At 74.6% G+C, this 55940-nt stretch carries 55 protein-coding genes (1 of these 55 running past the window's edge); 26 read left to right on the top strand and 29 right to left on the bottom strand.

Going from position 1 to position 55940, the window contains the following annotated elements; genetic code table 11:
• From ABT247_RS02450 to ABT247_RS02435, 4 genes are all read right to left on the bottom strand, one after another.
• Positions 1-682, bottom strand: partial view of an NAD-dependent epimerase/dehydratase family protein gene (locus tag ABT247_RS02450; RefSeq protein WP_350736679.1) — the 5' portion only. Its footprint begins 326 nt before the window's first position; the window shows 682 of its 1008 coding nt (coding positions 1-682); the start codon lies at positions 680-682; the stop codon falls past the left edge of the window.
• Between the two features lie 249 nt (positions 683-931).
• Positions 932-2047: a hypothetical protein gene (locus tag ABT247_RS02445; RefSeq protein ID WP_350736676.1), complete on the bottom strand. Its 1116-nt coding sequence runs from the start codon at positions 2045-2047 to the stop codon at positions 932-934.
• Complete coding sequence (locus ABT247_RS02440; protein WP_350736673.1) at positions 2047-3801, bottom strand: DUF3492 domain-containing protein; 1755 nt, start codon at positions 3799-3801, stop codon at positions 2047-2049. The genes ABT247_RS02445 and ABT247_RS02440 overlap by 1 nt, the downstream gene beginning before the upstream one ends.
• Positions 3802-4212: 411 nt before the next feature.
• On the bottom strand, positions 4213-5115 hold the full coding sequence (locus tag ABT247_RS02435; RefSeq protein ID WP_350736670.1) for an alpha/beta fold hydrolase: 903 nt from the start codon (positions 5113-5115) through the stop codon (positions 4213-4215).
• Between the two features lie 223 nt (positions 5116-5338).
• Between ABT247_RS02435 and ABT247_RS02430 the strand changes: the two genes are divergently transcribed.
• The 3 genes from ABT247_RS02430 (at position 5339) to ABT247_RS02420 (ending at position 6834) form a co-directional block, all read left to right on the top strand.
• The gene (locus ABT247_RS02430; RefSeq protein WP_350736667.1) at positions 5339-5998 is read left to right on the top strand and encodes a TetR/AcrR family transcriptional regulator; all 660 of its coding nucleotides are present in this window, start codon (positions 5339-5341) and stop codon (positions 5996-5998) included.
• A gap of 132 nt (positions 5999-6130) precedes the next feature.
• The gene (locus tag ABT247_RS02425; protein ID WP_350736664.1) at positions 6131-6358 is read left to right on the top strand and encodes a DUF3107 domain-containing protein; all 228 of its coding nucleotides are present in this window, start codon (positions 6131-6133) and stop codon (positions 6356-6358) included.
• Positions 6359-6507: 149 nt separating this feature from the next.
• Positions 6508-6834 (top strand): hypothetical protein, encoded by a 327-nt coding sequence (locus ABT247_RS02420; RefSeq protein WP_350736661.1) that lies wholly within the window; start codon positions 6508-6510, stop codon positions 6832-6834.
• A gap of 6 nt (positions 6835-6840) precedes the next feature.
• Here the strand turns inward: ABT247_RS02420 and ABT247_RS02415 are convergent, their stop codons facing one another.
• Entirely contained in the window at positions 6841-7578 is a 738-nt protein-coding gene (locus tag ABT247_RS02415; protein ID WP_350736658.1) for a ferritin-like fold-containing protein, read from the bottom strand.
• 697 nt (positions 7579-8275) lie between these two features.
• Here ABT247_RS02415 and ABT247_RS02410 point away from each other — a divergent pair.
• The 5 genes from ABT247_RS02410 (at position 8276) to ABT247_RS02390 (ending at position 13758) form a co-directional block, all read left to right on the top strand.
• Complete coding sequence (locus ABT247_RS02410) at positions 8276-10306, top strand: DEAD/DEAH box helicase (RefSeq protein ID WP_350736655.1); 2031 nt, start codon at positions 8276-8278, stop codon at positions 10304-10306.
• 177 nt (positions 10307-10483) lie between these two features.
• Complete coding sequence (locus ABT247_RS02405) at positions 10484-11362, top strand: alpha/beta fold hydrolase (RefSeq protein WP_350736652.1); 879 nt, start codon at positions 10484-10486, stop codon at positions 11360-11362.
• 390 nt (positions 11363-11752) lie between these two features.
• Positions 11753-11899, top strand: coding sequence for a DUF8834 family protein (locus ABT247_RS02400; RefSeq protein ID WP_502892368.1), 147 nt, complete (start codon positions 11753-11755; stop codon positions 11897-11899).
• Between the two features lie 307 nt (positions 11900-12206).
• A complete protein-coding gene (locus ABT247_RS02395; protein WP_350736650.1) occupies positions 12207-12845 on the top strand; it encodes a DUF6758 family protein in 639 nt (212 codons plus the stop codon).
• 52 nt (positions 12846-12897) lie between these two features.
• Positions 12898-13758: a PHP domain-containing protein gene (locus ABT247_RS02390; RefSeq protein WP_350736648.1), complete on the top strand. Its 861-nt coding sequence runs from the start codon at positions 12898-12900 to the stop codon at positions 13756-13758.
• A 160-nt stretch (positions 13759-13918) separates the two neighbouring features.
• Here the strand turns inward: ABT247_RS02390 and ABT247_RS02385 are convergent, their stop codons facing one another.
• Complete coding sequence (locus ABT247_RS02385) at positions 13919-14560, bottom strand: suppressor of fused domain protein (RefSeq protein WP_350736646.1); 642 nt, start codon at positions 14558-14560, stop codon at positions 13919-13921.
• 425 nt (positions 14561-14985) lie between these two features.
• On the opposite strand from ABT247_RS02385, the gene corA reads away from it, so the two are divergent.
• Positions 14986-16107: a magnesium/cobalt transporter CorA gene (gene corA, locus ABT247_RS02380; RefSeq protein WP_350736643.1), complete on the top strand. Its 1122-nt coding sequence runs from the start codon at positions 14986-14988 to the stop codon at positions 16105-16107.
• Between the two features lie 100 nt (positions 16108-16207).
• Here the strand turns inward: corA and ABT247_RS02375 are convergent, their stop codons facing one another.
• The gene (locus ABT247_RS02375) at positions 16208-17203 is read right to left on the bottom strand and encodes a DMT family transporter (RefSeq protein WP_350736640.1); all 996 of its coding nucleotides are present in this window, start codon (positions 17201-17203) and stop codon (positions 16208-16210) included.
• 139 nt (positions 17204-17342) lie between these two features.
• Between ABT247_RS02375 and ABT247_RS02370 the strand changes: the two genes are divergently transcribed.
• The 4 genes from ABT247_RS02370 to ABT247_RS02355 all read left to right on the top strand — a co-directional run bounded on the left by ABT247_RS02370 (position 17343) and on the right by ABT247_RS02355 (position 21162).
• A complete protein-coding gene (locus ABT247_RS02370; protein WP_350736638.1) occupies positions 17343-17882 on the top strand; it encodes a hypothetical protein in 540 nt (179 codons plus the stop codon).
• Between the two features lie 151 nt (positions 17883-18033).
• Positions 18034-19320 (top strand): magnesium transporter MgtE N-terminal domain-containing protein, encoded by a 1287-nt coding sequence (locus ABT247_RS02365; protein ID WP_350736635.1) that lies wholly within the window; start codon positions 18034-18036, stop codon positions 19318-19320.
• 76 nt (positions 19321-19396) lie between these two features.
• Positions 19397-19945, top strand: a complete 549-nt coding sequence (locus ABT247_RS02360; RefSeq protein ID WP_392894689.1) for a DUF1003 domain-containing protein — start codon at positions 19397-19399, stop codon at positions 19943-19945.
• A 56-nt stretch (positions 19946-20001) separates the two neighbouring features.
• Positions 20002-21162: an Mrp/NBP35 family ATP-binding protein gene (locus ABT247_RS02355; RefSeq protein ID WP_350736632.1), complete on the top strand. Its 1161-nt coding sequence runs from the start codon at positions 20002-20004 to the stop codon at positions 21160-21162.
• Between the two features lie 157 nt (positions 21163-21319).
• On the opposite strand, the gene ABT247_RS02350 is transcribed toward ABT247_RS02355, so the two are convergent.
• From ABT247_RS02350 to sigE, 4 genes are all read right to left on the bottom strand, one after another.
• A complete protein-coding gene (locus ABT247_RS02350; protein ID WP_350736629.1) occupies positions 21320-22000 on the bottom strand; it encodes a hypothetical protein in 681 nt (226 codons plus the stop codon).
• Between the two features lie 222 nt (positions 22001-22222).
• Positions 22223-22660: a sec-independent translocase gene (locus tag ABT247_RS02345; protein WP_350736625.1), complete on the bottom strand. Its 438-nt coding sequence runs from the start codon at positions 22658-22660 to the stop codon at positions 22223-22225.
• Between the two features lie 129 nt (positions 22661-22789).
• Complete coding sequence (locus tag ABT247_RS02340) at positions 22790-23779, bottom strand: anti-sigma factor family protein (protein WP_350736622.1); 990 nt, start codon at positions 23777-23779, stop codon at positions 22790-22792.
• Positions 23776-24507 (bottom strand): RNA polymerase sigma factor SigE, encoded by a 732-nt coding sequence (sigE, locus tag ABT247_RS02335; protein ID WP_502892367.1) that lies wholly within the window; start codon positions 24505-24507, stop codon positions 23776-23778. The genes ABT247_RS02340 and sigE overlap by 4 nt, the downstream gene beginning before the upstream one ends.
• Before the next feature lie 286 nt (positions 24508-24793).
• Between sigE and ABT247_RS02330 the strand changes: the two genes are divergently transcribed.
• Complete coding sequence (locus tag ABT247_RS02330; protein ID WP_350736735.1) at positions 24794-25426, top strand: O-methyltransferase; 633 nt, start codon at positions 24794-24796, stop codon at positions 25424-25426.
• Positions 25427-25553: 127 nt separating this feature from the next.
• On the opposite strand, the gene ABT247_RS02325 is transcribed toward ABT247_RS02330, so the two are convergent.
• The gene (locus ABT247_RS02325) at positions 25554-25721 is read right to left on the bottom strand and encodes a DUF3117 domain-containing protein (protein WP_014137929.1); all 168 of its coding nucleotides are present in this window, start codon (positions 25719-25721) and stop codon (positions 25554-25556) included.
• Positions 25722-26016: 295 nt separating this feature from the next.
• On the opposite strand from ABT247_RS02325, the gene ABT247_RS02320 reads away from it, so the two are divergent.
• On the top strand, positions 26017-26817 hold the full coding sequence (locus tag ABT247_RS02320) for an enoyl-CoA hydratase-related protein (protein ID WP_350736617.1): 801 nt from the start codon (positions 26017-26019) through the stop codon (positions 26815-26817).
• A gap of 3 nt (positions 26818-26820) precedes the next feature.
• Here the strand turns inward: ABT247_RS02320 and ABT247_RS02315 are convergent, their stop codons facing one another.
• Both ABT247_RS02315 and ABT247_RS02310 read right to left on the bottom strand, forming a co-directional pair.
• The gene (locus ABT247_RS02315; RefSeq protein ID WP_350736615.1) at positions 26821-27438 is read right to left on the bottom strand and encodes a DNA-3-methyladenine glycosylase I; all 618 of its coding nucleotides are present in this window, start codon (positions 27436-27438) and stop codon (positions 26821-26823) included.
• Positions 27435-27857, bottom strand: coding sequence for a DivIVA domain-containing protein (locus ABT247_RS02310; protein WP_350736612.1), 423 nt, complete (start codon positions 27855-27857; stop codon positions 27435-27437). Before ABT247_RS02310 ends, ABT247_RS02315 begins: the two co-directional genes overlap by 4 nt.
• Positions 27858-28038: 181 nt before the next feature.
• On the opposite strand from ABT247_RS02310, the gene folP reads away from it, so the two are divergent.
• Positions 28039-28851, top strand: coding sequence for a dihydropteroate synthase (gene folP / locus ABT247_RS02305; RefSeq protein WP_350736732.1), 813 nt, complete (start codon positions 28039-28041; stop codon positions 28849-28851).
• Positions 28852-28930: 79 nt separating this feature from the next.
• On the opposite strand, the gene ABT247_RS02300 is transcribed toward folP, so the two are convergent.
• A complete protein-coding gene (locus ABT247_RS02300; protein ID WP_350736609.1) occupies positions 28931-29740 on the bottom strand; it encodes an LOG family protein in 810 nt (269 codons plus the stop codon).
• Between the two features lie 178 nt (positions 29741-29918).
• On the bottom strand, positions 29919-30995 hold the full coding sequence (gene dapE, locus ABT247_RS02295; protein ID WP_350736606.1) for a succinyl-diaminopimelate desuccinylase: 1077 nt from the start codon (positions 30993-30995) through the stop codon (positions 29919-29921).
• A 145-nt stretch (positions 30996-31140) separates the two neighbouring features.
• On the opposite strand from dapE, the gene ABT247_RS02290 reads away from it, so the two are divergent.
• Both ABT247_RS02290 and ABT247_RS02285 read left to right on the top strand, forming a co-directional pair.
• Positions 31141-32208, top strand: a complete 1068-nt coding sequence (locus tag ABT247_RS02290; RefSeq protein ID WP_350736603.1) for a VldE C-terminal domain-containing protein — start codon at positions 31141-31143, stop codon at positions 32206-32208.
• 309 nt (positions 32209-32517) lie between these two features.
• Positions 32518-33321, top strand: a complete 804-nt coding sequence (locus ABT247_RS02285) for a hypothetical protein (protein WP_350736601.1) — start codon at positions 32518-32520, stop codon at positions 33319-33321.
• 93 nt (positions 33322-33414) lie between these two features.
• On the opposite strand, the gene dapC is transcribed toward ABT247_RS02285, so the two are convergent.
• Together dapC and fdxA are read right to left on the bottom strand one after the other, a co-directional pair.
• Positions 33415-34563, bottom strand: a complete 1149-nt coding sequence (dapC, locus tag ABT247_RS02280) for a succinyldiaminopimelate transaminase (protein WP_350736599.1) — start codon at positions 34561-34563, stop codon at positions 33415-33417.
• 20 nt (positions 34564-34583) lie between these two features.
• Positions 34584-34910 (bottom strand): ferredoxin, encoded by a 327-nt coding sequence (gene fdxA, locus ABT247_RS02275; protein ID WP_030287402.1) that lies wholly within the window; start codon positions 34908-34910, stop codon positions 34584-34586.
• A 134-nt stretch (positions 34911-35044) separates the two neighbouring features.
• Between fdxA and ABT247_RS02270 the strand changes: the two genes are divergently transcribed.
• Entirely contained in the window at positions 35045-36055 is a 1011-nt protein-coding gene (locus tag ABT247_RS02270) for a GNAT family N-acetyltransferase (RefSeq protein WP_350736596.1), read from the top strand.
• A 31-nt stretch (positions 36056-36086) separates the two neighbouring features.
• Positions 36087-36995: a transglutaminase family protein gene (locus tag ABT247_RS02265; protein WP_392894336.1), complete on the top strand. Its 909-nt coding sequence runs from the start codon at positions 36087-36089 to the stop codon at positions 36993-36995.
• Between the two features lie 4 nt (positions 36996-36999).
• On the opposite strand, the gene ABT247_RS02260 is transcribed toward ABT247_RS02265, so the two are convergent.
• Positions 37000-37629 (bottom strand): response regulator, encoded by a 630-nt coding sequence (locus ABT247_RS02260; protein ID WP_350736593.1) that lies wholly within the window; start codon positions 37627-37629, stop codon positions 37000-37002.
• An 81-nt stretch (positions 37630-37710) separates the two neighbouring features.
• Between ABT247_RS02260 and ABT247_RS02255 the strand changes: the two genes are divergently transcribed.
• On the top strand, positions 37711-38217 hold the full coding sequence (locus ABT247_RS02255) for a GNAT family N-acetyltransferase (protein ID WP_350736590.1): 507 nt from the start codon (positions 37711-37713) through the stop codon (positions 38215-38217).
• Positions 38218-38285: 68 nt separating this feature from the next.
• Here ABT247_RS02255 and ABT247_RS02250 read toward each other — a convergent pair whose 3' ends face one another.
• The 5 genes from ABT247_RS02250 to ABT247_RS02230 all read right to left on the bottom strand — a co-directional run bounded on the left by ABT247_RS02250 (position 38286) and on the right by ABT247_RS02230 (position 44046).
• Positions 38286-38636, bottom strand: coding sequence for a hypothetical protein (locus tag ABT247_RS02250; RefSeq protein ID WP_350736588.1), 351 nt, complete (start codon positions 38634-38636; stop codon positions 38286-38288).
• Positions 38637-38705: 69 nt separating this feature from the next.
• The gene (locus tag ABT247_RS02245; protein WP_350736586.1) at positions 38706-39971 is read right to left on the bottom strand and encodes a sensor histidine kinase; all 1266 of its coding nucleotides are present in this window, start codon (positions 39969-39971) and stop codon (positions 38706-38708) included.
• An 8-nt stretch (positions 39972-39979) separates the two neighbouring features.
• A complete protein-coding gene (locus ABT247_RS02240; protein WP_350736583.1) occupies positions 39980-40702 on the bottom strand; it encodes an ABC transporter permease in 723 nt (240 codons plus the stop codon).
• Positions 40699-41664 (bottom strand): ABC transporter ATP-binding protein, encoded by a 966-nt coding sequence (locus ABT247_RS02235; RefSeq protein WP_350736581.1) that lies wholly within the window; start codon positions 41662-41664, stop codon positions 40699-40701. The genes ABT247_RS02240 and ABT247_RS02235 overlap by 4 nt, the downstream gene beginning before the upstream one ends.
• A gap of 180 nt (positions 41665-41844) precedes the next feature.
• Positions 41845-44046: a S9 family peptidase gene (locus tag ABT247_RS02230; protein ID WP_350736579.1), complete on the bottom strand. Its 2202-nt coding sequence runs from the start codon at positions 44044-44046 to the stop codon at positions 41845-41847.
• Positions 44047-44356: 310 nt separating this feature from the next.
• Between ABT247_RS02230 and ABT247_RS02225 the strand changes: the two genes are divergently transcribed.
• From ABT247_RS02225 to ABT247_RS02205, 5 genes are all read left to right on the top strand, one after another.
• A complete protein-coding gene (locus tag ABT247_RS02225; RefSeq protein ID WP_030062563.1) occupies positions 44357-44551 on the top strand; it encodes a DUF2304 family protein in 195 nt (64 codons plus the stop codon).
• A gap of 31 nt (positions 44552-44582) precedes the next feature.
• On the top strand, positions 44583-45566 hold the full coding sequence (gene mshB / locus ABT247_RS02220) for an N-acetyl-1-D-myo-inositol-2-amino-2-deoxy-alpha-D-glucopyranoside deacetylase (protein WP_350736577.1): 984 nt from the start codon (positions 44583-44585) through the stop codon (positions 45564-45566).
• On the top strand, positions 45563-46018 hold the full coding sequence (locus tag ABT247_RS02215) for a DUF6113 family protein (protein ID WP_350736574.1): 456 nt from the start codon (positions 45563-45565) through the stop codon (positions 46016-46018). Before mshB ends, ABT247_RS02215 begins: the two co-directional genes overlap by 4 nt.
• 237 nt (positions 46019-46255) lie before the next feature.
• Positions 46256-48625: a peptidoglycan binding domain-containing protein gene (locus ABT247_RS02210; RefSeq protein ID WP_350736572.1), complete on the top strand. Its 2370-nt coding sequence runs from the start codon at positions 46256-46258 to the stop codon at positions 48623-48625.
• A 134-nt stretch (positions 48626-48759) separates the two neighbouring features.
• On the top strand, positions 48760-50478 hold the full coding sequence (locus ABT247_RS02205) for an ABC transporter family substrate-binding protein (RefSeq protein WP_350736569.1): 1719 nt from the start codon (positions 48760-48762) through the stop codon (positions 50476-50478).
• 25 nt (positions 50479-50503) lie between these two features.
• Here the strand turns inward: ABT247_RS02205 and ABT247_RS02200 are convergent, their stop codons facing one another.
• From ABT247_RS02200 to ABT247_RS02180, 5 genes are all read right to left on the bottom strand, one after another.
• The gene (locus ABT247_RS02200; RefSeq protein WP_350736566.1) at positions 50504-51553 is read right to left on the bottom strand and encodes an ABC transporter ATP-binding protein; all 1050 of its coding nucleotides are present in this window, start codon (positions 51551-51553) and stop codon (positions 50504-50506) included.
• A gap of 180 nt (positions 51554-51733) precedes the next feature.
• A complete protein-coding gene (locus ABT247_RS02195) occupies positions 51734-52861 on the bottom strand; it encodes an ABC transporter ATP-binding protein (protein ID WP_350736563.1) in 1128 nt (375 codons plus the stop codon).
• Positions 52851-53903 (bottom strand): ABC transporter ATP-binding protein, encoded by a 1053-nt coding sequence (locus ABT247_RS02190; RefSeq protein ID WP_350736560.1) that lies wholly within the window; start codon positions 53901-53903, stop codon positions 52851-52853. Before ABT247_RS02190 ends, ABT247_RS02195 begins: the two co-directional genes overlap by 11 nt.
• A gap of 16 nt (positions 53904-53919) precedes the next feature.
• Positions 53920-54834, bottom strand: a complete 915-nt coding sequence (locus tag ABT247_RS02185; RefSeq protein ID WP_350736726.1) for an ABC transporter permease — start codon at positions 54832-54834, stop codon at positions 53920-53922.
• Between the two features lie 76 nt (positions 54835-54910).
• Entirely contained in the window at positions 54911-55837 is a 927-nt protein-coding gene (locus ABT247_RS02180; protein ID WP_350736557.1) for an ABC transporter permease, read from the bottom strand.
• Positions 55838-55940: the final 103 nt, after the last annotated feature.

Here is a 55940-nt window from a genome sequence, read left to right as displayed (position 1 = left end):
GTACGGCGTGCCCGCTGCCCACGTTGATCACCCCGGTGGCCGCCGAGACCGCCGCCGCCTGGATCGCCCGCGCGACGTCCCGCACGTCCACGAAATCCCGGTATCCGGACAGGTCCGGCATCCGCACCTGGTTCTCGTCCCGCTCCAGCGCCCGCCGCAGGCCCTCGGCGAGCCGCCCGAACAGCGAGGCGGTCGGCGCCCCCGGGCCCACCACGTCGAACACCCGCAGCACCGCCGCGTCCAGCCCGGAGGCCAGCACCAGCTCCGTCCCGGCCAGCTTGGACACCCCGTACGGGCCGACCGGCCGGGGCTCGGCCTGCTCGGAGACCGGCACCCCGCCGGGCACCGGCCCGTACTCGGCGGCCGAGCCGACGTGCACCAGCCGGGCCGGCTCCCGACTGCGCCGGATCGCCTCGCAGACGGTCGCGACGGCCAGCGTGTTCGACCGGATCAGCGTGCGGGAGCTGCCGTAGGTGGCACCCGCGCAGTTGATCACCACCTGCGGCGCGACCGCGTCCAGGAAACGGGCCAGCGCGCCCGGGCTCCCGGTGGTGAGGTCGAAGCGGATGTCGGCCGAGTCGCGCCGGCCGAGCACCGTCACCTGCAACTCCTGGTCCATGAGCAGACGATCGGTGACCCGGCGGCCGATGAAGCCGTCGGCGCCCAGCAGCAGCACCCTCATCGGGGGTGTCCTTCCACGAAGCGAGGTCGGGGACGACCTGGCGGACTGAGAACTACGAACGAACAGCGTTGTGAGCGTCGGGCGGGCGGGACGTCGGCACGGCGGACGTCGGCGCCCGGTCAGCAGGTCATCGGGACGCCGGGGGCCGAGGACGGCTGGGGCGGCTGGGGCGGCCGGCACAGGGCGGCACGGGCCGGGCGGACGGGCAGGGCGCACGGGCGGGGCGGGTGCGGGCGGGGCGGCACGGTGTCAGCGGTGCGCGCCGGCCCGGCCGAGCCGCGCCCAGGCGTACCCCAGCAGCACCACCGCGACCGCCCCGCCGCCCAGCAGCACCGCCGACGTCCCGGGGCGCCCCAGGGCCGGCGGCACCGCCGACGCGGCCGCCCCGGCCAGCGCGCCCAGCGCGGCGGCCCGCGCCCGGCCGCAGCGGGCCAGCAGGGCGGGCAGCACCAGCAGCAGACCCAGCACGCCCTGCGCCGCCCACTGCCCGGCACCGGCCCGCTCCACCGCCTGGTGCAGCAGCCCGCCGCCGGGCCCGGGGCGCGGCGCCACCGCCGCGAGCACCGCCAGCGCGGCGTACGTCAGCACCGCGAGCACCGCCAGGTGCAGCGCGACCGCGACCGGCAGCACCGGCCGCATCCGGGCCCGGAACTCGGCCAGCGTGCGCGCCGCCCCGAGGTGCCCCCGGCCGACCTGCCGGTACCAGCGGGCCGCCCGCTCGGCCGAGCCCGTCGACACGGCGGCGGCCAGCACCAGCGCGGCGGCCGGCGCCCGGTCCCCACCCGGTACGGCCACCGGGAGCAGCAGCAGCGCGGCCAGGCCGAGGCCGTGGCCGAGCACGGCGGGGCGGAAGCGGAAGGCGGGCCCCGGCCGGAGGTCCGGCCGCAGCCGGGCGTGCGGGGGCCGGGCCGGGGCCGGGCCCAGGGCGTCCGCGGGGGCGGCCGGGGCGGTCGGCGGCGGCCCCGGGTCCTCCGGGGCCGGGGCGGTGAGCGCGGGCAGCAGCACCAGCGGGACGGCGGCGGACAGCAGCACCGGCCAGTGCGGGCCGAGCGCCGCCACCGCGGCGCAGGGCGGGGTGGCGAGCGCGGCGGCGGCCAGCGCCGCCTTGGTGGCGGCCCGGCACGGCCGGGGCCCGGCCGGCTCCGCTGCGGCCGGCGGGCGGCGGGGCACCCGGGCGTACAGCTCCTCGGCCAGCGAGAACAGGTCGGCGTGCCGGCAGCGTGCCGCGGTGTCCGGGCCGAGTCCGGCCTCCTCCAGTCCGGCGGCGATCTCCAGCGGGTCGACGGCGCGTTCGCACAGCTCGCGGTGGTCGGCCATCAGCTCGCGCACCGGGTCGACGCTGGGGCGCGCCGCTGTGCCGGACATCAGACGGCCTCCGCGAGCTCTTCGGCGTGCTCCTGACCGCCGGTGCCGTCGTCCGCGCCGCGGGGAGTGTGCCCGCGGCCGCCGTCGTGTCCGCCGCTGCCGTCGTGCCCGCGGCCGCCCGCGTGGCCGCGGCCGCCGTCGTTCCCTGGGCCAGGAGCGTTCCCGCCGTCGGGAGCGTTTCCGCCGCCGGGAGCGTTGCGCCCCCCGCCGGGGCCGTCGCCGGGGCCCGTGCGCTGGCCGTCGCTGAGCCAGTACTCGGCGGGGCGGGCGAAGGGCCGGGGTGTCCGGCCGTCCTCGCCGCCGTCCCCGCCGTCGGGGAAGGCCGGGTACTGCGAGACCAGTTCCAGGTAGATCTCCCGGAACGCACCGATCACCGGTTCCACGGCGAAGCGTTCCTGCGCCCGCAGTCGCCCGGCCAGCCCGAGCCGGGCGCGCCGCTCCTCGTCGCCCAGCAGGGCCAGGCAGGCGCCGGCCAGGGCGCGCGGGTCGCGCGCGGGCACCAGCAGCCCGGTGGGGCCGACCACCTCGCGGGCGATCCCGACGTCGGTGGACACCACGGCCCGCCCGCTCAGCATGGCGTCCACGAGCAGGCGGGGGCTGCGCCGGGAGAGCGCGGAGAAGACGGCCACGGTGCCCTCCTCCCAGACCTTCGCGAGCGACTCGGGCCGGCCGGCGAAGTCCACCGCTCCGGTGATGCCCAGGCGCTCGGCGACCGCGGCGCAGTGCGCCCGGTAGCCGGGGGCCGTCTCCTCGCCGTGGACGGCCAGCCGGGCCCCGGGCAGTTCGGCGTGGACCCGGGCGAAGGCGTGCAGCATGAGCTCGGGGTCGTGCCCCGGCTCCAGCGGGCCCGCCCAGACCAGGGTCGGCCGCTCGGGCTCGGGCCCGGCCGCCGGGCGGTCCACGTCCGGGGTGCCCTCGGGGACGACCCGGGTGCGGCCCGGATCGGCCCCGCAGCGGCGCTGCCACTGCTGGTCGTGGGCGCTGCCGGGGGTGAGGAGGGCGGCCTGCCGGTAGGTCTCCTCGGTGAGGGCGCGGAGGAACGCCAGCAGCAGCGCCCGGACGGGCCGGGCGTGCGGCGCCTCCCGGTGGCCGAGGTACTGCTCGCGCAGGTACGGGCCGTGCTCGGTGACGACGAACGGCACCCCGTGCAGCTGCCGGGCCACCAGGGCGGGCAGCGCGGTGGGGCCGCCGCCGACCACGTGGCACAGGTCGGCGGCGCCCAAGCCACCGGGTCCGGTGCCGTACCAGGGCGCGGACAGCGGGCGCAGGCACTGCTCCAGCAGGTCGGCGGCGGCCAGCACGTCGCGGACCAGCGGCGGCCCGGCGGGGGCGGCGGCGCCGGGGAGCCGCCAGGTCCGCTCCAGGATCCGCCGGGCGGCCCCGGAGGCGAGGAAGCCGGGGAGGGCGCCGTCCTCCCGGGCGAGGGCGGCCAGCCGGTACAGCCCGGGGCCGAAGGCGGCCCGTTGCCCGGGCAGCACCAGGGCGCGCAGCAGTTCCTCGTACGCCGCGGCGTACCGGCGTCCGCGCCGGGCGCCCGGGCCCCGGCCGCGCGGGGGGCGCCCCCACAGCGGCAGGTCGCGCGCCCCGTGCCAGGCGGGCGAGAGCCGCTCGGCGTGGCCGAGGCCTTCGGGACCGGTCAGCAGGTACAGCTCGAACTCGTGCTCCGGCAGGCCCTCGGCCAGCCGGTCGCACCAGGCTCCGGCGCCACGTCTCGGATGCGGACGGGCACCCTCGGTGAGCAGGGCGACGCGCACGGAAGACCTCCTTCTGCCTCGGAGTGGGGCGCTGCCGGTGGCCCCGGTCAGGGCCGGCTGTCCCTCGCACCCCTGGGACGCCCCTCGGGAAGGGGCCTCGGGAGCCGCGGGGCCGTGCGCCGGGACGCTTGCCCGGGCCGCCCGCCGCGTGCTCCGGCGTCGGCGGCCCTCCCCCACACCTGTTCGGTCCGGCAGCAGAAAGGTAGGACCGGCCCGGGGCGATCCATCGGTCACATGCCTGGCTGCCACCTGAACGAGTGAACCGCCGTGACCTCGCCGCGAAGCGGGCCGTTAGCGGGCGCCGTCAGGGGGGCAGGGGGCGCGGCGCGAGCGGTACGGGCGCAGACCGCCCGGCACCGGCGCGGCGCGGGCCCGCCCGCCGCTCCCGGCCTTCGCGCGCCCGCCGCCGGGTCAGCGCCCGGCGTGCGCGATCAGCTCGCGGACGGCCCGGGCGACCGCGTCCGGGTGCTCGAGCATCGCCACGTGGCCGGACTCGGGCAGCACCAGCAGCCGGGCGTCCGCGAAGGCCGCGCAGGCCCGCCGGGCCGAACGGTAGCCGACCAGCTTGTCGCGCAGCCCGTACACCAGCAGCACCGGCGCCTCGACCTGCTCGGCCTGCCGCCACAGTGCCTGGTCGCCGCGCTCGGTGTACGCCGAGACGATGCCGCGGGCCGAGCCGATCAGGGCCGCCATCGCGTGCGGCACCTCCAGGCGGCGCCGGTACTCGGCCACCGCCTCGGCCCGGGTGGCCGGGCTGAGCGCGGCCGAGTCGCCGTAGACCAGCCGCAGCAGGTCCTCGGTGGCCGCCTCGACGCCGCGCCGGCCGGCCGGCATCCGGCGCAGCAGGGCGGGCACGCCGGGCAGGGCGAGCAGGCCGGTGGACCAGGCGGATCGCTGCGGGGGCAGTTCGGGCAGGGCGGGCGAGACCAGGGTGAGGCTGCGGACCAGGTCGGGGCGCAGGGCGGCGAGGCGCACGGCGACGGCGCCGCCGAGCGAGTTGCCGAAGAGGTGGACCGGCCCCCGCCCGGCGGCCTCCAGGTAGCCGATGACGGCGCGCACGTGGCCGGAGACGCTGAGGTTGCCGTCGGCGGGCGGCGTGGAGCGGCCGAAGCCGGGCAGGTCGACGGCCACGCCGTCGACGAGGCCGGAGAGCCGGTCCATCAGGACGGTCCAGTTGGCGGCCGAGCCGCCCAGGCCGTGCACGAAGAGTCCGGGCTCCCGCCCGTCCGGTGCCGCCTGCACGGCGGGGCGGTGCACCGCGAGCACCGCGCCGGGGACCTCGACCGTACGTACCTGCTGCTCAGCGCTGCTCATGGTGGACGATGGTAGTGAGCCCCGGGGCCGGGGGCGGTGGGGGTGGTCCGGCCGTTCCATCCCTCGTCGCACCACTGCCGAGGCCGAGGTCAGCGCCGTATTGTGGGCTCCTGACAAGCGGGCCGAGCAGCTTTTCTCGCCATCGCCGAACGCGGGCGCGGTTACCGAAAAGTAGAATCGGCCCTCTCGCCAGCCCCCGAACAACCCCGAAGTGAGGAGCGCCGTGACGGCCATCCAGGAGGCGCAGGAGCGCCCGCGCGGTGCCCGCCTGCCGCGAAGCGCCCGCCGTGAACAACTGCTCGGTGCCGCCCAGGAGGTGTTCGTCGCGCAGGGGTACCACGCGGCCGCCATGGACGACATCGCCGACCGCGCCGGGGTCAGCAAGCCGGTGCTCTACCAGCACTTCCCCGGGAAGCTGGAGCTGTACCTGGCGCTGTTGGACAAGCACTGCGACGCCCTGGTCGAGTCCACCCGCGAGGCGCTGGGGACGACCACGGACAACAAGCTGCGGGTGGCCGCGACGATGGAGGCGTACTTCAACTACGTCTCCAGCGAGTCGGGCGCGTTCCGGCTGGTGTTCGAGTCGGACCTGACCAACGAGCCGGCCGTGCGCGAGCGGGTCGAGCGGGCCTCCGAGGCCAGCGCGACGCTGGTCAGCCAGGTGATCCAGGAGGACACCGACCTCCCGGAGGCGGAGTCCAAGCTGCTGGCCGCCGGGGTCTGCGGGCTGGCCCAGATCACCGCCCGGTACTGGCTCTCGCAGGGGCTGGAGATCCCGCGCGACGAGGCGGTGCGGCTGGTCGCGAGCCTGGCCTGGCGGGGGCTGAAGGGCTTCCCGATGCACCCGGGCGAGCAGGCCGGGGAGGCCTCCGCGCAGCGGTGACGATCCGCTGACCTTCGCCTGGCCGGTGATCGGGTGCTCTATGGTGAAGCCGTACGGCGCGGTCCGTGAACGCCTGTTCCAGGCGGTCCGGTGCCCGCGCGAGGAGGCTGCAACCCCGGAGGGACGGAAGCCGTGGAGGTCAAGATCGGCGTGCAGAACGCGCCGCGCGAGATCGTGATCGAGAGCTCGCAGACTGCCGATGAGGTCGAGAGCGCGGTCGCGAAGGCGCTGGAGGGCTCCACCAAGCTCTTCTCGCTGACCGACGAGCACGGCCGCCGCGTCATCGTCCCGGCCGAGCGCCTGGCGTACGTGGAGATCGGCGAGCAGACCGTCCGCAAGGTCGGCTTCGGCACCCTCTGAGGCGCCGACGAGCAGGCCGGCCGAGCAGGTCGCCGCGGTGCCCCGCTCCCTTCGGGGAGCGGGGCACCGTCGCGTGTACGGCCGGGTGGGCCGGGGTACGGCGACAGGTGCGGCGCCGGTGCCGTGCACCCGTCCCAGGGGAGGCTGCCTTGCTGGTCGAGTCGATCGTCTTCGCCCTCGTCGGCCTGGTCACGGCCGCGGCCGCGTTGCTGGCGCTGCCCCAGTACTTCCAGGCGTCGCGTCCACTCGTCACCGGCACGGCGCTGGCGGCGGCGCTGCTCGGCGGGGTGCTCGCGCACTTCTGCCTGGACGGGCGCCACCCGGTGGTCGCGGTGGCCTTCTCGGCCCTGGCGGCGGGCGTGGTCACCTCGCTGCTGGCCCGGCCGGACCTCGCCGCGGGGCGGGCACCGGCGCACCGGCACCGCCCGCACCGGGCCCGGGCCCACCGCGCGCCGCGGCGGCACCGGCCGGCCTGACGGCGGTCAGGAGGCGAGGCCGAGCGCGGCCATCCGCCGGGTGTGGGCCTCGGTGATCCGGTTGAACATCTTGCCGACCTCGACCAGGTCGAAGCCCTGCACCCGGACGCCGCCGACCAGCAGGTTGGACAGCGCGTCGCGCTCGGCGACGACCCGCTGGGCCTGGCTGAGCGCCTCGCCCATCAACCGCCGGCCCCAGAGCGCGAGCCGCCCGCCGGCCCGCGGGTCGGCCTCGATGGCCCGGCGGACCTTGTCGACGGCGAACTGGGCGTGGCCGGTGTCGGACATGACCCCGAGGACCAGCTCGCGGGTGTCGTCGTCCAGGCGGACGGCGACCTCGCGGTAGAAATCGGTGGCGATGGCGTCGCCCACGTAGGCCTTGACCAGGCCCTCCAGCCAGTCCGAGGGGGCGGTCATCCGGTGGAACAGCTCCAGCGGCTCGACGAAGGGGCGCATGGCCTCCTGCGGGTCGGCGCCGACCTCGGCGAGCCGGTCGTGCAGCCGCTGGTAGTGCTGGAACTCGGCGGAGGCCATCCGGGCCAGGGCCGCCTTGTCGGCGAGGTCCGGCGCCAGCTTGGCGTCCTCGGCGAGCCGCTCGAAGGCGCTCAGCTCGCCGTACGCGAGCGCGCCGAGCAGGTCCAGCACCGCCGCCCGGTAGCCCGGGTCGGCCGAGCACGTCGCCCAGTCGCCGATCGAGCCGGCCTCGCCGGCCGCGCCGTCCTGCGTCTCACCATGGGTCTCCATGACCCGCCACCTTAGTGCGGGCGGGGCGCCCGCCCCACCACCCGCCGCACCCGGGTGACCGCCCGGAGTGCCCGGTCAGGGGCCCGCGGTGCGGGCGATGTCAGACGCGTCACGTGTTCGAGTCGTCGCCTGACTGTATGGTGGTACGGAGCCCCGTCGTGCTCGCTCGGTCCCACCGCCGTCTCGGTGGCCCGCGCGAGTCCGCTCCGTAGCGGCGCCGTCCCCTCGGACGTGTCCGCACCGGAGGCACGGGTACTCACGTACGCGGATGCCCGGTCGGAGAGCCGATCGGCTCCGACCATGGCTTGGACTTCAAGCCTTGGCACCGCATCAGTGGCCGAGCGAGGGCCGCCGAGACCACGCCCGCAGGCGGAGGTCCCGCGCAGGTCCCTCACGGGAACCCTCCCCGACGCCGCCGGCGACGCGCCCCGCACCGGGCCGCGCGCACCGGCCGGCCGCAGGGACCGGCGCGGTTGTGCGTCCGCGCAGCTGTCATCAGGGCCGCCAAAGGCCCGTACGCAGCCGCGCGGCTGCCCGCCCGCCGCTCGCTCTCGGCCCCTCCGAAAACGGAAGAGGCAGCACCCTGTCCACCACCGCTGAACCCACCAAGACGACGTTCCGGGACCTGGGGATCCTCCCGGAGACCGCCGAGGCGCTCGAGTCCGTCGGCATCGTCCATCCCTTCCCGATCCAGGAGATGACCCTCCCCGTGGCCCTGACCGGCCACGACGTCATCGGCCAGGCCAAGACCGGCACCGGCAAGACCCTCGGCTTCGGCCTCCCGCTGATCGAGCGGGTCGTCGTGCGCGCCGACGTGGACGCCGGCCGGGCCGCCGAGGAGGACCTCACCGACTTCCCGCAGGCGCTGATCGTCGTCCCGACGCGTGAGCTCTGCACCCAGGTCACCAACGACCTGCAGACCGCCGGCAAGGTCCGCAACGTGCGCGTCCTGGCCGTCTACGGCGGCCGCGCGTACGAGCCGCAGGTCGAGGCGCTCGCCAAGGGCGTCGACATCGTGGTCGGCACCCCCGGCCGTCTGCTGGACCTCGCCGGGCAGAAGAAGCTGAACCTGTCCCAGGTCCGCGCGCTGGTGCTGGACGAGGCCGACGAGATGCTCGACCTGGGCTTCCTGCCGGACGTCGAGAAGATCATCACCATGCTGCCGGCCAAGCGGCAGACCCTGCTGTTCTCGGCCACCATGCCGGGCCAGGTGATCAACCTCGCCCGCCGGTACATGAGCCAGCCGACCCACATCCGGGCCGCCGCCCCGGACGACACCGGCACGACCGTCGCCAACATCGAGCAGCACATCTTCCGTGCGCACTCGCTGGACAAGGTCGAGATGGTCTCGCGCATCCTCCAGGCCGACGGCCGCGGGCTGGCGATGATCTTCTGCCGCACCAAGCGCACCGCCGCCGACGTCTCCGACCAGCTGACCCAGCGCGGCTTCGCGGCCGGCGCCGTCCACGGCGACCTCGGCCAGGGCGCCCGCGAGCAGGCGCTGCGCGCCTTCCGCAACGGCAAGGTCGACGTACTGGTCTGCACCGACGTCGCGGCCCGCGGCATCGACGTCGAGGGCGTCACCCACGTCATCAACTACCAGTGCCCCGAGGACGAGAAGACCTACCTGCACCGGATCGGCCGCACCGGCCGCGCCGGCGCCTCCGGGACGGCCGTCACCCTGGTCGACTGGGACGACATCCCGCGCTGGCAGCTGATCAACAAGGCGCTGGACCTGCCGTTCAACGAGCCGGAGGAGACCTACTCCACCTCCCCGCACCTGTACGAGCTGCTGAAGATCGCGCCGGGCACCAAGGGCGTGCTGCCGCGGTCGGAGCGCACCCGGGCCGGGCTCGGCGCGGAGGAGATCGAGGACCTCGGCGAGACCGGCGGACGGGGCGCCCGCTCCGGCCGCGGCCGCGGTGGGCGGGCCGACTCGGGCCGCCCGGCCGTCGAGACCCCGGCGGAGGAGAAGCCGCGCCGCACCCGTGAGCGCCGCCGCACCCGCCGCGGCTCCGCGGTCGGTGCCGAGGGCGAGGGCACCCCGGTGACCGAGGGCGCCGCGTCCGCCACGGCCGTGGAGACCGCCGAGGGCGAGGCCGCGCCGCGCCGCCGTCGCCGCCGTTCCCGTGGTGGCGCCGCCGTCGCCGAGGCCGCCGTGGCGGCGACCGAGGCCGTGACCGAGGCCGCCCCGGCTGCGGCGGCCGTCGAGGCCGCCCCGGTCGTCGAGGCCGTGGCCGCGCCGGTCGCCGAGGAGAAGCCGCGCCGCACCCGGACCCGCAGGCCCAAGGCCGCGGCGGAGACCGTCGAGGCCGCTGAGGCCGCTGAGGCCGCGGTGGAGACCGCCGAGGCCCCGGCCGAGAAGCCGGCGACCCGCACCCGGACCCGCAAGCCGAAGGCCGCCGAGACCGTCGAGGCCGCCGCCGAGGCTGCCGCCGAGGCTCCGGTGGCGGAGAAGCCCGCGACCCGGACCCGGACCCGCAAGCCGAAGGCCGTCGAGACCGTGGAGGCCGCCGCCGAGGCTGCCGTCGAGGCTCCGGTGGCGGAGAAGCCCGCGACCCGCACCCGGACCCGCAAGCCCAAGGCCGTGGCGGAGACCGCCCCGGAGGCCCCGGCCGCCGAGGCCCCGGCCGCCGAGGCCCCGGCCGCCGAGGCTCCGGCCGCCGAGGTCCCGGCTCCGCGCAAGCGGACCCGCACCCGCAAGGCCGCGGTCACCCCGGAGGCCTGACCGGCACCACCCCCGAGGGGGCGGCCGGGCCCGTCGCGGCCCGCCCGCCCCCTCGGGCGTTCCCGGCCCGACCGCGGCCGCCGACCCGGATCGGCCACGCCGCCCTGACCAGCAGGGTTGGGGTCCGCGTACGCCGTAAGCTCGGGGCGTCGCCCTGTCGTGGAAGGGAAGCGTTCCATGAGCACTCCGCCGTTCCTCACCCTGCCGGCCTGCGCGCGGGCCGCGCGGGTCGCGACGCCCCGGGGGGAGTTCGCGGTGCTGCGGGCGGAGCCCGCCGGGGCGGTGCGCGGGTCGGCCTTGCTGGTGCCGGGCTTCACCGGCAGCAAGGAGGACTTCATCGGCCTGCTGGAGCCGCTCGCCGCCGCCGGGTTCCGGGTGACGGCCGTGGACCAGCGCGGGCAGTACGAGACCGGCGGACCGGACGAGGCGGCCGCGTACGAGGTGGCCGCGCTGGGCGCGGACGTGCGGGCGCTGACCGGGGTGCTCACGGCCGAGGACGGGCCGCTGCACCTGCTGGGGCACTCCTTCGGGGGCCAGGTGGTGCGGGAGGCGGTGCTCGCGGCCGCCGCGGACGGCCCGCTGCCCTGGCGTTCGCTGACCCTGGTCTCCACCGGCCCGGGCGCGATCGACCCGACCGAGGCGGCCCGCACCAAGCTGCTGCTGGACGCCCTCCCGGTCATGACCCTGGAGGAGATCTGGCAGGTCATGCGGCAGATGGACGAGAGCAGCGGGGAGCCGAGGGCCGCCCTGGCACCGGAGGTCGCGGAGTTCCTGCACCGCCGCTGGGTGGCCAATGTGCCGCAGGCGCTCGCCGTGACCGGCGGGCACCTGGTGTCGGCGCCGGACCGGGTGGACGAGCTGGCCGCGGTGGTCGCCGGGGTGCTGCCGGTGCTGGTGCTGTCCGGCGTGCGGGACTACGCGTGGCCGGTGCCGGAGCAGTCCCGGATGGCGGAGCGGTTGGGCGCCCGCCGGGTCGTCGTCGCGGACGCGGGCCACTCCCCCAACGCGGAGCAGCCGGCCGCCACGGCCGAGGCGCTGGCCGCGTTCTGGGCCTGAGCCGCACCGGCCCCGCCCGCCCTGCCGGAGTGGTCTGAACCACTTTCGACATTTCGTCCGTCCTCGCACGGGACAAAAGTCGTTAGTTACGGTAATCTTTGATTCTGTCCGGGAATCATCGCCGGCCCTCTCACCGGAGCCACCAGGCGAAACCTGGACTTCACCGACGGGCAACGGCCCAGTAGCACCGCCACGACACCGTGGCTGCACGAGGCAATCGACGCACCGGGCAAGCAGGGGGAGCACTTGCCGCAGCAGGCCGCCGCACGCACCGCGCCACCACTCCGGCAGTTCCGCCGGATCCGCACGACCCCGAAAGGGCTGATACCCACTCAGCCGCGATCGCCCCGCCCGGCGGGGCCAGGAAAGGAGACGCCCATGACCAAGCCCATGCGCTTCGAGATCCTCCGACTGGACGACACCGACGGCTCCGCCGCCGACCGCCTGATCGCCGACGCCGAAACCGTCCGCGAGTACGTCGAGGCCGCCGCCCGCACCGGCGAACGCCTGCTCATCCGCCCGTGCCCGACCGTCTGACCGAGCGCGGCGCCTCCGACCGGGAGCCCTCACCCGCCGCCGACGAACCGGGCACGTCCGACCCCGACGTCCCGATACCCGACTGACGCCCCGTCACCGCATCCGCCGCCGACGGGGCGTCAGTGCGTCCGGGCCCGAACGCCGGACGTTTGCCGCCGCCCGCGACGGGACATCCCCCAACGGGAACCGCCTGCGCCGCGCCCACCCCGCGTCGGCCGGGAGTCCGCCACCGACAGGTGCCGCCGTAGCCGTCCGTACGGGTGATCGTCCTTGACGCGGCGGTCCGGAGGGAGGAGCGTTGTCGGCTATGAGGGGCGAGCCAAGCTGCCCGAGGTGCGCCGGCCGGGTCCGCGCCCCCGGTCTGTTCTCAGACACCTGGCAGTGCGACCGGCACGGAGCCGTTCACCCGATGCAGCCGGTGCTGCCCCCCAGTGTGGAGGCCCTGGGCGTGGCCGTCGCCCGCTCGCAGGTCCCGGTCTGGCTGCCCTGGCCGCTCCCCGTCGGCTGGCTCTACACCGGCATCAGCCACGTCGGCGACGACGTCTCGGGCGCCCGCGCCACGGCCGTCGCCTGCTCCGGACCGGCGCCGCTCGGCGGCTTCGGCGAACTGGTGCTGGTCGCCGAGGAGCTGGGCGTCGGGCTCGGCGCCCGGTACGCCGGGCTGCCCGGGCCGGACCCGGGCGACTCCGTCGGCCTCTACAAGCCCGCCGACGCCAAGCTGATGGCCGCCGGGCGCCCCACCCCGATGTTCCACGTCCCGGACGCCCCGGCGGACCGCGCGGTGTTCGTCGGCGAGGCCCGCGGGCTGTGGCTCTGGGCGGTCGCCTGGCCCGAGCAGTCCGCCCTCGTCATGTACGACGAACTGGTGCTCACCGACCTGCGCGAGGCCGGCGCCGAGCTGGACCTGCTGCCCTGCGGGGCGCTCTCCCCCCGACTGCTCGGCTGACCGGCCGCACGGCCTATCCTGGGCGGCACCCGAGCCTCCAGGAGCCCGCCCCGTGCGCATCGACCTGCACGCCCACAGCACCGCCTCCGACGGCACCGACAGCCCGGCCGAGCTGGTCGCGGCGGCGGTGGCCGCCGGCCTCGACGTGGTGGCGCTCACCGACCACGACACCGTCGCCGGCCACGCCGAGGCGGCCGGGGCGGTGCACGCGCTGCCGGACGGCACCCGGCTGACCGTCGTCCCGGGCGCCGAGCTGTCCTGCGTGGTGGACGGCATCAGCATGCACCTGCTGGCGTACCTGTTCGACCCGCAGGAGCCGGAGTTCGCGCGCGAGCGGGAGCTGGTGCGCACCGACCGGTTCCGGCGCGGGCGCGCGATCGTGGAGCGCTGCCGCCGGCTCGGTGCGGACATCAGCTGGGAGCAGGTGCAGCGGATCGCCGGGGCCGGCTCGGTGGGGCGCCCGCACATCGCCAGCGCGCTGGTCGAGGCGGGCGTGGTGGCGACCGTCTCGGACGCCTTCACCCCTGACTGGCTGGCCAACGGCGGCCGGGCGGACGTGCGCAAGCACGAGACCGACCCGGTGCAGGCGGTCCGGCTGGTCCGGGCGGCCGGCGGGGTGCCGGTCTTCGCCCACCCCGGTGCGGACAAGCGCGGCCGGACGGTCCCCGACCAGGTGATCGCCGACCTCGCGGCGGCCGGCCTGGCCGCGCTGGAGGTCGACCACACCGACCACGACGAGGACACCAGGCGGCGGCTGCGCGGCCTGGCGGCCGAGCTGGGTCTGCTGGTGACCGGCTCCAGCGACTACCACGGCAGCCGCAAGACCGTGCGGCTCGGCGAGTACACCACCGATCCGGCCGTGTACGAGGCGCTGCTGGCGCAGGCCACCGGGGCCAAGCCGATCGAGCGCTGAACCGCCCGATCACCGGACCGCCCGATCACCGGACCGCCCGAGCGCCGAGCCGCGAGGCGCTGGGCGGCCGTCCGCGCGACCGGCCGCCCCGCCGCGCTCCGGCGTACCGCAGCGCGGGGCGGGCACGCGCAGCGGCCCGCACGCCCCTCCTGAACGGCCGTCAGTCCAGTCGGGCCCCGCGCCGGTCCGGATCGCGCAGGTCGGTGCCCTGGTTCAGCCAGCGCTCCTGGAGCGCGGCCGCGCCGTGCACCCGCTTCCACCCCGCCTCGTTGGGCGTCATCGGCAGCAGCGGCAGGAAGCGCACCGGCTCCGCCGGCTCGGCCAGTTCGAGGTCCTCGACCAGGCCTCCCGGCTCGGCGGCCAGCACCGAGGTGAAGGGGGCGCCGTCCCAGAGCGGGGCGCCGAGGTCCAGCGAGCCGCCCGGGGCCACCACGAGGCCCTCGACCTGCGGGGTCGCGGCGAAGGTGGCGAGGCTGCGCAGCACGCTGTCGTGCCCGCCGCGCACGGTCAGCACCAGTTCGACCCGCGGTCCGCGCACCTGGTCGGCGACCGGCGAGGTCGGGTCGGCCATCGGCGCGGCGGACATCCCGAGCGTGGCGTAGCGGACCAGGCCCTCGGCGTCCGGGCCGAAGCGCAGCACCTCGATCCGGTCGGCGCCGAGGAAGGTGACGGCGGCGCGGCCGCCCGGCTCGCCGAAGGTCGCGATCAGCCGGGCCTCGACGGCGGCCAGCACCGCCTCCCGGGAGAGTTCCGGGGAGCTGCCGCCGTGGGGGTCGCCGAAGGACGGGAAGTCATGCGCCATGCCGGTGAGCGTAACCCGCCGGGGTGTCCGGGCCTCCGGGGGGCGGTGCGGCGGGCCGTGCCGTCAAGGGCCCGTAAAGGCAGGTGAAACCCCGGGGCGCCGATACCCGGTCAGATGTTAGGGTGAGCGACTGGCCACCGGGACGGTTCGTCCCGGGGCGGCGGCGCGAAGGAGGTGGTTGCGGTGGATACCGGCCGACCATGCAGTACCGGCAGCTCTGCCCGGCCCCGACTTCCCCGCATTCCCCGCCTCTTGGGCCCCACCGGCTGATCCAGCCGTAGTGGCCCGGGCGCGGACCGACGGCGGACGGCCGGCCGGGAGAGCACCCTCGTCCCCTTCACCGGTGTTCCTCGCCGTCGCACCACGGCCCTGCTTCCCGCGTTCCCGTGCCGCCGTGCGACGGCTCCTGCCCCAGGGAGCCTGCCATGTCGATGATCAACAGCCTGCGTGCCGCCGTCCGCACCAACCGCCGCCGGGACCTCGTCGGCCCGTACGACGCCGTGCCGGAAGGCGGCAGCTCGGCGATCGTTGACTGCGCGGTGTACCAGCACGGTCGGCGCAACGGTGAGACCTGCAGCCCGCGCGACGCCGCCCGCCGGGTCAAGGCGGCGCACCAACTCCCGGACGAGGCGGGCTCGTTCAGCTGGATCGGGCTGCACGAGCCGACCGAGGCGGAGTTCGAGGGCATCGCCCAGCGCTTCGGGCTGCACCCGCTCGCGGTGGAGGACGCGGTGCACGCGCACCAGCGGCCCAAGGTGGAGCGCTACGACGACGTGCTCTTCGCCGTCTTCAAGACGATCCGCTACGTCGAGCACGACCAGCTGACGCCCACCAGCGAGGTGGTGGAGACCGGCGAGCTGATGGTGTTCGCCGGGCGGGACTTTGTGATCACCGTCCGGCACGGCGGCCACGGCTCGCTCCAGGAGCTGCGGCACCGGCTGGAGGCGGACGCGGACGAGTCCGGGCTACTGGCCAAGGGGCCGTCCGCGGTGCTGCACGCGATCGCCGACCACGTCGTCGACAACTACCTGCTGGTCGCCGAGCGGCTGCAGAACGACGTGGACGAGATCGAGTACGGCGTCTTCTCGGCCAAGGGCGGGCGCAGCGCCGACGTCGGCCGGGTGTACCAACTCAAGCGCGAGGTGCTGGAGTTCAAGCGCGCCGTGGTGCCGCTGTTGCGTCCGATGCAGCAGCTGTCGGAGCCGCTGCAGAGCCTGGTGGGCCCGGACATCCAGAAGTACTTCCGGGACGTCGCGGACCACCTGGCCCGGGTGACGGAGCAGGTGCACGGCTTCGACGAGCTGCTGAACTCGCTGCTGCAGGCGAACCTGGCCCAGGTGTCGGTGGCGCAGAACGAGGACATGCGGAAGATCACCGCCTGGGCGGCGATCTTCGCGGTGCCCACCATGATCACCGGCGTGTACGGGATGAACTTCGACTACATGCCGGAGCTGCACAGCCCGTACGGCTATCCGACGGTGCTCGGCGCGGTGACGCTGATCTGCGTGGGGATGTACCGGGGCTTCCGCCGCAACGGCTGGCTGTGACGGAGGCGCGCCGCCGCACGTCCCGCCGCCGCACGCCCGCCACCCCGCACGTCCCGCCGCCGACCGCGCCCACCCCGCCCGGCCCTGCTCGGCCCCGGGGCTACCTGCGCCCGCCGCGGGCGACCAGGACCAGCCCGAGCAGGATCAGCACCACCGCCGGGTAGGCGGCCGCCGGGGGCCACTGGCCGAGCCAGAGGGCGGCGATCAGGGCGGCGCCCGGCGTCTCCAGCAGGATCGCGGTGGAGGTGATCGACGGGCCGAGGTTGCGCACCACCCGGTTGCTGAGCGAGTGCCCGAGCAGCTGGGCGGTGGCCATCAGCAGCACGATCTGCCACCACGCCCCGGCCGACCAGCCGGACAGCGACGTCCCGGTGGCCAGGCAGATCACCAGCAGGCCGACCGCCGTGGTGGCGTAGCAGACCAGGGTGTACCCGGTGGTGCTGACGGTCTTGCGGACCTCGGCGCCGAGCAGCATGTAGCCGGCCGCGGCCAGGCCGGCGGCCAGGGCGAGGGCGTCGCCGAGCAGGGCGCGCGGGGAGAGCGAGAGGTCGACGCCGGTGAGCACCAGCACGCCGGCGAAGGCGACCACGGTGCCGAGCCAGACCATCCGCGGGGCGCGGACGCCGAACAGCCGCATCAGCAGGATGGTCCACAGCGGAGTGGTGGTCACCAGGGCGGTGGCGGAGGCCACCGAGGTCATCCGCAGGCTGGGCATCCAGAGCGCGAAGTGCACGGCGAGCAGTGCACCGGCGGCGATCGCGAGCAGCAGCGCCCGTCGGCCGATGCCGCGCAGTTCGGCGCGGTGGCGCAGCAGCGCGTAGGGGCCGAGGACGCCGACGGACATGACGTTGCGCCAGAAGGCGATCGCCAGGGCGGGCGCGGCGGTGGCGCTGATCAGCGGGCCCGAGAGCGAGATGCCGCCGATGGAGACGGCGAGCAGCAGCAGGTCCAGGGTGGGGAGCGGGTGCGCCGGCCGCGGGTCGGCGGCGGCGGACGCGGCGCCGGTGGGCGCGGCAGCGGCGGACGCGGTGCCGGCAGGGGCGGTCGCGGGGGCAGCAGGGGTGGCAGGGGCGGTCGCGGGCCGGGCGGCGGGCACGGCGCTCCTTCGGGGTCACGTGGTCGGGCCGCTCATACGGTAAGGCCCGTGGCGCCGCAATGGAACTGTCTTCCGGAGGCTGAGACGTCTCGTGGACGGGGCGGGACGAGGGCTGCGGCGACCCCGTACGCTGTCCGCCATGGACCGTACGCCCGCCGCCGCGACCGCCGACGACTTCCTCGACCAGGCCCTGCTGGAGGAGGCCGCGAAGAAGTCCGGGCTGCTCTGGGTGCGCGCGGACGGCGAGGAGCACGCCCGTCCGCTCTGGCACGCCTGGCACGACGGCGCGGTGGTGGTGGTCGGCGGGGGCGGTGAGCAGCCGCTGCACGGCCTGACGCCGGGCGCCGGGGCCGTGGTCACCGTGCGCAGCAAGGACAAGGGCGGCCGGCTGACCGGCTGGGCCGCCGTCGTGGTCGAGCCGGCACCGGGCAGCGAGGCCTGGCTGGGCGCCGTGGAGGAGCTCAAGGGGAAGCGGCTGAACGCTCCCGACACCGACACCATCGCCGAGCGCTGGGCCCGCGAGTGCCGGGTGCTGCGGCTGGAGCCCACCGGTGCGCTGAGCGAGCGCCCGGGGGCGATGCCGGAGGGCTCGCTCGCGGCCCGGCCGATGCCCACCGGGGCCACCACCCGCCGCCCGATTCCGGCCGGTCTGCCCAAGCTGCTGTTCAAGCGCCGCTGACGGTTCCCCCGACCGTCGGGAGGAGTCCGCGTGCGCGACGCCCGCGGCCGCTACCGTGCCTCGGCGGGCCCGGTCCCCGGCGCACGGGTAGCCTTGGCCGCGGGCGCGCTGGGCGCGCCCTGACCAGGCATCGAGCGATCAGAGGGAGTTCATGGCAGGGCCAGGGACCCGGGTCTTCATCTCCCACCTCTCCGGCATCGCGGTCTTCGACCCGAACGGGGACCAGGTCGGGCGGGTCCGGGACGTGGTGGTCTCGCTGCGGCTCGGCGGGCGCCCGCCGCGGGTGCTCGGCCTGGTGGTCGAGGTCGTCGGCCGGCGCCGGATCTTCCTGCCGATGACCAGGGTGACCAGCCTGGAGTCCGGTCAGGTGCTCACCACCGGCCTGATCAACCTGCGGCGCTTCGAGCAGCGCCCGTCCGAGACCCTGGTGCTCGGCGAACTGCTGGACCGCACCGTCATCTGGTCCAAGACCGGTGAGGAGGTCACCGTGCTGGACGTCGGCATGGTGCAGACCCGGTTGCGGGAGTGGGAGATCAGCAAGGTCTTCGTCCAGGTCGGCCGGGCCGGCCGGCTGCGCAAGGCCAAGGGCGAGCGGCTCACCCTGGACTGGCAGGACGTCACCGGCTTCGCCCTGCCCGAGCAGGACCAGGGCGCGGCCAACCTGCTCGCCACCTTCGAGCAGCTGCGCCCGGCCGACCTCGCCAGCGTGATGCACCACCTGTCGGCCAAGCGCCGCGCCGAGGTGGCCGCCGCACTGCCGGACGAGCGGCTCGCGGACGTCATGGAGGAGCTGCCCGAGGACGACCAGGTCGAGATCATCGGCAAGCTGAAGGACGAGCGCGCCGCCGACGTCCTCGAGGCGATGGACCCGGACGACGCCGCCGACCTGCTCTCCGAGCTGCCCGGCGACGAGGCCGAGCGGCTGCTCCAGCTGATGGAGCCGGAGGAGGCCGAGCCGGTGCGCCGGCTGCTCACGTACGAGGAGGACACCGCCGGCGGTCTGATGACCACCGAGCCGATCGTGCTGGAGCCGGACGCGACCGTCGCCGAGGCGCTGGCCCGGATCCGGATCAGCGACCACAAGCCCGCGCTGGCCGCGCAGGTCTTCGTCTGCCGGCCGCCGAACGAGACCCCGACCGGCCGCTACCTGGGCACCGTGCACTTCCAGCGGCTGCTGCGCGAGCCGCCGTACGTCCTGGTCGGCTCACTGGTGGACGACGACCTGGACCCGCTGCCGCCGGACACCCCGCTGTCGCTGGTCACCAGCTACCTGGCGACCTACAACCTGGTGGCCGCGCCGGTGGTCGACGAGGCGGACCACCTGCTGGGCGCGGTGACCGTCGACGACGTGCTCGACCACCTGCTGCCCGAGGACTGGCGCGACGCCGCCCTGCACGCCCGCGACGACGAGAACGAGGAGGCGCCCGGTGGACGGTGACCGCAACGGACGGACGGACGACTCCGCCCGCCGCCGCCTGCAGCGCGAGCTGCGGGAACTGCGCCAGCTGCGCGAGCTGCGCACCCGCGAGGGCGGCGGCCGGGAGCGCCTGGAGACGGCGCCGATCACGGGCTCCGGGCGCGCCCGGCTCGACCAGCCGCGCACCGCCCGGCCCGGCCTGCTCTCGCTGCCCTCCTACGACCCCGAGGCCTTCGGGGTGCTGTCCGAGCGGATCGCCCGCTTCCTCGGCACCGGGCGATTCATCGTCTGGATGACGGTGGTGGTCGTCATCTGGATAGGGTGGAACACCCTGCTGCCGTCGGCCGTGCGCTTCGACAGGTACCCGTTCATCTTCCTCACCCTGGCCCTGTCGCTGCAGGCCTCCTACGCGGCGCCGCTGATCCTGCTGGCGCAGAACCGCCAGGACAACCGGGACCGGGTCAACATGGAGCAGGACCGGGCCCGCAGCGACCGCAACATCGCCGACACCGAGTACCTGGCCCGCGAGGTCGCCGCGCTGCGGCACGGGCTCGGCGAGGTCGCCACGCGGGACTTCATCCGCTCGGAACTGCAGTCGCTGCTCAAGGAGATGGACGAACGCCGGGACGCCTCCGGCGCCTTGTGACCGGCGGCACGCTACCGACCGGTTAACCGGTTCGCCCGGAGCCGTACCATCAAGGCATGGCCAACGAGACAGAGGTCGCGGCAGGCGTCACGGAGGAGTCCGTGCGCGAGGCCCTGGCGACCGTCAACGACCCGGAGATCAACCGCCCGATCACCGAGATCGGGATGGTGAAATCGGTCGAGATCGCCGAGGACGGCGCGGTGCGCGTCGCGGTCTACCTGACCGTCTCCGGCTGTCCGATGCGCGACACCATCGTCACCCGCGTCCGCGAGGCGGTCGGCAGGGTGCCGGGCGTGACCGGTGTCGAGGTCGAGCTCGACGTGATGAGCGACGAGCAGCGCAAGGAGCTGTCCCAGCTGCTGCGCGGCGGCGCCCCCGAGCGGGAGATCCCGTTCGCCAAGCCGGGCACGCTGACCCGCGTCTACGCCGTCGCCTCCGGCAAGGGCGGCGTCGGCAAGTCCTCCGTGACGGTGAACCTGGCCGCGGCGATGGCCGCGGACGGCCTGAAGGTCGCCGTGGTGGACGCCGACATCTACGGCCACAGCGTGCCGCGCATGCTGGGCGTCGAGGGCCGGCCGACCCAGGTCCAGGACATGATCATGCCGCCGCAGGCGAACGGCGTGAAGGTCATCTCGATCGGGATGTTCACCCCGGGCAACGCCCCGGTGGTCTGGCGCGGCCCGATGCTGCACCGCGCGCTGCAGCAGTTCCTCGCCGACGTGTGGTGGGGCGACCTGGACGTGCTGCTGCTGGACCTGCCGCCCGGCACCGGCGACATCGCGATTTCGGTGGCCCAGCTGGTCCCCAACGCGGAGATCCTGATCGTCACCACCCCGCAGATGGCCGCCGCCGAGGTGGCCGAGCGGGCCGGCACCATCGCGGTGCAGACCCACCAGAAGATCGTCGGCGTGATCGAGAACATGTCCGGCATGCCGTGCCCGCACTGCGACGAGATGATCGACGTCTTCGGCACCGGCGGCGGTCAGACCGTCGCGGACGCGCTCACCCGCACCGTCGGCGCGACCGTCCCGGTGCTCGGCTCGATCCCGATCGACGTCCGGCTGCGCGAGGGCGGCGACGACGGCCGCCCGGTCGTGCTCGCCGCCCCCGACTCCCCGGCCGGCGCCGCCCTGCGCGCCGTGGCGGGCAAGCTCGGCGGCCGCCAGCGCGGCCTGTCGGGCATGTCGCTCGGGCTGACGCCCAAGAACAAGTTCTGACCGGGCGGCCGAGCGGGCCGGACGGCCGACCGGGGTCCTGGCGGCCGAGCGGGCCCTGACGGCCGACCGGGCCCCTGGCGGCCGAGCGGGTCCTGACGGCGGACGGACGACGGCCGGGCGGAGGTTTCCGCCCGGCCGTCGCCGTGTCTCCGCGGTCCTACGGGCGGGTGTAGCCGCCCAGGTCGGCCACGGTGGCGAAGCCGACGCCGTAGGCGCTGACGCCGCGTCCGTAGGCACCGAGCAGGACGCCGGGGGCCTCGCCCGCGAGCACCCAGCCGTACTCCGACTCGCGGTAGCGGAAGGGCTGCGGCAGGCCGTTGACCGGCAGGCTGAGGGTCGACCAGCCGGGGCCGGCCAGGTCGTCGGCCAGGTCCCAGGCCAGGGAGCTCTGCTGGTCCAGCCAGTCCTGGCGCAGCGCGCGGTCCAGCTGGCCGGGCCAGGTCGCGGCGAGCAGTCCGGAGCCGGCCAGCCAGGCGGCGGAGGAGGCGGAGGTCGCCTCCAGCGTGCCGGTGTTGTCGGCGCTGCGGCGGCTGTCCCGGCGGGCCACCGTCACCACGACCGCGAACTTGCGCACGTCCCGCGGCTCGTACTGCTTGGCCGGCTCGTCGCCGTGCCCCAGGGTGCCGTAGTCGACGCTGCCGCCCGCCGCCCCGGCCCGGGGGCCGCCGGCGCCGGCCTGCATCAGGTAGCGGCGGCCGGTCCAGCCGTCGTCCAGTCCGTACCAGGGGAAGTCGGCGGACAGGTAGGGCAGCAGCGGGTCCGCCGGGCCGGCCTGTCCGCCGACCACCGGGCCGCCGGCCGTGGCCGTCGCCCCTCCCGCCTGACTCGTCGCGTCCATCCCCGGGCCTCCTCAAACGCACGTGTGCCTGCCGTGGAGCGCTCCCATGGTGGCGCACCTCGGCGTTCCCGGGGGGCCGTTCGCGGTCCGTGGTGGCGCGGATGTGACGGACGGCTCAGCGGGAACAATCAGCACAATAGCGGCGCGGACGCCGCTGCCCCGCTCAGCCGGGCGGCCGGGCGGGGCGGCGGCGTCCCGTCGTCGCGGGGCGGGAAAGGGCCCTCAGGTGGCGTCGGGGTCGAACGGCGGGCGCTCGCCGGCCTGCAGCGGGGCACCGGTGGAGGCGGCTGCCGCCGGGGCGGCCTTCTCGAAGCTGACGCTGCCCGCCCGGCCGTTCACGGGCGCCGCGGGCCGGTCGTCCAGGACGGAGCGGATGTCGAGCGAGTCCTTCATGTCCTTGAGGCCCAGCGGGTCGTCCTGGCCGCCCATGAGCTGCTTGCGGACGAAGGTCTTGGGGTTGAGGTCCTCGAACTCGAAGTCCTTGAACTCGGGGCCCAGCTCGCTGCGGATGTCCTCCTTCGCGTTGTCGGCGAAGGAACGGACCTTGCGGATGAAGCCCATGGTGTCCTGGATCAGCTTCGGCAGCTTGTCGGGGCCGAAGATGATGATCGCCATCACGATGAGGGTCAGGATCTCCAGCCCGCCTACGTCGCTGAACACCTTTGCTCCCTAGCTCGCCGGACGACGGTTCCTCCAGGGTAATGGCCACCGGTGGGTCCCTGACCCACGCTGCGATGAAGCCGTGGTAAAGACCAGCCGGTGGCCGGGCCCGGAGGAGGGGTGGGTGCGCTAGCGGATCTGCTGGCGCAGGGCCGCGACGCTGCCCGGGTAGCGCTCGGGCGGGGAGGACGGGCTCGCTCCGCGGGTGGCGACGACCGGATGGGCCTGGAAGTCCACCGGGACCTGCACCGACATCGGGACGAGGCCGCCGCCGCGGCCGCCGCCGCTGATCGGGCTGACCGTGGTGCCGTGCTGGTCCTCGCCCTGGGCGAGGCCGCCGACGCCGCCGAGCGTCACCGCGGCGACCGAGAAGGCGCCCGCGGCGGCGAAGACGAGGCGGCGCCCGCGCGCGGAGGCGCGGCCGGCGGCCGCAGCGGGCTCCGGACGGGCGGTGGGCTCCGGGCGGCCGGTGCGCCGGCCCATCAGCGGCCGCAGCACCGACCCGCGCCCGAAGGCCCGCGGGTCCACCCCGGGCACCGGGGCGCCGGCGCCGAGCGCGCCCGCGCCGAAGGAGGCGCCGGCGCCGCGGCCGAAGGAGCCGCCGGTGAGCCGGCTGCCGCCGAGCGTGCCGGTGGCGGCGACCCCGCCGCCGGGCAGGTCGTCGTCGTCGCGCCAGCCGGCGTCCGCCGGGCCGTCGTCCGGGAGGTTGCCGACGGCCATCAGCCGGGCCATCAGCGCGGAGGAGGGGCCCGGGGTGTCGGTGCGGGTCAGCAGGTGCTTGACGGCGCGGCCCTCGTCCGCCTCGGCCAGGCACTGGGGACAGGTCGCTAGGTGCGCCTGGACCCGCTCGCGCGAGTCGTGGCCGAGCTCGCCGTCCAGGAACGCGGAGAGCCGCTCCCCGAGGTGGTGTTCCTCGGCGGCGGGCTCGACGGGCCGTACGGGCACCGCGCGCAGCTCCGTGTCGCCCGGCAGCGGGACGGCGGGCGGCAGCGGGACGGCGGGCGGCAGCGGCTCGCCGGGGTCGTCACCGGCCCGGCGGCCCAGCGGCCAGCTCCGCCGGGTCTGGGCGCGGTCGGACGACCCCGACCGTTCCGGACCGGACCGGCTGGTTCCGCTCACCATCGCCTCCGTCCGCGCCCACCCGGTGCGGCCGCGACCTCGGCGGCCACGGCGCCGACCGGCACCGGCTCCTCCGAGCCGCCGCGGCGCTCGCGCCCGGGGGCCTGGCCGGGGGCGCGGTGCTTGAGCGCGGCGCGCAGGTGCGAGCGGCCGCGGTGGATGCGGCTGCGGACGGTACCGAGCTTGACGCCCAGGGTGGCGGCGATCTCCTCGTAGGACAGGCCCTCGATGTCGCAGAGCACCACGGCGGCGCGGAACTCCGGGGCGAGGGTGTCCAGGGCCTGCTGGACGTCGGCGTCGAAGTGGGTGTCGCTGAAGTGCTGGGCCGGGCTGGGCTCGCGGGAGGCGAGCCGCTCGGCCGCGTCCTCGCCGAGCGCATCGAAGCGGATGCGCTGGCGGCGGCGGACCATGTCCAGGAAGAGGTTGGTGGTGATCCGGTGCAGCCAGCCCTCGAACGTGCCGGGGGTGTAGGTGGACAGCGAGCGGAACACCCGGACGAAGACCTCCTGGGTGAGGTCCTCGGCGTCGTGCTGATTGCCCGTCAGGCGGTAGGCGAGGCGGTAGACGCGGGCGCTGTGCGCCTCGACGATCTCCTCCCAGCTGGGCGGAGTCCAGGTCTGCGCGTCGGGGCCTTCGGCGAAGGTCGCGAGGGCGGGGGCCTCGGTGGTACCGGCGGCCGGCGTCTCGGCGGCGGGCTGGTCCAGGTCGGAGTGCGCAGGCTGGTTCATCACGGGCTTCGGCGTACGGGCCGACGCGGTGCCGCGGGGGTGCCGCCGCACGGGGACGTCGCCCTCGGCCACACCTCCTCGGTCGGCTCTTCTGCCCAGCAGGGCCACCACCATATCCACCTCACCCGTCAAGCCCGGATAAAAGTGCCCGGGAGGTCTCCCGCACCCGGTCACGATGACAACGGCCCGCCGCAGTACGCGGTTCCCGCCCGGCCAGTAATCTGTGGCAGGAAATATCGACATCCCCCGCACCGGGCCGCCGCCCGGGGCTCCGAAAGAGGCAGCCATCAGCGAGTTCGGGCCCGCGCGCGCGGCCCTCGCCGACACCTACGTGGGCGAGGACGCGGTGCTGACCTACGCCCGGGCGCAGTCCGCGCGGACCGGGATACGGGCCATCGGCCCGAGCGGCGGCGCGTGCCTGCGGCTGCTGGCCGCCGCGCTGGACGCCAAGGCGGTGGCCGAGATCGGCACCGGCACCGGGGTGTCCGGGGTCTACCTGCTGCGCGGGATGCGGCCGGACGGCGTGCTCACCACCGTGGACGCGGAGCCGGTGCGCCAGCAGCTGGCCCGCGAGGCCTACCAGGCGGCCGGGTTCGCGGCCAACCGCTCCCGGTTCATACCGGGCCGGGCCCTGGAGGTGCTGCCGCGGCTCGCCGACGGCCAGTACGACCTGGTGTTCTGCGACGGCGATCCGGCCGAGTCCCGGGAGTACCTGCTGGAGGCGCTGCGCCTGCTGCGCCCCGGCGGGATGGTCTGCTTCGAGGGGGTCTTCCAGGAGGGCCGGCTGGCCGAGCCGGAGCTCCAGGACCCGCAGACCGGCGCGGTGCGCGACCTGGTCCGGGACGTCCGGGAGAGCGAGGCGCTGCTGCCCGCCCTGCTGCCCGTCTCCGACGGGCTGCTGTGCGCCGTGAAGCGCTGAGGTCCGCCGCGGCCGGTGCGGCGCCGGTGCTCCCCGCCGGTCCGGGGAACGCGCGGGCCCGGGCCGACATGACGTCGTGCCCGGGCCCGGCGGTACGTCTCCAGGAGACGGCGAGCACCCGCTGCGGTCAGCCGCAGGCCTTCTTCAGGGCTTCGCCCAGGGCGTCGGCCTCGTCAGGCGTGAGCTCCACCACGAGGCGTCCGCCGCCTTCGAGCGGAACGCGCATGATGATGCCCCGCCCCTCTTTGGTGACTTCGAGCGGGCCGTCACCCGTCCGCGGCTTCATGGCCGCCATGCTCGTTCCCCTTCCTGCAACCGCTCAGCTACGCACCGGCAGTCCGTCCACCGCCGGTATCGAACGCATTGATCGGAAGCCATTATCCCGCATGCCACGGCCTGATGACCAACATCACTCTCGGTGCAACCTCGGCCGGACCGGCTCCAACCGCCCCAATTGGCGTCATAAGCCCCGGCGCGGCGGCGGTGGCGACACCGCGGGAAGGTGCGATACCTCACACTCCCCACCCCGCCCCGCGCTCCGGCATCCTGGCACGACCACCCACGCGACGATCGCTGAGGAGCCCTCGCCCATGTCCGATTCCGTCCTGTACGAGCTGGACGGCGGCCTCGCCGTCATCACCATCAACCGCCCGGAGGCGATGAACGCGCTGGACGTCGCCACCAAGGTCGCGCTGCGCGACGCCGTGACCGAGGCCGCCGGAAACCGGTCGGTGCGGGCGGTGCTGCTCACCGGCGCGGGCGACCGGGCGTTCTGCGTCGGGCAGGACCTCAACGAGCACCTGGCGATGCTGAAGCGGGCCGACGAGACCGGCGAGGGCGCGCTGCGGACCGTCGCCGAGCACTACAACCCGCTGACCCGGGCGCTGGCCGGGATGCGCAAGCCGACCGTCGCCGCGGTCGGCGGGGTGGCGGCCGGCGCCGGCGCCTCGCTCGCCTTCGCCTGCGACTTCCGGATCCTCTCCGACCGGGCCGGCTTCAACACCGCCTTCGCCGGGATCGGTCTGACCGCCGACTCGGGCGCGTCCTGGACGCTGCCCCGGCTGGTCGGGCACGCCAAGGCCACCGAGCTGCTGATGCTCCCCCGGACGGTCAAGTCCGCCGAGGCGATGGAGCTGGGCCTGGCCACCAAGGTCGTGCCGGCCGAGGAACTCGCCGCGACCGCGCGGGTCTTCGCCCGCGAGCTGGCCGAGGGCCCGACCGTGGCCTACGGCGCCATCAAGGAGTCGCTGGCGTACGGCGCTTCGCACTCGCTGGACGAACTGCTCGACAAGGAGGACGAGCTGCAGACCCTGGCCGGCGACAGCGAGGACCACCGGATCGCGGTGCGCGCCTTCATCGCCAAGGAGAAGCCGAAGTACGTCGGGCGCTGAGGCTCAGCGCCCCCGCCTGCCGCCGGTGCGGACGTGGCAGTCCGCCAGGTGGTCGTCGACCAGACCGCAGGCCTGCATCAGGGCGTAGGCGGTGGTCGGGCCGACGAAGCGGAAGCCCTCCTTCTTCAGCGCCTTCGCCAGCGCCGTCGACTCGGGCGTGACGGCCGGCACCTCCGCCAGGGTGCGGGGGGCCGGCCGGTCCGGGTCCCCGGCGAACCGCCAGATCAGTGCGTCCAGCCCGCCGTCCAGGTCCCGGGCGGCCCGGGCGTTGGCGATCGCCGCGTCGATCTTGGCCCGGTTGCGGATGATGCCGGTGTCGGCGAGCAGCCGCTCCCGGTCCGCCTCGCCGAACTCGGCGACCTCGGCGATCCGGAAGCCCGCGAAGGCGGCCCGGAAGCCCTCCCGGCGGCGCAGGATGGTCAGCCAGGACAGACCGGACTGGAAGGCCTCCAGGCAGACCCGCTCGAACAGGGCGTCGTCGCCGTGCACCGGGCGGCCCCACTCGGTGTCGTGGTAGACGCGGTAGTCGTCGGTCGAGTCGCCCCAGCCGCAGCGGCGCAGGCCGTCCGCGCCGAGCACCGCGCCGGCGGGGGCGGCCGGGAACCCGGCGGCCTCGGTCACCGGTCCCTCCGGGGCTCGGCGTCCTCGGGGGCCTCGGCGGGCGCCGCGGCCGGCCGGACCACCTTGGCGAACTCCTCCAGGCCGGGCAGCGGCTCGGCCGCCGGATCCGGGGCGGTGGTGGCCTCGACCGCGCCGCGCAGGTGGGCGGCGGCCTCCAGCTCGGCGATCCGCGCGTCGCGGTAGGCCAGTTCGGCGCCGAGGCGGTCCAGGACGTCGTCCACCTCGTCCATCCGGTAGCCGCGCACGGCCATCGGCAGCCGGAGGTCGTCCACGTCCGTCTTGCTCAGCGGGCGGTCCTGCGGCAGCCGCGCGGAGATGCGGTCCGGCACCGCCTCCGGCATCGAGCCGCCCCCGCCCAGCGCCACCAGCGCGGCGCCGCCGACCACCACGGCCATGGCGACCACGATCACCCAGAACACGAGCTGTCCTCCCGAACTCCCGGCCGGTCCTCGATCAAGTGCCAGCGAACCAGACTGATCATGACAGCATGGTCCCCAAGTGAGGCCGGGGGCCATCATCGCACCCGCAGGAGCTGTGGAGGAGACATCGGTGGCACTGCGCCTGGGACCGCGCGAATTCGGTGACGACGAGCTGGTGATCATGGCGATCGTCAACCGCACGCCGGACTCGTTCTTCGACAGGGGCGCGACCTTCGCCGACGAGGCCGCGTTCGCCGCCGCCGAGCGCGCGGTGGCCGAGGGCGCGGCGATCCTGGACATCGGCGGGGTGAAGGCCGGCCCCGGGGACGAGGTCTCGGTCGAGGAGGAGCTGCGGCGCACCGTGCCCTTCGTCGCCGAACTGCGCAAGCGCCACCCCGGCGCCGTGATCAGCGTGGACACCTGGCGGCACGAGGTCGGCGAGGCGGTCTGCGAGGCGGGCGCGGACCTGCTGAACGACGCCTGGGGCGGGGTGGACCCGAAGCTCGCCGAGGTGGCCGCCCGGTACGACGTCGGGCTGGTGTGCACCCACGCGGGCGGCGCCGAGCCGCGCACCCGGCCGCACCGGGTCGGCTACCAGGACGTGATGGCGGACATCCTGCGGGTGACCGTCGGGCTGGCCGAGCGGGCGGTGGGGCTGGGCGTCCGCCGGGACGCGGTGATCATCGACCCGGGGCACGACTTCGGCAAGAACACCCGGCACTCGCTGGAGGCCACCCGGCGGCTGCCGGAGATGACCGCGACCGGCTTCCCGGTGCTGGTCTCGCTCTCCAACAAGGACTTCGTCGGGGAGACCCTGGACAAGCCGGTGGACGAGCGGCTGCTGGGCACGCTGGCCACCACCGCGGTCTCGGCCTGGCTGGGGGCCCGGGTCTACCGGGTGCACCAGGTCGCGCAGACCCGCGAGGTGCTGGACATGGTCGCCTCGATCCGGGGCACCCGCCCCCCGGCGGTGGCCCGCCGGGGGCTGGCGTGAACGGCGGGCGGCCCTCCTCCGACGGCCGCCCGGTCCCGTTCGGCCGGATCCCGCCCACCGGCGGGCTCCGGTTCGCCGGCTAGATCTCGTTCACCGGCCGGCGGGCGTCGGCGAGGATCTTCATGACCTCGTCGATCTCGTCCGTGATGTGGAAGAGCTCCAGGTCGTGGGGGGCCGCCTTGCCCTGCGCGACCAGGGTGCTCTTCAGCCACTCGTACAGGCCGCCCCAGTAGGCGCTGCCGTAGAGGATCACCGGGAAGCGGGTGACCTTCTTGGTCTGCACCAGGGTCAGCGCCTCGAACAGCTCGTCCAGCGTGCCGAGGCCGCCGGGCAGGACCACGAAGCCCTGGGCGTACTTCACGAACATCGTCTTGCGGACGAAGAAGTAACGGAAGTTCAGCCCGAGGTCGACGAACTCGTTGAGGCCCTGCTCGAAGGGCAGCTCGATGCCCAGCCCGACGCTCATGCCGCCGGCCTCGGAGGCACCGCGGTTGGCGGCCTCCATGGCGCCCGGGCCGCCGCCGGTGATCACCGCGTAGCCGGCCTCGGCGAGGGCGCGGCCGATGGCCACCCCGGCCTCGTACTCCGGCGAGTCGACGGGCGTCCGGGCGGAGCCGAAGACGCTGATCGCGGGCGGGAGTTCGGCGAGGGCGCCGAAGCCCTCGACGAACTCGGAGGTGATCCGCAGCACCCGCCAGGGGTCGGTGTGCAGCCAGTCCGTGGGGCCGGTGGTGTCCAGCAGGCGCTGGTCCGTGGTGCTGGTGCCGACCTGATCCCGGCGCACCAGCACCGGGCCCTTCTGCTTCTCGGGCCAGGCCTTCGTCTTCCGGGGCACGCCGACCTGCTCGGGGCCGTGTCCGTAGTGCTTGTCGTCTCCTGTGCCTGTCATGACGAAACCCTACGTCGACCTTCCCCCGTTTTCAGGCAACGGGAGGAGGTCGATCGGGGAACCGGACGGTGGCGTCCGGCTGCTCGCCGGACCGACCGCCGCTGCGGGGATCGGCTGGTCAGGCCGGTCGGACGGTCGGCTGGTCGGACCGGTGAGGCCGGTCGGCCGGTCGGACCGGTCAGCTGGTCAGCCAGGCGCGCAGCCGGGCCTCGGTCTCGGCGATGGCGCTCAGCGAGCAGTGCTCGTCCCGCTTGTGCGCGAAGTTCGGGTCGCCGGGCCCGTAGTTGACCGCCGGCACGCCGAGCGCGCTGAACCGGGCGACGTCGGTCCAGCCGAACTTGGCCCGGGCCTGGCCGCCGGTGGCCGCCAGGAAGGCCTGCGCGGCGGGCTGCGAGAGGCCGGGCAGCGCGCCCGGGGCGAAGTCGGTGACGGTCAGCTCGAAGCCGTCGAAGACCTCGCGCACGTGCTTCTCCGCCTCGGCCTCGCTGCGGTCCGGCGCGTAACGGAAGTTGACCGTGATCACGCACTCGTCCGGGATCACGTTGCCGGCCACGCCGCCGTCGATCCGCACCGCGTTGAGGCCCTCGCGGTACTCCAGGCCGTCGATCTCCACCCGGCGCGGCCGGTAGTCGGCGAGCCGGGTGAGCACCTCGGCGGCGCGGTGGATGGCGTTGTCGCCGAGCCAGCTGCGGGCCGCGTGGGCGCGCACGCCGGTGAGCCGGATCTGCGCCCGCAGGGTGCCCTGGCAGCCGCCCTCGACCACGGCGCCGCTGGGCTCCATCAGCACCGCGAAGTCGGCGGCCAGCCACTCCGGACGGTCCTTGGCCAGGTGCCCGAGGCCGTTGCGGTGGGCCTCCACCTCCTCGCAGTCGTAGAACACGTAGGTGAGGTCGCGGTTGGGTTCGGTCAGCGTGGCGGCCAGGCGCAGCGCGACGGCCACGCCGGACTTCATGTCCGAGGTGCCGCAGCCGTAGAGCAGGTCCCCGTCGACGTACGAGGGCAGGTTGTCGGCGATCGGCACGGTGTCCAGGTGGCCGGCCAGGACCACGCGCTCGCCGCGGCCCAGGTGGGTGCGGGCGACCACGTTGTTGCCGTAGCGGTCCACGGTGAGGTGCGGGTAGCCGCGCAGGGCGGCCTCCACGGCGTCGGCGAGCGCCTGCTCGTCGCCGCTCACCGAGGGGAAGTCGACGAGTCGGGCGGTCAGCGTGCCGCCGTCGAGGGTGAGGTCCAGGGGCGTCGGGTTCGGGCTGCTCATGGCGTCAGCCTAGCCGTGCGGGTGGGCGCTCCACGGGCTCGTGCTGTGACGCGCTCGGCACCCGGATCGGCAACCGGGGTGCGCCGCACACCCGTCCGAGTCGGTACGGTGTCGGATCAGGACGGCGGGCGCGAGAGGGGCGAGGGTGGCCAGGAGAAGGCGCGGCGGGCAGCTGGACGAGGAGCAGGGCGACGAAGCGGCGCCCCGCCGCTCCGGTCCGGTGCGTGCGCTGCTGCTCGTGCTGGTCGGGCTGGTCGGCCTGGCGATGGTCGCGGGCCTGGCGGTGGTCGGGATCTGGTGGTTCGGGTTCCGGCCGGGTGCCACCGAGGAGTGCTCGGTGAAGACCGCGGCCGGCAGCGGCACGCTGGAGCTTCCGCAGGCCGCCAACGCCGCGACGATCGCCGCGGTGGCGCGCTCGCGCGGACTGCCGGACCGGGCGACCGCGATCTCGCTGGCGACCGCCATGCAGGAGTCCAAGCTGCGCAACCTGGCGGGCGGCGACCGGGACTCGATCGGCCTGTTCCAGCAGCGGCCCTCGATGGGCTGGGGGACCCCGGCGCAGATCGCGGACCCGGTGTACGCGACCAACAAGTTCCTGGACGGCCTGGTCAAGGTCCCCGGCTACACCCGGATGCCGCTGACCGACGCGGCGCAGGCCGTGCAGAAGAGCGGCTACCCCCAGGCCTACGCCAAGCACGAGACCAAGGCGACGCTGCTCACCTCGGCGCTGGCCGGGCGCGAGCCGGCCTCCTTCAGCTGCGTGGTGCACGACTACGCCAAGCCGGACCCGGGCGACTCGTCCTCCCCGACCGCGAGCGCCTCGGCCGCCCCGGCGGCGCAGCCGGACCGCGCCCAGGTGCTGTCGGACCGGGTGCGCCGGGAGTTCGGCCGGACGGTCACCCCGGCCACCGGCTACACCTCGACGATCAAGGGTGCCGAGAACGCCGTCGCGCTGACGCCGGACCCGGCCGCCGCCGCGCTGACCTCCTCGGCGGACGGCGGGGCCGACGCCGGGGCGAACGCGGAGCGGACCAGCGGCTGGGAGGTGGCCCACTGGGCGGTGGCCCAGGCCCAGCAGCTGGGCATCGCGACGGTCGCCTACGACGGGAAGATCTGGCGCAAGACCAAGTCCGAGGACGGCTGGCAGACCCAGACCTCGGGAACGTCGACCAAGCTCGTTCAGGTCACCCTCGCGCCGTACGACAAGGGCTGACGCACTGGTGTACGGGTTGCCGCCGAACGGGTGGTTCCGGTCAACTTCGGTGGACCGACCGCCCGTTCCGGCGATCCCGGCTGGAGAACCGTCACTCCCCTTGGCGCGCGCCGGTGCAGGGGCGCGCGACAGGAGTCCGCAGGCCCTTCCGCTGCAGTCATACGATCCGATGGTCGGCTGGGAACTTTCCTTGCACCGGCCGAAACCTTCTGGCTTCTCAAGCGGTAACAACACCGTCCGCCCGGTCCCGTCCAGGCCCGGTCGTCCACCCGGTGGACGGGACGGACCCAGACCCCTTCGAGGAGCCCCATGTCTCACCCCCTCACGCGCCGGATCGCCCAGGCCGCGCTCGTCGTGGCCGCCGGCGCGACCCCGCTGGTCGCCGCCGGCTCCGCGTCCGCCCTGGGCGGGGACGCCCTGCTTCCCAAGAGCGACCTCGCGGCGCCGCTGGGCCAGCTGACCAACACCGACACCGGTTCCACCCTCCAGCACACCACCCACCAGCTCGGCCAGGCGGCCGGCACCACCGGCGCGGCCACCGTCGCCGCGGGCGTGCCCGCCTCCGCCGACGCCGCCGGCAGCATCGTCGCCCACCAGCTCCCCGAGGCGAACGAGAAGGCCAGCTCGCTGACCGCCCCGGTCGACCAGACCGCCGCCACCACCGGCCAGCTCTCCGCCGTCACCCCGAAGGTCGCCTCGGCGCTGGCCGGCAAGCTCGGCGAGGCCGTCACCGGCAAGGGCATGGGCACCCGCAGCGCCGACGCCGCCGCCAGCCCCGTCGGCGGCCTGGGCCAGGCGGGCTCCGTCGCCCACGCCGTCCCCGGCGCCGACAAGCTCTCCGGTGCCGTCCCCGGCACCAGCGCCGTCACCGACGCGCTGCCGCTCAGCTCGGTGGAGCGCGCGCTGCCGCTCGGCCCGGTCGAGCACGCCCTGCCCGGTGGCCTGCCCGGCACCGACGTCCTCGGCCTCGCCGAGCACGGCTCCGCCAACCGCCTCGGCGGTGCCGACCTCGGCCCGAACAACCCGCTGTCCGGCCTGACCAACTCGCTCGGCCCGGTCGGCGGCCTGCTGGGCGGCGTCAACGGCGGCAGCATCAGCGGCCTGCCGGTGTAGTCCGCGCATGCGGAAGGGGACGGTGTTCCGCTCGGAACACCGTCCCCTTCGTCGTGTCGTCGGCCCGGCCGCGACGCCGGCTGCGCCGGATCGTCAGCGCGCCGCGCCCAGCCGCTCGACGGCCGCGGCGACCCGCTCGTCGGTCGCGGTGAAGGCGACCCGGACGAAGCGCTCGCCGGCCGGCCCGTAGAAGTCCCCGGGCGCCACCAGGATGCCCAGACCGGCCAGTTCGGCCACGGTCTCCCAGCACGGGCGGTCCTGGGTCGCCCACAGGTAGAGGCTCGCCTCGGAGTGCTCGATGCGGAAGCCGTACGCCTCCAGCGCCGCCCGCAGCGCCGAGCGCCGGGCCGCGTACCGCTCCCGCTGCTCGGTCACGTGGGCGTCGTCCGCCAGCGCCGCGGCCGTCGCCGCCTGGACCGGCGCCGGCACGATCATCCCGCCGTGCTTGCGCACCTCCAGCAGCTCCCTGACCACCACCGGGTCGCCCGCGACGAAGGAGGCGCGGTAGCCCGCCAGGTTGGAGCGCTTGGAGAGCGAGTGGACGGCCAGCAGGCCCGTGTGGTCGCCGCCGCAGACGTCCGGGCGCAGCACCGAGACCGGCTCGGCCTCCCAGCCCAGCTCCAGGTAGCACTCGTCGCTGACCAGCAGCGCGCCGTGCTCCCGGGCCCACTCGACGGCGCGGCGCAGCTCGTCCGCGCCGAGCACCCGGCCGGTCGGGTTGGACGGCGAGTTCACCCAGAGCAGGCGCACCCGGGAGCCGTCCAGCTCGTCCACGGAGTCGTACGCGACCGGCTCGGCGCCGCACAGCCGGGCGCCGACCTCGTAGGTCGGGTAGGCGAGCCGGGGGTGGGCGACCTGGTCGCCCGGGCCGAGGCCGAGCTGGGTCGGCAGCCACGCCACCAGTTCCTTCGAGCCGACGGTCGGCAGGACGGCCTGCGGGCCGATCACGGCGCCGCAGCGGCGGTCCAGCCAGCCGGCGATCGCCTCGCGCAGCTCCAGCGGCCCCCAGACGGTCGGGTAGCCGGGCGTGTCGGTGTGGGCGGCCAGCGCCTTCTGGATCACCTCGGGGACCGGGTCGACGGGCGTGCCGACGGAGAAGTCGCAGAGGCCGCCCGGGTGGGCGAGGGCGGTGGCCTTGTAGGGCTCCAGCTTGTCCCAGGGGAACACGGGGAGCCGGTCGGAAACGCGGCGCGCCGCCCCCGGGTGGCCCGGGAGCGGCGCTCGCGTGCTGTTCGTGCTCACAGCTCAGTAGCCACCGATCGTCAGTGGTCGGCGTTCTGCGGCGGCAGAGCGGCGATGAACGGGTGGTCCCGCTCGATGAGGCCGAGCTTCGAGGCGCCGCCGGGCGAGCCCAGGTCGTCGAAGAACTCGACGTTCGCCTTGTAGTAGTCCTTCCACTCCTCCGGAGTGTCGTCCTCGTAGAAGATCGCCTCGACCGGGCAGACCGGCTCGCAAGCACCACAGTCGACACACTCATCCGGGTGGATGTAGAGGGACCGCTGGCCCTCGTAGATGCAGTCAACCGGGCACTCTTCGATGCACGCCTTGTCCTTCACGTCGACACAAGGCTGCGCGATGACGTAGGTCACGCTGTCGTTCCTCCTCGGAAGGGCCCTGGCGGCCCGTTCTGTTCTGCTCGCGTGCGCGGTGAGCGCGGCGTCGTCGATGCCCGCCCCTAGTATCGCGGGTCGGAGACCGCAAATGCACAGGAGGTGGCCGGATCATGACTCGGGACCCGCTGGAGACCCGTCCGGAAGTCCGGATAGATCGCTCTGACGTGGGACGACGCGTGTCCGTGCGGCGCGTGTCGGAGTTCGTGGACGACCGCCCGGTGTTTCGCGATGTGATCGGCGTGCTCACATCCTGGGACGATCATGGTCTCACGGTGGCCCCGCGCTCGGGCGAGCCGGTCTCCTTCCCGGAGAAACTCCTGGTCGCGGGCAAGGTCGTCCCGCTGTTCCCGGCCCGGCGCGTGCCCCGGCCGGCGGCCGAGCCCGTCGAACTCCAGCGGATCGCCGGGCGCGGCTGGCCGGCCGTCGACCAGCAGCCGCTCGGCGAGTGGACGCTGCGGGCCTCGGCCGGCTTCACCCGGCGGGCCAACTCCGTCCAGGCGCTCGGCGACCCCGGGCTGCCGCTGCCGCAGGCACTGGCAGCCGTCCGGGACTGGTACGCCGCGCGCGGCCTGCCCGCGTACGTCGAGGTGGTCACCCCCGGCTCGCCGGAAGCGCTGCGCGGCGAGCTCGACCGGCTCGGCGCCGGGTACGCGCCCACCCTGGTGCGCACCGCCCCGCTGGCCGGGCTGGCCCGGCTCGGCACGGGGCACGACCGGGTGCGCCTGTCGCGGACGGCGGGGCCGGAGTGGATGTCGCTGTACCGGCGGGTGAGCGGGGACGCGGCGCTGGAGGAGGCGGCTCGACGGGTGCTGCACGGCGGCTCCTCGGTCTGGTTCGCCACCGTGCCGGGCGCCTCCGGGCAGCCGCCGCTGGCCATCGGACGCTGCGTGGTCGACGGGCCGTGGGCCGGCTTCGGCGCGATCGAGGTCCAGCCGTACGCCCGCCGGGCCGGGCTGGCCACCGCCGTCATGGCGGTGCTCGCCGCCCGGGCGGCCGAGGAGGGGGCGAGCGGCGCGTACCTGCAGGTCGAGGCGGAGAACGCCGGTGCGATCGCGCTCTATGACGGACTCGGCTTCACGACCAGTCACACTTACCACTACGCGCTCCTTCCCCAGGAGTAGCCGACCGACCCGTACGCCCACGTTTGTCCGCTTGTCCGTCCGTCGCACGAAGGCCGCCGTCGTCACCGTGACCGAGCAGAGCAGAGACCGCTTCCGGAGTGCCGCCCGCGCCGAGCAGCCCGACCCGGTGCTGCTCTGCCTGCTCGCCGCCGCCGAACACCAGCCGCTCCTCGACCCGGGCGACCTCGCCGAGCCGCCCGGGGTGGACGCCCTGCTCGCCGCCTGCGAGGCCGCCCTGGACCGGCACGCGGCCGCCGTACGGCTCGCGGTGGCCGAACGCTCACCCGCCGGGCCGGAGGAGACCGCCGCCCTGCTCGCCGCCGTCCTCGGCGGCCGGGAGCGGTTCCACGGGCGGCAGTCCGACTACCGGCGGCTGGAGTCCTCGCTGCTGCCCGAGGTCCTGCGGCGCCGGCGCGGACTGCCGATCATGCTGTCGCTGGTGTGGATGGCCGTCGGCCGGCGGGCCGGCCTCACCGTCCACGGCGTGGCGCTGCCCGGTCACTTCGTCGTCGCGGTCGGCGGCCCGGCGGGCGGCGAGGAGTACGTGCTCGCCGACCCCTTCCACGGCGGCCGGCTGCTCGACCCGGTCGACGTCGAGCAACTGGTCGCCGCAGCGGGGCACGAGTTCAGCCCCGCCCTGCTCACCCCCGCCCAGCCGCTGGACATCGTGCTGCGGGTGCTCGGCAACATCCGGGTCTGGGCCGCCGACCGGCCCGAGCACGCCCGCACCCAGCTGTGGGCCACCGAACTCGCCCTGCTGCTCCCCCGGCACCCCGCCCAGCTGCGCCTGGAGCGGGCCGAACTCCTGGTGCGCACGGGAGACTTCCTCGGCGGATCGGCGGAGATGGACGCCTACGCGCAGATCCTGGACACCTTCGACCCGGATGCCGCCGCCAAGGTCCGGCAGGAGGCCCGGGCGGCCCGGCACCGGCTCAACTGAACCGTCAGAGCCAGCCCTTCTCGCGGGCGATCCGGACCGCCTCGGTGCGGTTGCGGGCCTCGGTCTTCTGGATCGCCATCGACAGGTAGTTGCGGACCGTCCCCTCCGAGAGGTGCAGCCGCCTGGCGATCTCCGCGTTCACCGCGCCGTCGGCGGCCGCGCCCAGCACGTCCCGCTCGCGCGGGGTGAGCGGATTGGCGCCCTCGGCCAGCGCGGCCGCCGCCAGCGCCGGGTCGATCACCCGCTCGCCGCGCAGCACCCGGCGGATCGCCTCGGCGAGCTCGGAGGCGGGCGCGTCCTTCACCAGGAAGGCGTCCGCGCCGGACTCCATCGCCCGGCGCAGGTAGCCGGGGCGGCCGAAGGTCGTCGCGATCACCACCTTCGTCGACGGCGCCCGGCGGCGCAGCTCGGCGGCCGCCTCGATGCCCGTCATCCCCGGCATCTCGATGTCCAGCACGGCGACCTGCACGTCGTTCGCCAGCACCGCCGCCACCACCTCGTCCCCGCGGCCCACCTGCGCGACGACGTCGATGTCCCCCTCCAGCCCGAGCAGCGCGGCCAGCGCCTCGCGGACCATGCCCTGGTCCTCGGCGAGCAGCACGCGGACCGAAGGGCTGTTCTCTGTGTTACCCATGGCCACGACCTTAGGGCCTGGCGCCGAACGCAGTTGAGCCACCGGTGGTTCACCGGGGCCCCGGTGCAGCAGACTGGCCCGATGCCGACCCTGGAGCTCCTGCGACCCGACCACACCGACGCCCTGCTCGCCTTCGAGCTCACCAACCGTGCGTACTTCGCCCGCACCGTCCCCGACCGGGGCGACGCCTACTTCGCCGAGTTCCCGGCCCGCATCGCCGCGCTGCTCTCCGAACAGGCGGCGGGCGTCTGCCGGTTCCACGTCGTCCTCGACGCGGACGGCGCCCTGATCGGCCGCGTCAACCTGATGGACCTCGTGGACGGCAGCGCCGAACTGGGCTACCGCGTCGCGGAGTCCGCGGCCGGCCGGGGCGTCGCCGGGGCGGCCGTCGCCCAGGTCTGCCGGCTCGCCGCCCACGGCTACGGCCTGAGGTCCCTGACCGCCGCCACCACGCTCGACAACCCGGCCTCCCGAGCCGTGCTCACCCGCACCGGCTTCACGGTCACCGGGCAGTTTCTCCTCGACGGCCGCCCCGCCCTCTCGTACCGCCGCAGCCTGGCCGACCTGCGTCCCGCCGAGGCGGAGTAGACCAAGGCGGAGCAGACCAAGGCGGAGCAGGAAGCCGGCCGGGCCGACTTCCTACTCCACGAGGAGTGTCACAGCCAGCGCTGGGCGGCCTCGACGCTGTCGGCGCCGCTGGTGTTGAAGGCGATGGCGGCCTGCGGGGCGTGCCGGCGGACCAGGTTGACGACGAGTTCGAAGAAGGGCAGCGCCGGCTCCGGCTTGCGGATGCCGCCGCCGATGACGACGACGTCCCAGCCCCGGCCGGCGAGCGCGGCGGTGATGGTCGTCCCGGCGGTCTCGTCGGGGGCGACCAGGGTCATCGCCGCGTCGATGCCGTGCTCGGCGAAGCGGGCGAGTTCGGCGTCGAGGACGGCCCGCATGCCGTCGCCGTCCATGCCGGGTACGGCGTGCGGGTCGAAGCCGATGATCAGAACGGTGGACATGCCCGAAGAGACGATCGGCACCGCCGCCGGGTTCCGCGCGGGCCCTCGCCGCCCCGGGAGCGCCGGCCCCTACCGGGCCTTCCCCGGCGCGGCGGCCCCGGAGGGCGCGGCCGTCGGCCGCAGCGGCACCGACGCGCGCAGCCGGAAGCCCCTGCCGCGCTCGCCCGGCCCGGTCTCCAGCCGGCCGCCGACCAGCGCCAGCCGCTCCTCCAGCCCGGACAGGCCGTTGCCCGGCTGGGACTTGCCCGGCCCGGGGCCGTCGTCGGCGATCTCCAGGACGGCGTACCGCTCGCCGTCGGCCGCCCAACTCTCGTCCGCGGTCACCGTGCAGACGGTGGCGCCCTCGCCGTGCCGGACGATGTTGGTGACGGCCTCGCGCAGCGCCCAGGCCAGCGCGCCCGCCTCCTCGTTGGCCAGCGACGGCCAGGCGTCCGCCAGGTCCGGCGCGGCCTCCAGCCGGACCTGCGCGGCGGACAGCGCGGTACGGGCGGCGGCCAGCTCGACCGGCAGGGTCGGCCGGCGGAAGCCGGTGACGGCCTCCCGGACGTCGATCAGCGACTGCCGGGCGACCTGCTCGATGTCGGCGACCTGCGCCCGCGCCGCCTCGTCCTTGCCGGCGTCCATGAACCGCCCGGCGAGCTCGCTCTTCAGGGTGATCAGCGACAGCGAGTGCCCCAGCAGGTCGTGCAGGTCGCGGGCGAGCCGCAGCCGCTCCTCGGAGGCGGCCAGGTGGGCGACGGCGGCCCGGGCCTCGCGCAGCTCGTTCATGGTGGCGACCAGCCGCTGCAGGCCGGTCATCGCGACACCGGAGAGGAAGGCGCTGAACGCGAAGGTGGTGACGTTGTCGCTCCCGGCGTGGACCAGCACGCCGGTCGCGGCGGTGAGCACGGCCATGCCGACCAGTGCCCGCATCGCGTGCTTCAGCGGGATGATCACCGCGAGGCAGACCGAGGCGTAGATGAACATGGTCAGGAACGCGCCGCCGAGCGCGAAGGAGGAGCCCACCGCGAGGATGATCATCGCCCCGACGATCACCTGGCAGGCCCGCGGCTTCATCCGCGCCTGGGAGCGGAAGAACACCAGCAGCACGTAGCCGACCACGAAGACCGCCAGGCAGACCCAGCCGAACGCCTTCCCGGCCGGGCCGTGTCCGCCGTTGACCAGGTCGCTCGCCGGGTACGCCAGGTAGATCATCCACAGCAGCATCCAGGCGACCTTGACCAGCAGCTGCCGCCTGGTCTCCACCGGGGATCCGGGGACGTTCATGAACGACGCGCGCGCCGTCCCCTCCCCCGGCGGTCCGTCGGGTCGGTGGGTCCGGCGCGCGTCACTCATGTGGATCATCATGCCTGGCGGGTGTCACGGTGGTACAGGGCCGCGGCGGCGGTGACGAACACCGCGAGGAAGGCCGCCAGCCCGGCGACCGCGACCATGTCCAGGGAGTGCCCGGGCTGGGTGAAGGTGGCCAGCTTGTTGTACAGGTACACGGGGTTGAAGCGGGCGAACCTCTCCATCGAGCCGCTCACCGGGAACCACGTCCCGCCGAGCAGCGCCATCGCCATGTAGGTGATCATCACGATCGGCTGCACCGCGTCCGGCGCCGCCGCGTAGCCGAGCGCCACCCCGAGCGCGGCGAAGACGAAGCTGCCCAGCCAGAGCGCGGCCACCAGCCCGAGCCACTGCGGCACGCTCAGCGAGACGCCCTGGCTCGCGCCGACCGCGAAGACCACCAGGATCGCCGGCAGCGTGGTCACCGCGGTCGCCGCGATCTTGCCGACCGTGTACGCCCGGCCGGGCAGCGCGGTCAGCCGCAGCTGGCGCACCCAGCCGCTCTTGCGCTCCAGGGAGATCCGCTGGGCGCTGCCGGTCAGCACCGCGCCGACCGCGCCGAAGGTGGCCATCGAGACCATGAAGTAGGTCTTCACCGGCAGGCCGCCGGCCTGGCTGGTGGAGCCGTAGGCGTTGATGAAGAAGACGTACATCAGCGCCGGGTAGAGCACCGTGAAGAACAGGTAGCGCCGGTTGCGGAGGGTCCGCAGGATCTCCAGCTTGATCAGGGTGGTCATCGCACGCTCTCCTTCGCGGCGTCGGCCTCGCGGTCCAGTTCGCCGGTGATGGTCAGGAAGGCCTGCTCCAGGCCCAGGCCGGTGACCTCCAGCCCGCGCGGGTACAGGCCCGCCCGGTAGAGCCCGGCCACGCTCGCGTCGGCGTCCGCGGTCCGGATCCGCACCGTCCGCACGCCGGGGACGCGGGCGGTGACGTCCAGCGACTGCACGCCCGGCAGGGAGCGCAGCACCGTCTCGTCGAACGGCGCGGCGGCCGCGGCGAGGTCGGCGTCGTGGAGTTCGAAGGCGATCCGGCGGGCGCCGGCCCGCGCCTTGATCTCGGCGGAGCTGCCGTCGGCGATCAGCCGGCCCCGGTGCAGCACCAGGACGCGGTCGGCGATCGAGTCGGCCTCCTCCAGGTAGTGGGTGGCGAACAGCACCGTGCGCCCCGCGTCGGCCTGCGCCCGCATGCTCGCCCAGAACGCCTGCCGGACACTGACGTCCATGCCGGTGGTGGGCTCGTCGAGCACGATCAGGTCGCTGTCGCCCGCGATCGCGAGGGCGAAGCGGACCCGCTGCTCCTGGCCGCCGGACAGCTTGTCGACCCGGCGGTCGGCGATCTCGGTGATCCCGGCGTCGGTCAGCACCCCCGTGACCGACCGACCGCTCGGGTGCACCTTGCAGGCGAGCTCGACCAGCTCGCGGACCTTGACGTCGCTCATCAGCCCGCCGCTCTGCAGCATCGCGCCGACCCGCCCGGCGGCGATCGCCGCCCGCGGGGTGCCGCCGAACAAGGTCACGCTGCCCTGGTCGGGCTCGCGCAGGCCGAGCAGCAGGTCCAGGCTGGTGGACTTCCCGGCACCGTTCGGGCCGAGCAGCGCGACGGTCTCGCCCGGCCGCAGCACGAGGTCGAGTCCGTCCACGGCGCGCACCCGCCCGTAGCTCTTGCCGACGCCGCGGAAGGCGGCCACCTCGGTAACCATCGCCCGGCTCCTCTCACCCGATGGTGTCGTGTGCGGGGCTGTCCGCACCACCTCAGGGTCCCGCGCGGGCGGGCGGCGGCGGCAGTGCCGGCCGTCGTGGCTTCGGTATGACGGATGTCATGCCGGCGGCCGGTACCCGTGTCAGGGCACCGGCCGCCGGAGGAACCGGACCGGGAGGCGCTACCGGGCCAGTGCCCGCTTCACGAAGTCGACCTGGACCAGCAGCAGGTTCTCCGCGACCTCCTCCTGCGGCGTCATGTGGGTGACGCCGGACAGCGGCAGCACGGTGTGCGGGCGCCCGGCCGCCAGCAGGGCCGAGGAGAGCCGCAGGGTGTGGGCGGCCACCACGTTGTCGTCGGCGAGGCCGTGGATGATCATCAGCGGGCGCTCCAGCCCGGCCGCGTAGCCGGTCAGCGAGTTCGCCGCGTACACCTCGGGCCGCTCGGCCGGGTGGCCCAGGTAGCGCTCGGTGTAGTGGGTGTCGTACAGCTCCCAGTCGGTCACCGGTGCCCCGGCCACCGCCGCGTGGAACACGTCGGGGCGGCGCAGCACGGCGAGCGCGGCCAGGTAACCGCCGTACGACCAGCCGCGGATGGCGACCCGGTCGAGGTCGAGCGGGAACTCCGCGGCGAGCGCCCGCAGCGCGTCGACCTGGTCGTCCAGGGTGGCCCCGGCGAAGTCGAAGGCGATCGACTTCTCCCAGGCCGGTCCCCGCCCGGGGGTGCCGCGGCCGTCGGCGACGACCACGGCGAAGCCCTGGTCGGCGAACCACTGCGAGTTGAGGTGCGCGTTGTGGGCCTGGACGACGCGCTGGCCGTGCGGGCCGCCGTACGGGTCCATCAGGACGGGCAGCAGGCCGTCGCGCTCCCGGTCGTAACCGGTGGGCAGGAAGACGGCGGCGGGGATGCGGCGCTCGCCGGCGAAGCGGAAGACCGGGCGGGCGGTGATCACCGGGGTCTCGGCGTACGAGGCGATGACGGCGACGTCGTCGACCACCACGCCCTCCGGAAGGTCGCGGGCGACCTGCACCAGCGAGCCCGGCAGGTCCGCCTCGGCGGTGGCCCGCACGGTGATCCCGCCCGCGTGCACCGCGCTGGTGACGGAGGTGAAGGGACGGCCGTTGGAGGACTCCCAGGCCAGCCGCTTGCCGTCGTGGCTGATCCGGCCGACGGCGATCCAGCCGGGCTCGGGGTCGGTCTCGGCGGCGCCGCCGGAGGCGCTGAAGAACACCTCCTCCGCGGTGACCGCGACGACCGACCGGACGTGCAGGTCGGGCCCGGTGACGGCCTGGTCGCCGATGACCAGCGCCCGCGCCCCGCCCTCCCGTCGCCCGCCGCCGTCCTGCTGGGCGGCTCCGCCCACCTCCGCGATGTCGGAGATCCGGACCAGCTTGCCGTCCGGGGTCCAGGCCGGCACGCCGGGGAAGGCCTCCAGCCAGGTCTCGTCGTGCTCCTCCACCAGCACCTCGGTGGCGCCGGTGGCCGCGTCCAGGCCGAGGATCCGCTGCGCGCGCTGGTCGCGGGACTGCACCAGCAGCAGCGGCACGCCGCCTTCGGACCAGTGCACCCGGGCCAGGTACGGGAAGGCCTCGCGGTCCCAGGTCACCTCGGTGCGCCCGCCCTGCAGGTCGAGCACCCAGAGGCCGACCTCGGCGTTGGCGGTGCCGGCCGCCGGGTAGGCGACCTCGGCGGGTTCGCGGTCCGGGTTGGCCGGGTCGGCGATCCACCAGCGGCGCACCGGGCTGTCGTCGGCGCGCTCGACCAGCAGCCGGTCGCTCTGCGGGGACCACCAGAAGCCGCGGTCGCGGCCCATCTCCTCCTGGGCGATGAACTCGGCCTGCCCCCAGGTGACGTTCGGGCCGTCCGGCTCGGCGAGCGCCCGGTCGCCGCTGCCGTCGGTGCGGGTCAGCCGCAGCTCGCCGGCGGTGTTGGCGTAGGCGACGTGGGTGCCGTCCGGGGAGGGCCGCGGGTCCAGCAGCGGTCCGCGGGCGGGGAGTTCGGCGGTGGCGCCGGTGGTCAGGTCGGCGGTGAAGAGCCGGCCGGACAGGGCGAAGGCGGCGAGCCCGCCGTCCCCGTCCAGGGCGTAGCCGACGATGCCGGCCGAGCCCTCGCGGCTGCGCTCGCGGCGGGCCCTCTCGGCCGGCGACAGGTCCTCCTCGCCCCCGCCGAGCAGCGCGGCCGGATCGGCGGCGATCCGCTCCTCGCCGGTGGCGGTGTCGAGGGTCCAGAGCAGGTTGGCCCGGTCGTGGCCCGAGCGCGAGCGGAGGAAGACGACCCGCGAGCCGTCCGGTGCGACGGAGAAGGAGCGGGGCGCGCCGACGGTGTAGCGCAGGGTCCGCGCGTACTGCCGCGGGAAGGTGTCCGCAGGGGTGTGGGAGGTCATGGCACCAGACCCTACGACGGCGGACTCCCGCGGCCGGGTGACGGGTGATCACTCGTTCGGAGCATCGCCCCCGAGTACGCCCGGACGGCCGCCACACCGCCTCCGACCGGCCCGTGCGCCCCGGGAGTGCCCCGATGCCCCGGCGCGCGAGGACTCACTGAATGTAATGCTCCCCTTACCCATCGGGTATGACTGGTCGGGCGAGTGATCGTCGGGCCCGTCCCGACCCCGGTCACCCGGCCCCGATTCCCGTACGGTCCCACCGCCGCCCTCCCCAGGGGTCGGCGCCCGAGAAGGGGTATGAGCCGACATGGCCATGAACATCTCCGCAGCCGTGCTGATGCTGGTGATCGTGGTGGTGCTGATCCGCCGCTCCGGCCTGAAGCTGGCGCACGCCATCGTCTGCGCGCTGCTCGGCTTCTACCTGGCCTCCAGCTCGATCGCCCCGTCGATCAGCCAGGTCACCAGCAACCTCGCCGGAATGATCAACGGCCTGAAGCTCTGACCGCCGCGGGCCGGTGGTTAGGCTTCCTCCCATGACCGCGACTACCGGCCGCAGCCTCCTGCTGGTCCACGCCCATCCCGACGACGAGTCGATCGGCAACGGTGCCACCATGGCCCGGTACGCGGCCGAGGGCGCCCGGGTGACGCTGGTGACCTGCACCCTCGGCGAGGGCGGCGAGGTGATCCCCCGCGATCCCGCCCGCCCGACCGCGGCCGGGCGGGAGTACCCCCGGCCGCAGGACGGCGGCGACGCCCTCGGCGCCTACCGGATCGGGGAGTTGGCCGAGGCGATGCGCGCCCTCGGCGTCACCGACGTCCGCTTCCTCGGCGGCCCGGGGCGCTACCGCGACTCGGGGATGATGGGCGTGCCCGACAACGACGCCCCCGGCTGCTTCTGGCGGGCGGACGTGGACGAGGCCGCCGACCACCTGGTCGCGGTGATCCGCGAGGTGCGGCCGCAGGTGCTGGTCACCTACGACGAGAACGGCGGCTACGGGCACCCGGACCACATCCAGGCGCACCGGGTCGCGATGCGCGCGTACGAGCTCGCCGCCGATCCGGCGCACCGCCCGGAGCTGGGCGCCGCCTGGCGGATCGCCAAGGTGTACTGGAACCGGATGCCCCGCTCGGTGATCGAGGCCGGCCTCGCCGAGACCGCCGCCGAGGCGCCCTTCCCGGGTGTCGCCCGACCGGCCGACGTCCCCGGCGTGGTGCCCGACGAGGTGGTCACCACCGTGCTGGACGGCACCGCGTACGCCGGGCGGAAGGCCGCCGCGATGGCCGCCCACGCCACCCAGATCACCGTGGACGGCGCCTTCTTCGCGCTCTCCAACGACCTCGGCCAGCCGCTGGTCGCCACCGAGTACTACCAGCTGGTGCGCGGCCAGGCCGGCCCGGAGCGCCCCGAGCGCGACCTGTTCGCGGGCCTGGACGACCCTGCCGCGGACGCCCGGCAGCAGGCCGCCCCCGACCACGGCCGCACCGCGACCGCCGTCCCCGAGGAGAGCGCCCGATGACCGCGCCCACCGCCCCCCAGCGCCGCTCGCTCGCGGCGACCGTCCTCGGCACCCAGAAGGAGCGCCTGGCCGAGCCCCAACCCCCGCGCCTGGTCCGGATCGCGGTGTATGTCCTGTTCTTCCTGCTGGGCATCGCGGTGTCGGTCTGCGGATCCTTTGTGCAGGCCCTGTGGCCGCCGGTGGGGGTTCTGCTGGCGCTCGCCGCGAGCGTGGCGACCTTCTACGCCGGCCTGCGGATCACCGGCACCCGGCTCGGCGCCGCGATGCCCGCGGCCGGCTGGTTCCTGGCGATGCTGCTGATGATGGTGCCCCGACCGGAGGGCGACAACGTGCTCTGGTCCAACGCCACCTCGCTGGCCTGGCTGTTCGCCGGCTCGGTGCTGGGCGTGATCTGCGCCACCCTCCCCACCCGGGGCAGCTGGTTCCCGGGTGCGCCCAACCCGCCGCGCTGATCCGGCCCGCGAGCGGCCTACGGCCCCGCGCACGACGCGCAGTCAGGACCACACGGCCGTACTCTCATACCGGAGGAACCGGACGTATCAGGATCTGTCCGAAGCCGTTCACCGCTCAGTTCTTCCCAGTATGGTGGTCCCGCAGTACGCGAACCCGACCGCCGTTTGCCCCAGGCCCGGCGACCACGAACCGCGGTCGCGCCGCACGGCCGCCCGCGAACCCGGAGCAGAGCAGCATTGAGCAGCCGCGAATCTGACAACGCCAACCCGACGCCCCGGCGTACGGGTCCGGACGCCTACCCGTCGGGCACGCCGCCCTACGGCACCCCGGGCCCCGGCGGCGACCGGGCTGCGGCCGGTGCCGACCAGGGCGCCGCGGCGGGCGGCGAGGACGACGGTCCGAAGACCGAGACCACCCTGACCACCCGGGTCCGGATCAACATCCCCGGGTCGCGCCCGATCCCGCCGGTCGTCGTCCGCAGCACCGTCAAGAACGAGGACGGTCCGGGCGACCAGGGTCCGGCCGCCGAGCCCGGCGGCCCGCGGCACCGCTCCGCCACCGCCTCGCCCGTCCTCGGGGTGATGGAGGGCGGCGGCCGTCCGGCCACCCCGCCCGACCTGCCGCCGGAGTGGCAGGTCCCGCCGATCCCGCCGGCGACCTCCGAGTCCGAGTCCACCGGCGCGTGGTTCCGGCCGCGGCAGAAGAAGGCCCCGGCCGCCGAGCCCGCCCCGGCCACCGTGCCGGCCGGCGCTCCGGGCGCGCCGGAGGCCGTGGCGGCGCCCGGCGCGCCCGCCGGGGCCCGTCCGCAGGGCGCCCCGAACGGCGCCCGCCCGGCCGCGGGCGCCCCGAACGGCCGTCCGGTGCCCGCCCAGGGTGCGGCCCCGCACCGGGCCGCCGCGCCCGCCGCGCCGTTCGGCGCCGAGGCTCCGGTCGAGGAACCCGGCGTCTACGAGGCCGCCGACCCCTTCGCGCCGGCCGCCGACCCGTTCGCCACGGCCGGCCCCGACGCCGCCGCGCGCGGCTCGCGCGGTGGCCGCACCCCGCAGCAGGGCACCCGGCAGCAGGGCACCCGGCCGCAGGACCAGCAGCCGAACGCCCCCCTGCCCAACCGGCAGCGGCCCCAGGGCCCGCAGGGCGCCCCGGGGCTGAACGGCCGTCCGGCCGGCCCGGCCGCCGCCGAGCCCGGCCCGGAGGACACCTCCGTGGACGGCTTCGCGCCGATCCGCGAGAACACCCCGCCGCCGACCGCCATACCCGGCGCTCCCCGCAACGGCGCCCCGCGCGGCGCCGACAGCCGTTCGCAGCCGGGCCTGTTCGCCTCGGCCCCGACCGGCACCGACCCGTTCGCGACCCAGCGCCCGGCCGCCGTCGGCCAGGACCCGTTCGGCTCGGCGCCCGCCCCCGGCGGGCTGTTCCCGGGCACGCCGCAGTCCGGCCCCGGCGGCTCGCGGCCGGCCGGCCGCGACCCGGAGGCCACCGAGGTCACCCCGCTGCCGGGCCCCGACGCCACCCGGCCCGCGCCGTCCGGCCCCGCCGGTGCGGTCCCGCCCGGTCCCGCCGGGCAGCCCGGCCCGGCCCCGGCGGCCAAGGCCGAACCGGCCGCTCCCGCCAAGGGCAAGGGCAAGGGCAAGGGCAAGGCCAAGTCCTCGGGCGGCGGCGCCAAGAAGCTCGTCAAGCTCGGCGTCTACGCGGTCGGCGCCGTGCTCTTCCTCGGTGCCGCCGCGTACGGCACCGGCCTGATGCTCAACCAGTCGGACGTCCCCAAGGGCACCGTGGTGCTCGGCACCGACATCGGCGGCAACGGCCGCGACCAGGCGATCCACGCCCTGGACGAGTCGGTCGGCAAGGCCGGGCAGCAGCCGCTCAAGCTGAAGATCGGCGACCAGAGCGTCGACCTCGACCCGACCGTCGCCGGGCTGAGCTTCGACACCACGGCCACCGTGGACGGCCTCGCCGCCCACAGCTACAACCCGGTGGACGTCATCAAGTCGCTCGAGGGCGGCACCAAGGCGGTCGCCCCGGAGGTCCGGGTCGACCGGGCCAAGCTCAAGGCGGCGCTGGACTCGCTGGCGACCGGCTCGGGCCAGGGCCTGCAGGAGGGCTACGTCAAGTTCGGCGACAACGGCGACCCGGTCGTGGTGCCCGGCAAGGCCGGCCAGGCGGTGGACTCCAACGCCGCCCTGGACGTGGTGGAGCAGGCCTACCGCGACCGCGCCGCCGGCAAGCCGGACCAGCCGATCGCCCTGTCCGTCACGGCCGCCCAGCCCAAGGTCTCCACCCAGGCCCTGCAGGCCGCCGCCGACGGCCTCGGCAAGCAGATCGTCAGCGGCAAGATCACCGTCGTGGCCGGCACCAAGTCCTGGAGCTTCGGCAAGCTGACCGCCGCCAAGGCGCTCACGCTGGTCCCGGACGCCTCCGGCAAGATCGTGCCCAAGTGGGACCTCGACGCGCTGAGCACCCAGCTGGGCGGCGTGTTCGACAAGGTGAAGGTCAAGAAGAACGGCCAGACCGCCACGGTCACCCCGCAGGACGTCGCGGACGCCGTCGGGTCGCTGTTCGACAAGACCGGTGACAAGGACCGCACCTTCAAGTTCACCGCCGCCTGACGGACCGGACACGAACGAGGGGCGGACCCGCTGCCGCGGTGCCGGCGAGCGGTTCCGCCCCTCGACAACTCCCCTCCCGGTCAGCAAGATGTGACGCCACACCCTCCGTCACAGCCATCCCGGGAGTCACACCGATGGGTCGCCGCCGCCAGCACCACCGGACGGCACTGCTCGCCGGTCTCACCGTGCTGACCCTCTCGCTCGCGCTCTGCTCCTGCTCCTCCGCACAGGGCGGCGACGCCGCGGACGCGCTGCCGGGCGCCACCGGGATGCCCAAGCTCACCTCGATCGACGTCAACCCGCACGACCGCGCCCAGCTGCGCCAGGGCGGCACCCTCAACCTGGCGATCACCCAGTTCTCGCACCAGTGGTCGCCGATCCACGCCGACGGCAGCGAGTCCTCGACCATCGACGTCACCAAGCCGCTGCTGCCGACCTTCTTCCGCTCGGACGCGGCCGGCACCCAGACGGCCAACCCGGCCTACCTGCAGGAGGCGCACGCCGAGGTCAGGGACGGCCGGCAGGTGGTCACATGGACGCTCAACCCGAAGGCCCACTGGTCCGACGGCACCCCGATCACCTGGCGGGACATCGAGGCGAACTGGCGGGCCCTGAACGGCCGGAACCCGGCCTTCCGGCCCTCCAGCAGCACCGGCTTCGAGCTGGTCGCCTCGGTCGAGCGCGGCAAGGACGACTTCCAGGCCGTGATGACCTTCGACCAGCCGTTCTCCGAGTGGCAGTCGATGTTCAACAGCGCCGCCAACGCCCCGCTGCTGCCGGCCGCCAAGGTCGCCACCCCGGAGCTGTTCGACTCGGCCTACCTGGACGCGATCCCGCTCACCGCCGGCCCGTTCAAGGTCGAGCGCCTCGACCCGGCCGCGCAGACCGTCACCCTGGTCGCCGACCCCGCCTGGTGGGGCGACAAGCCCCTCCTGGACCGGATCGTCTTCCATGCCATGGCACCCGCCGCGATGGGCCCCGCCTTCGCCAAGGGCGAGCTCGACCTCTTCGACAACGGCCCGGACCCGGCCGGCTACCGGGCCATCAAGGCCACCAAGGGAGCCGCCGTCCGCCGGGCCGGCGGCCCGGACTTCCGGCAGATCACCCTGAACGCCCGCACCCCCGCGCTCGCCGACCCGACGGTGCGCCAGGCCGTGTTCCAGGCGATCAACCGGGACGCCCTGATCCGCTCCGACCTCAGCGGACTGGACTGGCCCGCCGTCCCGCTCAACAACCACCTGCTGGTCGCGAACCAGAACGGCTACCGCGACAACTCCCTCGGCCTGTCCCGCTTCGACCCGGCCGAGGCCGCCCGCAAGCTGGACTCGGCCGGCTGGAAGCTCGACGGCGGCGTGCGGAGGAAGGACGGCCGCGAGCTGAGCCTGCGGATGGTCGTGCCGGCCGGGGTCCCGGTGGCCCAGGGCGAGGCCGTCGCCGTCACCAGGATGCTCAAGGACGTCGGCATCGAGGTCACCACGGTGACCGCCGCCGCCAACGAGTTCTTCGACAGGTACGTCGACCGCGCGGACTTCGACCTGACCGTCTACGCCCTGCTCGGCACCCCGTTCCCGGCCAGCGGCAGCCGGGCCGGCTTCGCCCAGAACGGCGGTGCCAACCACGTCGGCGCCGGCAGCGCCGCGGCGGACGCCGCGCTCGACCGGGCCGCCGCCGCGACCGACGCCGCCACCGCCTCCGAGGCCGTCAACCAGGCCGACGGCGAGCTCTGGAAGGTCGCCGGCGTGCTGCCGCTCTACCAGCGCCCGCAGCTGTACGGCGCCCGCGCCGACCTCGCCAACATCGGCGCCGAGGGCCTGTCCGACATCGTCTGGGAGAACGTCGGCTTCACCAGGTGAGCCCGCCGGTCGGAGCGGCCGGCGCTCAGCCGTGCAGCGTCTCCCGCCAGTAGTGGCAGGCGCTGCGCCGGCCCGGCAGTTCCGCGCCGTCCTCGTCCAGCACCGGCAGCAGGCGCGGGAGTTCCTCCCGGCAGCGGTCGCGCACCCGGTCGCAGCGCGGGTTGAAGGCGCAGCCCGCGGGGATCCGCAGCAGGCTCGGCGGCAGGCCCTTGATGGCGTGGAGGTTCTGGCCCTTCTGGTCGAGCCGGGGAATGGAGTCCAGCAGGCCCTTGGTGTACGGGTGGGCCGGCCGGGCGTACAGCTCGTGCGCCGGGGCGGTCTCGACGATCCGGCCCGCGTACATCACGGCGATCCGGTCGGCCACGTCGGCGACCACGCCGAGGTCGTGGGTGATCAGGATCAGGCCCATGTTGAACTCGGCCTGGAGGTCCGCGAGCAGGTCCATCACCTGGGCCTGGACGGTGACGTCCAGGGCGGTGGTGGGCTCGTCGGCGATGATCAGGTCCGGCTCCAGGGCCAGCGCCATCGCGATCATGATGCGCTGGCGCATGCCGCCGGAGAACTGGTGCGGGAAGTCGCCGACCCGCTGCCGGGCGGCGGGGATGCGCACCCGCTCCATCAGCTCGACGGCCTTCTCCCGGGCCTCCTTGCGGGTGAGCCCCTGGTGGACCCGGAACATCTCACCGAGCTGGTAGCCCACGCTGAGCACCGGGTTGAGGGCGGACAGCGCGTCCTGGAAGATCATCGCGATCCGCTGGCCCCGGACGGCCCGCCGGTCCCCGGGGTTCATGGTCAGCAGGTCCTCGCCGCGGAACAGGATCCGCCCCGAGGTGATCCTGCCGGGCGGCATGTCCAGGATGCCCATGACCGCCTGGGCAGTCACCGACTTGCCGGAGCCGGACTCGCCCAGCACCGCCAGCGTCTCCCCCGCCGCCACCGAGTAGCTGACCCCGTTGACGGCCCTGGCCACGCCGTCCCGGGTGTGGAACTCGACGTGCAGGTCCTCGACCTCCAGCAACGGGGTCCCGGGCACCAGGCCGGGCCGGCCGCCGCCGATCACCTCCACCGCGTCCATGTGAGCAGTCCTCCCTCGGCGCAGCAGCGACCATCGACAGGCGTCTAGCAACTATCAATGACCGGAGTGCACTTGGGGAGAGCGCGGCAGATCTCGGTTGCATCACGGCCGTCGACGCGCCGCGGGGCGCGCCCTCGCCCGGAGGACGCGCCCCGGCCCACGGCGGAGCCGGCCGCCGCACTACCCCGCCATCTCCCCGCGTTCCGGGCCCGGCCCCGTCCCCCGCTCCGCCGCGAAGTGGCAGGCGGAGTCGTGGTGCGCCGCGCCCTCCAGCCAGCTCGGCGGGGCGAGCAGCGGGACCTCGACCGCGCAGCGGTCCTCCGCCTTCCAGCAGCGGGTGCGGAAGCGGCAGCCGGACGGCGGGTTGGCCGGCGAGGGCACGTCCCCGGTGAGCACGATCCGGTCCCGCGACTCCCGCGCGGTCGGGTCCGGCACCGGCACCGCGGACAGCAGCGCCTGGGTGTACGGGTGGGTCGCGTGGTCGTAGATCTCCGTGTCGGTGCCGATCTCGACCACCTTCCCCAGGTACATCACCCCCACCCGGTCGGAGATGTGCCGGACGATGGACAGGTCGTGCGCGATGAACATGTACGACAGGTTGAACTCGCCCTGCAGCTGCTCCAGCAGGTTGATCACCTGTGCCTGCACCGACACGTCCAGGGCCGAGACCGGCTCGTCGCAGATGATGATCTCCGGCTTGAGCGCCAACCCCCGTGCGATGCCGATGCGCTGGCGCTGCCCGCCGGAGAACTGGTGCGGGTACCGGTTGATGTACTCGGGGTTGAGCCCGACCACGTCCAGGAGGTCCTGGACGGCCTTGCGGCGGTCGCCCTTGGGCGCCACCTCGGGGTGGATCTCGAACGGCTCCCCGATGATGTCGCCGACCGTCATGCGCGGGTTGAGCGAGGTGTACGGGTCCTGGAACACCATCTGGATGTTGCGCCGGACGGCCTTCAGCCCGGCCCCGGACAGCCGGGAGATCTCCTCCCCCTTGTACCGGACCGAGCCGCCGGTGGCCGGCTCCAGGTTCATCAGCACCTTGGCCAGCGTGGACTTCCCGCAGCCGGACTCGCCGACGATGCCCAGCGTCTCGCCCTGCATCAGGTCGAAGCTGACCCCGTCCACCGCCTTGACGGCGCCGACCTGCCGCTTGAACAGCAGCCCCTCGGTGAGCGGGAAGTGCTTGACCAGGTCCCGGACCTCGAGGATCGGCTCGCCGCGCGGCACCTCCCGCTCGAACACCGCCTCCTCCGGCACCACCGCCCCCGGCGCGCCGGCCACGGTGGCACCTGCCCCGTCAACGGTCATGGAGGGTCTCCTTCCAGAAGAAGCAGGCGCTGCGGCGCCCCTCCAGCGGCGTGCCGTCCTCCTCGGTGACCTGGAACAGCTCCGGTACCTCGGTCCGGCAGACGTCCCGCGCACGGGGGCAGCGCGGGTTGAAGGCGCAGCCCGGGGGGATCCGCAGCAGGTTGGGCGGCAGGCCCTTGATGGCGTAGAGCTCCTGGCCCTTCTGGTCCAGCCGCGGGATGGAGTCCAGCAGGCCCCTGGTGTACGGGTGCGCGGGGCGCGCGTACAGCTCGTGCACCGGGGCGGTCTCGACGATCCGGCCCGCGTACATCACGGCGATCTTGTCCGCGACGTCGGCGACCACGCCGAGGTCGTGGGTGATCAGGATCAGACCCATGTGGAACTCCGCCTGGAGTTCGGCCAGCAGGTCCATCACCTGGGCCTGCACCGTCACGTCCAGCGCGGTGGTCGGCTCGTCGGCGATGATCAGGTCGGGCTCCAGGGCCAGCGCCATCGCGATCATGATGCGCTGGCGCATGCCGCCGGAGAACTGGTGCGGGAAGTCGTTCACCCGCTGCTTGGCCGCCGGGATGCGCACCCGGTCCATCAGCTCGACGGCCTTCTCCCGGGCCTCGGACCGGGAGACCTTGTGGTGCACCCGGAACATCTCACCGAGCTGGTAGCCCACGCTGAGCACCGGGTTGAGGGCGGACAGCGCGTCCTGGAAGATCATCGCGATCCGCTGGCCGCGGATCCTGCGCCGCTCGTCCTTGGCCATCGTCAGCATGTCCTGGCCGCGGAAGCGGATCTCGCCGCGCGGGATCCGGGCCGGCGGCATGTCCAGGATGCCCATGATCGCCTGCGCCGTCACGGACTTGCCGGACCCGGACTCGCCGAGCACGGCGAGGGTCTCGCCGGCCGAGACGGAGTAGTTGACCCCGTTGACGGCCTTGGCCACGCCGTCCCGGGTGACGAACTCGACGTGCAGGTCCCGCACGTCGAGCAGCGGCCCGTCGAACGGTGCCTCCCGCTCGGGCCTGGTGCTGTCGACAGCTGTGCTCACGATGCGCTCCCCTCGCTCAGCGAAGCTTCGGGTCGAGGGCGTCGCGCACCGCGTCGCCCAGCATGATGAAGGCCAGCACGGTGACGGAGAGCGCCGCGGCCGGGAAGAACAGCACGTACGGCGCCGTGCGGATCACCTTCTGGGCGGAGGAGATGTCGATGCCCCAGGAGATGGTCGGGTCCTGCAGTCCGATGCCGAGGAAGCTCAGCGTCGCCTCGGTGGCGATGTAGCCGCCCAGCGCGATGGTCGCGACCACGATCACCGGGGCGACCGCGTTCGGCAGGATGTGGCGGAACATCAGCCGCCCCGTCCCGGCGCCGAGCGCCCGGCCGGCCACCACGAAGTCGGACTGCTTGACGGTCAGCACCGCGCCGCGCATCACGCGGGCGATCTGGGTCCAGCCCAGCACGGCCAGGGCGATGACCACGCTCCACACGGTGCGGGTCGTGAAGGCGTTCAGCAGGACCAGCGCGCCGAGCAGCAGCGGGATGCCGAAGAAGATGTCGGTGATCCGGGAGATCACCGCGTCCACGGCGCCGCCGAAGTACCCGGCGACCATGCCGGTCAGTCCGCCCAGCAGGGTGACCGCGGCGGTCACGAAGATGCCGACGGTGATCGAGGCCCGGGCGCCGTAGATCACCCGGGCGTAGATGGAACGGCCCTGGGCGTCGTAGCCGAACCAGCCGGCCCCGAAGACGTCGCCCCAGTCGGGCCGCCGGAGGTAGTTGTTCACCAGGTCCGCCTTGCGCGGGTCGGCGTCGGTGAAGGCCCAGGGGAAGATCGCCATGACGACCAGCAGCAGGATCAGCACCGCGGAGATCAGGAAGATCGGCCGCCGGCGCAGGTCCCGCCAGGCGTCGCCCCAGAGGCTGCGGGCCTCCTCCCGCTTCCCGGGGTCCCGCTCGATCAGGGTCTCCTGCTCGACCGCCATGCCCTGTTCCCCGGCGTAGTCCAGATGGGAGATGCCCGGCTTCGGGTGCGGCTGGTACGAGTCCTCGTCGTGGATGTCAGGCATAGCGGATCCTCGGGTCCAGGACCGCGTAGAGCAGGTCGACGAGCAGGCTGGCGACCAGGTAGACGATCACCAGGACGGTCACGATGCCGACCACGGTGGGGCCTTCCTTCGTGTTGATCGCCCGGTACAGGACGTTGCCGATGCCCTGCACGTTGAAGATGCCCTCGGTGACGATCGCGCCGCCCATCAGCGCGCCGAGGTCGGTGCCGAGGAAGGTGACCACCGGGATCAGCGAGTTGCGCAGCAGGTGGCGGACGACGATCCGGCGCCGGGGCAGCCCCTTGGCGACGGCCGTGCGCATGTAGTCGGCCCGCAGGTTCTCGCCGATCGAGGTCCGGGTGAGCCGGGCCACGTAGGCGAGCGAGAGCGAGCCCAGCACCACGGCGGGGAGCACGAGTTGGGAGAGGTCGTAGCTGTCCTGCACGGTCGGGGTGACCCAGCCGAGGTTGGTCGCGAAGATGGTCTGCGCGATGTACGCCAGCACGAAGACCGGGATCGAGATCACCACCAGGGTCAGCACCAGCACCAGGGTGTCCTGGATGCTGCCGCGCCGCAGGCCGGAGAGCACTCCGAGGATGAGGCCCAGGACCATCTCGAAGACGAAGGCCAGCAGCGCCAGCCGGATGGTCACCGGGAAGGCGTCGGCCATGATGTCGGAGACCGGCCGGCCGGTGAAGCTGGTCCCGAAGTCGCCCTGGAAGAGGTTCCCCATGTAGTGCAGGTACTGCTTCCAGACCGGCTGGTCCAGGAAGTACTTGTGCTTGATGCTGGCCACCACGGCCGGGTCGGCGGCCTTCTCGCCGAACAGCGCGACCACCGGGTCGCCCGGCAGGGTGTAGACCATCAGGAAGATCAGCAGCGTGGTGCCGAAGAACACCGGGATCATCTGCAGCACCCGCCGCAGCACGTAACTGCCCATCCGGGCCTCCTTCCTAGGGTTCCCGGCCAGTCGTCGCGGCGCGAACCGGCGCACTTCAGCTGCTGCTTGACGGACACGCAGGTGAACTGTTGCATTGCTCTTC

This window comes from Kitasatospora sp. NPDC001539 (assembly GCF_040298565.1).
Lineage (GTDB): Bacteria > Actinomycetota > Actinomycetes > Streptomycetales > Streptomycetaceae > Kitasatospora.
The sequence above is the reverse complement of the archived record's forward strand: the minus strand, read 5'-3'. Positions and strand labels throughout refer to the sequence as shown.

Bases quoted from the DNA above. Each gene is read 5' to 3' on its own strand.
- corA (WP_350736643.1), top strand. From the start codon at position 14,986: ATGTCGATGATCAACAGCCTGCGTGCCGCCGTCCGCACCAACCGCCGC.
- ABT247_RS02405 (WP_350736652.1), top strand. From the start codon at position 10,484: ATGAGCACTCCGCCGTTCCTCACCCTGCCGGCCTGCGCGCGGGCCGCG.
- ABT247_RS02325 (WP_014137929.1), bottom strand. From the start codon at position 25,721: ATGGCGGCCATGAAGCCGCGGACGGGTGACGGCCCGCTCGAAGTCACC.
- ABT247_RS02320 (WP_350736617.1), top strand. From the start codon at position 26,017: ATGTCCGATTCCGTCCTGTACGAGCTGGACGGCGGCCTCGCCGTCATC.
- ABT247_RS02365 (WP_350736635.1), top strand. From the start codon at position 18,034: ATGGCAGGGCCAGGGACCCGGGTCTTCATCTCCCACCTCTCCGGCATC.
- ABT247_RS02370 (WP_350736638.1), top strand. From the start codon at position 17,343: ATGGACCGTACGCCCGCCGCCGCGACCGCCGACGACTTCCTCGACCAG.
- folP (WP_350736732.1), top strand. From the start codon at position 28,039: ATGGCGATCGTCAACCGCACGCCGGACTCGTTCTTCGACAGGGGCGCG.
- ABT247_RS02355 (WP_350736632.1), top strand. From the start codon at position 20,002: ATGGCCAACGAGACAGAGGTCGCGGCAGGCGTCACGGAGGAGTCCGTG.
- ABT247_RS02385 (WP_350736646.1), bottom strand. From the start codon at position 14,560: ATGGCGCATGACTTCCCGTCCTTCGGCGACCCCCACGGCGGCAGCTCC.
- ABT247_RS02400 (WP_502892368.1), top strand. From the start codon at position 11,753: ATGCGCTTCGAGATCCTCCGACTGGACGACACCGACGGCTCCGCCGCC.
- sigE (WP_502892367.1), bottom strand. From the start codon at position 24,507: ATGAACCAGCCTGCGCACTCCGACCTGGACCAGCCCGCCGCCGAGACG.
- ABT247_RS02260 (WP_350736593.1), bottom strand. From the start codon at position 37,629: ATGGGTAACACAGAGAACAGCCCTTCGGTCCGCGTGCTGCTCGCCGAG.
- ABT247_RS02435 (WP_350736670.1), bottom strand. From the start codon at position 5,115: ATGAGCAGCGCTGAGCAGCAGGTACGTACGGTCGAGGTCCCCGGCGCG.
- ABT247_RS02445 (WP_350736676.1), bottom strand. From the start codon at position 2,047: ATGTCCGGCACAGCGGCGCGCCCCAGCGTCGACCCGGTGCGCGAGCTG.
- ABT247_RS02180 (WP_350736557.1), bottom strand. From the start codon at position 55,837: ATGGGCAGTTACGTGCTGCGGCGGGTGCTGCAGATGATCCCGGTGTTC.
- ABT247_RS02415 (WP_350736658.1), bottom strand. From the start codon at position 7,578: ATGGAGACCCATGGTGAGACGCAGGACGGCGCGGCCGGCGAGGCCGGC.
- ABT247_RS02285 (WP_350736601.1), top strand. From the start codon at position 32,518: ATGTCTCACCCCCTCACGCGCCGGATCGCCCAGGCCGCGCTCGTCGTG.
- ABT247_RS02230 (WP_350736579.1), bottom strand. From the start codon at position 44,046: ATGACCTCCCACACCCCTGCGGACACCTTCCCGCGGCAGTACGCGCGG.
- ABT247_RS02300 (WP_350736609.1), bottom strand. From the start codon at position 29,740: ATGACAGGCACAGGAGACGACAAGCACTACGGACACGGCCCCGAGCAG.
- ABT247_RS02250 (WP_350736588.1), bottom strand. From the start codon at position 38,636: ATGTCCACCGTTCTGATCATCGGCTTCGACCCGCACGCCGTACCCGGC.
- dapE (WP_350736606.1), bottom strand. From the start codon at position 30,995: ATGAGCAGCCCGAACCCGACGCCCCTGGACCTCACCCTCGACGGCGGC.
- ABT247_RS02350 (WP_350736629.1), bottom strand. From the start codon at position 22,000: ATGGACGCGACGAGTCAGGCGGGAGGGGCGACGGCCACGGCCGGCGGC.
- ABT247_RS02185 (WP_350736726.1), bottom strand. From the start codon at position 54,834: ATGGCGGTCGAGCAGGAGACCCTGATCGAGCGGGACCCCGGGAAGCGG.
- ABT247_RS02240 (WP_350736583.1), bottom strand. From the start codon at position 40,702: ATGACCACCCTGATCAAGCTGGAGATCCTGCGGACCCTCCGCAACCGG.
- ABT247_RS02255 (WP_350736590.1), top strand. From the start codon at position 37,711: ATGCCGACCCTGGAGCTCCTGCGACCCGACCACACCGACGCCCTGCTC.
- mshB (WP_350736577.1), top strand. From the start codon at position 44,583: ATGACCGCGACTACCGGCCGCAGCCTCCTGCTGGTCCACGCCCATCCC.
- ABT247_RS02215 (WP_350736574.1), top strand. From the start codon at position 45,563: ATGACCGCGCCCACCGCCCCCCAGCGCCGCTCGCTCGCGGCGACCGTC.
- ABT247_RS02205 (WP_350736569.1), top strand. From the start codon at position 48,760: ATGGGTCGCCGCCGCCAGCACCACCGGACGGCACTGCTCGCCGGTCTC.
- ABT247_RS02270 (WP_350736596.1), top strand. From the start codon at position 35,045: ATGACTCGGGACCCGCTGGAGACCCGTCCGGAAGTCCGGATAGATCGC.
- ABT247_RS02395 (WP_350736650.1), top strand. From the start codon at position 12,207: ATGAGGGGCGAGCCAAGCTGCCCGAGGTGCGCCGGCCGGGTCCGCGCC.
- ABT247_RS02200 (WP_350736566.1), bottom strand. From the start codon at position 51,553: ATGGACGCGGTGGAGGTGATCGGCGGCGGCCGGCCCGGCCTGGTGCCC.
- ABT247_RS02195 (WP_350736563.1), bottom strand. From the start codon at position 52,861: ATGACCGTTGACGGGGCAGGTGCCACCGTGGCCGGCGCGCCGGGGGCG.
- ABT247_RS02225 (WP_030062563.1), top strand. From the start codon at position 44,357: ATGGCCATGAACATCTCCGCAGCCGTGCTGATGCTGGTGATCGTGGTG.
- ABT247_RS02235 (WP_350736581.1), bottom strand. From the start codon at position 41,664: ATGGTTACCGAGGTGGCCGCCTTCCGCGGCGTCGGCAAGAGCTACGGG.
- ABT247_RS02245 (WP_350736586.1), bottom strand. From the start codon at position 39,971: ATGAGTGACGCGCGCCGGACCCACCGACCCGACGGACCGCCGGGGGAG.
- ABT247_RS02410 (WP_350736655.1), top strand. From the start codon at position 8,276: ATGACCCTCCCCGTGGCCCTGACCGGCCACGACGTCATCGGCCAGGCC.